At 69.2% G+C, this 57,671-nt stretch carries 46 protein-coding genes (1 of these 46 running past the window's edge); 19 read left to right on the forward strand and 27 right to left on the reverse strand.

Annotated features, from left to right (window positions below):
• Positions 1-350 (reverse strand): TetR/AcrR family transcriptional regulator (locus ACWEQQ_RS22225; protein ID WP_452349526.1); only part of this gene is annotated, 350 nt, incomplete at its 3' end.
• A gap of 117 nt (positions 351-467) precedes the next feature.
• Between ACWEQQ_RS22225 and ACWEQQ_RS22230 the strand changes: the two genes are divergently transcribed.
• The gene (locus ACWEQQ_RS22230) at positions 468-1,730 is read left to right on the forward strand and encodes a lipase family protein (RefSeq protein WP_452349527.1); all 1,263 of its coding nucleotides are present in this window, start codon (positions 468-470) and stop codon (positions 1,728-1,730) included.
• A gap of 65 nt (positions 1,731-1,795) precedes the next feature.
• Here ACWEQQ_RS22230 and ACWEQQ_RS22235 read toward each other — a convergent pair whose 3' ends face one another.
• The 10 genes from ACWEQQ_RS22235 to ACWEQQ_RS22280 all read right to left on the reverse strand — a co-directional run bounded on the left by ACWEQQ_RS22235 (position 1,796) and on the right by ACWEQQ_RS22280 (position 15,741).
• On the reverse strand, positions 1,796-2,389 hold the full coding sequence (locus ACWEQQ_RS22235; protein ID WP_452349528.1) for a DUF6630 family protein: 594 nt from the start codon (positions 2,387-2,389) through the stop codon (positions 1,796-1,798).
• Positions 2,390-2,603: 214 nt separating this feature from the next.
• A complete protein-coding gene (locus tag ACWEQQ_RS22240) occupies positions 2,604-3,374 on the reverse strand; it encodes an alpha/beta fold hydrolase (protein WP_452349529.1) in 771 nt (256 codons plus the stop codon).
• Positions 3,375-3,638: 264 nt separating this feature from the next.
• Positions 3,639-4,535: a metallophosphoesterase family protein gene (locus ACWEQQ_RS22245; RefSeq protein WP_452349530.1), complete on the reverse strand. Its 897-nt coding sequence runs from the start codon at positions 4,533-4,535 to the stop codon at positions 3,639-3,641.
• Positions 4,532-6,247 carry an ABC transporter permease gene (locus ACWEQQ_RS22250; RefSeq protein WP_452349531.1) on the reverse strand — a complete coding sequence of 572 codons (1,716 nt, stop codon included), beginning with the start codon at positions 6,245-6,247 and terminating at the stop codon, positions 4,532-4,534. Before ACWEQQ_RS22250 ends, ACWEQQ_RS22245 begins: the two co-directional genes overlap by 4 nt.
• A complete protein-coding gene (locus tag ACWEQQ_RS22255; protein WP_452349532.1) occupies positions 6,244-7,296 on the reverse strand; it encodes an extracellular solute-binding protein in 1,053 nt (350 codons plus the stop codon). Before ACWEQQ_RS22255 ends, ACWEQQ_RS22250 begins: the two co-directional genes overlap by 4 nt.
• A 40-nt stretch (positions 7,297-7,336) precedes the next feature.
• Positions 7,337-8,347, reverse strand: coding sequence for an ABC transporter ATP-binding protein (locus ACWEQQ_RS22260; protein ID WP_452349533.1), 1,011 nt, complete (start codon positions 8,345-8,347; stop codon positions 7,337-7,339).
• 157 nt (positions 8,348-8,504) lie between these two features.
• Positions 8,505-11,033, reverse strand: a complete 2,529-nt coding sequence (locus tag ACWEQQ_RS22265; protein WP_452349534.1) for an ABC transporter permease — start codon at positions 11,031-11,033, stop codon at positions 8,505-8,507.
• A complete protein-coding gene (locus ACWEQQ_RS22270) occupies positions 11,033-11,806 on the reverse strand; it encodes an ABC transporter ATP-binding protein (protein ID WP_452349535.1) in 774 nt (257 codons plus the stop codon). The genes ACWEQQ_RS22265 and ACWEQQ_RS22270 overlap by 1 nt, the downstream gene beginning before the upstream one ends.
• A 100-nt stretch (positions 11,807-11,906) precedes the next feature.
• Positions 11,907-13,628: a serine/threonine-protein kinase gene (locus tag ACWEQQ_RS22275; protein ID WP_452343680.1), complete on the reverse strand. Its 1,722-nt coding sequence runs from the start codon at positions 13,626-13,628 to the stop codon at positions 11,907-11,909.
• 217 nt (positions 13,629-13,845) lie between these two features.
• A complete protein-coding gene (locus ACWEQQ_RS22280) occupies positions 13,846-15,741 on the reverse strand; it encodes a serine/threonine protein kinase (protein ID WP_452349536.1) in 1,896 nt (631 codons plus the stop codon).
• A 224-nt stretch (positions 15,742-15,965) separates the two neighbouring features.
• On the opposite strand from ACWEQQ_RS22280, the gene ACWEQQ_RS22285 reads away from it, so the two are divergent.
• The 4 genes from ACWEQQ_RS22285 (at position 15,966) to ACWEQQ_RS22300 (ending at position 20,240) form a co-directional block, all read left to right on the forward strand.
• Positions 15,966-16,736, forward strand: coding sequence for a deoxyribonuclease IV (locus ACWEQQ_RS22285; RefSeq protein ID WP_354833838.1), 771 nt, complete (start codon positions 15,966-15,968; stop codon positions 16,734-16,736).
• A 147-nt stretch (positions 16,737-16,883) separates the two neighbouring features.
• Entirely contained in the window at positions 16,884-17,834 is a 951-nt protein-coding gene (locus ACWEQQ_RS22290) for a TauD/TfdA dioxygenase family protein (protein WP_452343678.1), read from the forward strand.
• 271 nt (positions 17,835-18,105) lie between these two features.
• Positions 18,106-19,317 (forward strand): CaiB/BaiF CoA transferase family protein, encoded by a 1,212-nt coding sequence (locus ACWEQQ_RS22295; RefSeq protein WP_452343677.1) that lies wholly within the window; start codon positions 18,106-18,108, stop codon positions 19,315-19,317.
• Positions 19,314-20,240, forward strand: coding sequence for a hydroxymethylglutaryl-CoA lyase (locus ACWEQQ_RS22300; RefSeq protein WP_452349537.1), 927 nt, complete (start codon positions 19,314-19,316; stop codon positions 20,238-20,240). Before ACWEQQ_RS22295 ends, ACWEQQ_RS22300 begins: the two co-directional genes overlap by 4 nt.
• Before the next feature lie 11 nt (positions 20,241-20,251).
• On the opposite strand, the gene ACWEQQ_RS22305 is transcribed toward ACWEQQ_RS22300, so the two are convergent.
• Entirely contained in the window at positions 20,252-20,572 is a 321-nt protein-coding gene (locus tag ACWEQQ_RS22305) for a hypothetical protein (protein WP_452349538.1), read from the reverse strand.
• 228 nt (positions 20,573-20,800) lie between these two features.
• Here ACWEQQ_RS22305 and ACWEQQ_RS22310 point away from each other — a divergent pair, with 228 nt between their 5' ends.
• Positions 20,801-21,295 carry a hypothetical protein gene (locus ACWEQQ_RS22310; RefSeq protein WP_452343692.1) on the forward strand — a complete coding sequence of 165 codons (495 nt, stop codon included), beginning with the start codon at positions 20,801-20,803 and terminating at the stop codon, positions 21,293-21,295.
• Positions 21,296-21,680: 385 nt separating this feature from the next.
• Here the strand turns inward: ACWEQQ_RS22310 and ACWEQQ_RS22315 are convergent, their stop codons facing one another.
• Positions 21,681-22,808, reverse strand: a complete 1,128-nt coding sequence (locus tag ACWEQQ_RS22315) for an acyl-CoA dehydrogenase family protein (RefSeq protein WP_452349539.1) — start codon at positions 22,806-22,808, stop codon at positions 21,681-21,683.
• A 9-nt stretch (positions 22,809-22,817) separates the two neighbouring features.
• Positions 22,818-23,987, reverse strand: a complete 1,170-nt coding sequence (locus tag ACWEQQ_RS22320) for an acyl-CoA dehydrogenase family protein (RefSeq protein WP_452343673.1) — start codon at positions 23,985-23,987, stop codon at positions 22,818-22,820.
• 226 nt (positions 23,988-24,213) lie between these two features.
• Between ACWEQQ_RS22320 and ACWEQQ_RS22325 the strand changes: the two genes are divergently transcribed.
• On the forward strand, positions 24,214-24,966 hold the full coding sequence (locus ACWEQQ_RS22325) for a hypothetical protein (protein WP_452349540.1): 753 nt from the start codon (positions 24,214-24,216) through the stop codon (positions 24,964-24,966).
• Between the two features lie 81 nt (positions 24,967-25,047).
• Here ACWEQQ_RS22325 and ACWEQQ_RS22330 read toward each other — a convergent pair whose 3' ends face one another.
• Positions 25,048-26,844, reverse strand: coding sequence for a DEAD/DEAH box helicase (locus ACWEQQ_RS22330; RefSeq protein ID WP_452343671.1), 1,797 nt, complete (start codon positions 26,842-26,844; stop codon positions 25,048-25,050).
• Positions 26,845-27,059: 215 nt separating this feature from the next.
• Between ACWEQQ_RS22330 and ACWEQQ_RS22335 the strand changes: the two genes are divergently transcribed.
• On the forward strand, positions 27,060-27,920 hold the full coding sequence (locus ACWEQQ_RS22335; RefSeq protein ID WP_452349675.1) for a carbon-nitrogen hydrolase family protein: 861 nt from the start codon (positions 27,060-27,062) through the stop codon (positions 27,918-27,920).
• A gap of 165 nt (positions 27,921-28,085) precedes the next feature.
• Complete coding sequence (locus ACWEQQ_RS22340) at positions 28,086-28,733, forward strand: phosphoribosyltransferase (RefSeq protein WP_452349676.1); 648 nt, start codon at positions 28,086-28,088, stop codon at positions 28,731-28,733.
• Here the strand turns inward: ACWEQQ_RS22340 and ACWEQQ_RS22345 are convergent.
• Both ACWEQQ_RS22345 and ACWEQQ_RS22350 read right to left on the reverse strand, forming a co-directional pair.
• Positions 28,727-29,254, reverse strand: coding sequence for a gamma carbonic anhydrase family protein (locus ACWEQQ_RS22345; RefSeq protein WP_452349541.1), 528 nt, complete (start codon positions 29,252-29,254; stop codon positions 28,727-28,729). The two genes, ACWEQQ_RS22340 and ACWEQQ_RS22345, sit on opposite strands and share 7 nt — an antisense overlap.
• 36 nt (positions 29,255-29,290) lie before the next feature.
• Positions 29,291-30,013: an alpha/beta hydrolase gene (locus ACWEQQ_RS22350; protein WP_452343670.1), complete on the reverse strand. Its 723-nt coding sequence runs from the start codon at positions 30,011-30,013 to the stop codon at positions 29,291-29,293.
• 389 nt (positions 30,014-30,402) lie between these two features.
• Here ACWEQQ_RS22350 and ACWEQQ_RS22355 point away from each other — a divergent pair, with 389 nt between their 5' ends.
• A complete protein-coding gene (locus tag ACWEQQ_RS22355; protein WP_452349542.1) occupies positions 30,403-33,987 on the forward strand; it encodes an AAA domain-containing protein in 3,585 nt (1,194 codons plus the stop codon).
• Between the two features lie 21 nt (positions 33,988-34,008).
• Here ACWEQQ_RS22355 and ACWEQQ_RS22360 read toward each other — a convergent pair whose 3' ends face one another.
• Positions 34,009-35,187, reverse strand: coding sequence for an amino acid deaminase/aldolase (locus tag ACWEQQ_RS22360; RefSeq protein WP_452349543.1), 1,179 nt, complete (start codon positions 35,185-35,187; stop codon positions 34,009-34,011).
• Positions 35,188-35,254: 67 nt separating this feature from the next.
• Positions 35,255-35,737, reverse strand: coding sequence for a TetR family transcriptional regulator (locus ACWEQQ_RS22365; protein ID WP_354833816.1), 483 nt, complete (start codon positions 35,735-35,737; stop codon positions 35,255-35,257).
• A 374-nt stretch (positions 35,738-36,111) separates the two neighbouring features.
• Between ACWEQQ_RS22365 and ACWEQQ_RS22370 the strand changes: the two genes are divergently transcribed.
• Positions 36,112-36,846, forward strand: a complete 735-nt coding sequence (locus ACWEQQ_RS22370) for a tyrosine-protein phosphatase (RefSeq protein ID WP_452349544.1) — start codon at positions 36,112-36,114, stop codon at positions 36,844-36,846.
• Between the two features lie 32 nt (positions 36,847-36,878).
• Here ACWEQQ_RS22370 and ACWEQQ_RS22375 read toward each other — a convergent pair whose 3' ends face one another.
• Positions 36,879-38,117, reverse strand: a complete 1,239-nt coding sequence (locus ACWEQQ_RS22375; RefSeq protein WP_452349545.1) for a class I adenylate-forming enzyme family protein — start codon at positions 38,115-38,117, stop codon at positions 36,879-36,881.
• 353 nt (positions 38,118-38,470) lie between these two features.
• Positions 38,471-39,265, reverse strand: a complete 795-nt coding sequence (locus tag ACWEQQ_RS22380) for an enoyl-CoA hydratase/isomerase family protein (protein WP_452349546.1) — start codon at positions 39,263-39,265, stop codon at positions 38,471-38,473.
• Positions 39,266-39,491: 226 nt separating this feature from the next.
• Between ACWEQQ_RS22380 and ACWEQQ_RS22385 the strand changes: the two genes are divergently transcribed.
• Positions 39,492-40,523: a glutathione S-transferase family protein gene (locus ACWEQQ_RS22385; RefSeq protein WP_452349547.1), complete on the forward strand. Its 1,032-nt coding sequence runs from the start codon at positions 39,492-39,494 to the stop codon at positions 40,521-40,523.
• Positions 40,524-40,528: 5 nt separating this feature from the next.
• Here the strand turns inward: ACWEQQ_RS22385 and ACWEQQ_RS22390 are convergent, their stop codons facing one another.
• Both ACWEQQ_RS22390 and ACWEQQ_RS22395 read right to left on the reverse strand, forming a co-directional pair.
• Positions 40,529-40,948: a VOC family protein gene (locus ACWEQQ_RS22390; protein ID WP_452349548.1), complete on the reverse strand. Its 420-nt coding sequence runs from the start codon at positions 40,946-40,948 to the stop codon at positions 40,529-40,531.
• A gap of 4 nt (positions 40,949-40,952) precedes the next feature.
• Positions 40,953-41,792, reverse strand: a complete 840-nt coding sequence (locus tag ACWEQQ_RS22395; protein WP_452349549.1) for a helix-turn-helix domain-containing protein — start codon at positions 41,790-41,792, stop codon at positions 40,953-40,955.
• A 129-nt stretch (positions 41,793-41,921) separates the two neighbouring features.
• Here ACWEQQ_RS22395 and ACWEQQ_RS22400 point away from each other — a divergent pair, with 129 nt between their 5' ends.
• From ACWEQQ_RS22400 to ACWEQQ_RS22410, 3 genes are all read left to right on the forward strand, one after another.
• Entirely contained in the window at positions 41,922-42,638 is a 717-nt protein-coding gene (locus ACWEQQ_RS22400; RefSeq protein WP_379379715.1) for a hypothetical protein, read from the forward strand.
• Positions 42,635-43,582, forward strand: a complete 948-nt coding sequence (locus tag ACWEQQ_RS22405) for an ABC transporter ATP-binding protein (protein WP_452349550.1) — start codon at positions 42,635-42,637, stop codon at positions 43,580-43,582. The genes ACWEQQ_RS22400 and ACWEQQ_RS22405 overlap by 4 nt, the downstream gene beginning before the upstream one ends.
• 79 nt (positions 43,583-43,661) lie before the next feature.
• The gene (locus ACWEQQ_RS22410) at positions 43,662-44,450 is read left to right on the forward strand and encodes an ABC transporter permease (protein WP_452349551.1); all 789 of its coding nucleotides are present in this window, start codon (positions 43,662-43,664) and stop codon (positions 44,448-44,450) included.
• Here ACWEQQ_RS22410 and ACWEQQ_RS22415 read toward each other — a convergent pair whose 3' ends face one another.
• Positions 44,451-44,984 (reverse strand): VOC family protein, encoded by a 534-nt coding sequence (locus tag ACWEQQ_RS22415; RefSeq protein ID WP_452349552.1) that lies wholly within the window; start codon positions 44,982-44,984, stop codon positions 44,451-44,453.
• 142 nt (positions 44,985-45,126) lie between these two features.
• Here ACWEQQ_RS22415 and ACWEQQ_RS22420 point away from each other — a divergent pair, with 142 nt between their 5' ends.
• Together ACWEQQ_RS22420 and ACWEQQ_RS22425 are read left to right on the forward strand one after the other, a co-directional pair.
• A complete protein-coding gene (locus ACWEQQ_RS22420; protein ID WP_452349553.1) occupies positions 45,127-48,849 on the forward strand; it encodes an ABC transporter ATP-binding protein in 3,723 nt (1,240 codons plus the stop codon).
• Between the two features lie 112 nt (positions 48,850-48,961).
• The gene (locus tag ACWEQQ_RS22425) at positions 48,962-52,753 is read left to right on the forward strand and encodes a multifunctional oxoglutarate decarboxylase/oxoglutarate dehydrogenase thiamine pyrophosphate-binding subunit/dihydrolipoyllysine-residue succinyltransferase subunit (protein WP_452343657.1); all 3,792 of its coding nucleotides are present in this window, start codon (positions 48,962-48,964) and stop codon (positions 52,751-52,753) included.
• A 176-nt stretch (positions 52,754-52,929) separates the two neighbouring features.
• Here the strand turns inward: ACWEQQ_RS22425 and ACWEQQ_RS22430 are convergent, their stop codons facing one another.
• Positions 52,930-53,052 carry a hypothetical protein gene (locus tag ACWEQQ_RS22430; protein WP_452343656.1) on the reverse strand — a complete coding sequence of 41 codons (123 nt, stop codon included), beginning with the start codon at positions 53,050-53,052 and terminating at the stop codon, positions 52,930-52,932.
• Between the two features lie 247 nt (positions 53,053-53,299).
• On the opposite strand from ACWEQQ_RS22430, the gene ACWEQQ_RS22435 reads away from it, so the two are divergent.
• Together ACWEQQ_RS22435 and ACWEQQ_RS22440 are read left to right on the forward strand one after the other, a co-directional pair.
• Positions 53,300-53,926, forward strand: coding sequence for a PadR family transcriptional regulator (locus ACWEQQ_RS22435; RefSeq protein WP_452343655.1), 627 nt, complete (start codon positions 53,300-53,302; stop codon positions 53,924-53,926).
• A gap of 12 nt (positions 53,927-53,938) precedes the next feature.
• A complete protein-coding gene (locus ACWEQQ_RS22440) occupies positions 53,939-55,435 on the forward strand; it encodes a DHA2 family efflux MFS transporter permease subunit (protein WP_452349554.1) in 1,497 nt (498 codons plus the stop codon).
• Between the two features lie 99 nt (positions 55,436-55,534).
• Here ACWEQQ_RS22440 and ACWEQQ_RS22445 read toward each other — a convergent pair whose 3' ends face one another.
• Positions 55,535-57,109, reverse strand: a complete 1,575-nt coding sequence (locus ACWEQQ_RS22445; RefSeq protein WP_452349555.1) for a molybdopterin-dependent oxidoreductase — start codon at positions 57,107-57,109, stop codon at positions 55,535-55,537.
• A 47-nt stretch (positions 57,110-57,156) separates the two neighbouring features.
• Positions 57,157-57,671 carry the 3' portion of a DHA2 family efflux MFS transporter permease subunit gene (locus ACWEQQ_RS22450; protein WP_452349556.1) on the reverse strand. The gene runs 892 nt beyond the window's last position, so only the last 515 of its 1,407 coding nucleotides appear in the window; its start codon lies off the right edge, out of view — the gene reads right to left on this strand; the stop codon is at positions 57,157-57,159.

Here is a 57,671-nt window from a genome sequence, read left to right on the forward strand (position 1 = left end):
GCGCGAAATCGCTGTTCTACAGCGGATTGTGCGGGATTGCACCGGTCGAACGGAACTCGGCATGTGTAGACACTGGCCGGCCTCGGTTCGGCAACAGCCGGTTGATCTTCCGCGGTGCCGCGCTGACCGATTCGGTCAGCGCGACCAGCGGCATGAGCAGATATTCGTGAGCTGCAGCAGCGCCTGTGGAAGTGGTGCAGAAGGCCCGATTGCGGGATCTCGGCATCGGCGGCAATACGCGCCAGCGAGCTGCCCCGATACCCATGGCGCGCGAAGTGCTCGAACGCCACCTCGATGATCTTGGTACGCGCCAGTTCGCCTGATCGCTGCGCGGAATCTGTGGTCGTCATGAGGTCGAATTCTCATGGCAAAGCACCGGTCGACTGGCCGACTAACTGTTCAGTCAGTTACTATCCCGGCAGCCGTTCACCGTTGAGCGGCGGACGACCACCGAATAGGAGCGGAACATGCGTCGGACAGCGGGAATTGCCGCGGTCGCACTCGGAATGACCGTGTTGTCGATCACTTCGGCGACCGCCGAGCCGGGCAACGATCAACACGACGGGTCGCTCTCGGCGAGCGTACCGGCCCTGGCCGAGGACCTCCCCCCGGCCGCCGGTTCGGTGGTGCCCGACGCCGATCCGTTCTACACAGCGCCGCCGAACCTCGAGTCCTACCGCAACGGGCAACTCGTCGACCACCGCGAAGTCACCGTCGACCTGGCCACACCGGTCCGCGCCTGGCAATTGTCGTTCCGCACCAACGACTCTCGTGACCGAGCCGAACTGGGCGTGACGACCGTGCTGGTCCCGACCGCACCGTGGACCGGTCCCGGGCCTCGGCCGGTGGTCTCCGAACAGCTCCCCGAGGACGCGACCGGCACCCGCTGCGCACCGTCGTACACCCTCGTGAAGGGCACCGTGCAGTCGGCCGACCCGGTGATGCAGATGCTCGCAAAGGGCTGGATCGTGGCGGTGCCCGACCACGAAGGACCGAAGTCGGGCTTCTTGACCGGGCCGCGGACCGGTCACACGATTCTCGACGGCATCCGGGCGGCCGGCCAGTTCGAGCCCGCCGAGATCGGGACCGACGCGGTCTGGGCGCTCGACGGCTACTCCGGCGGCGGGGCCGCGACCGCGTGGGCCGCTCAGATCCAGCCCTCCTACGCCCCCGAACTGTCCTTCGCCGGCGCCGCGATCGGCGGGGTCCCCGCCGACCTGACAACACTGACCGCCCGATTCGATGGAAGCATCTTCTCCGGCTACAACTTCGGAATCCTGGTCGCCTACGACCGCGAGTACCCCGAAGCCCACCTCGGTGACCTGTTCGACGAGCGCGGTCACGCCGCGATCGCCGCAGCCGGCGACGCCTGCGTCGACGATTTGCTCTACAACTTCGCGCTCCGCCGGTTGAGCGACCTCGCCCACGGCGCCGACCCGCTACAGGCACCCCGGTTCGCGCAACTCCTGCGCGACAACTCCCTGGGAGCCGCGGCCCCGACCATGCCGATCTTCAACTACCACACCGCCACCGACGAGATCGTGCCGGTCGACCAAGCCGACCACCTCATGGCCCTCTGGCGCGCCGCCGGAGCCACGATCGTGACCGTGCGCGACCCCCTCGATGAGCACGGTCTGGAGGCGTTGCACCGCACACCCGATGCCCAAGCATTCCTCGCCGACCGGGTAGCCGCCAGCACAACCTCGGCCGACCGGCGAGGGCCGCGCTGAGCAACATAGGTCAGCGCGGCATGCGGCAGTAGCGGATGTTGCATTCAGCAACCATTCTGGTCCAGTCAGGCCCGCAGAATGCGGGGGTTTTCGTAACCGGCAGCACTCAGCAATGAGATGACATGTTCGGCCGCAGTGGCCGGGCAGAAGCCCGCATAGTATGAGTCGCCGACGTCAACGGATACGAGGGCAACTCCGAGCTGTAGGCATTGATTGCCTGTCTCTTCGAGGAAGTCTCCGGAGATCCCGGCGATGTCATCTGGGTGTTCCCTTGTGGCCGTGGCGAATTCCGGACACCAGCCCCAGGACATTGCCGCGGGACAGGAGCGCAGAGAAGCGAGGTCTTCACGGATGGTCTCGACATCGGCACGCCAATCGAGGTGGGCGATCAACGACGGTTCGATCTCGAATTCGGTGCCATCCAACATCTCCAGCAGACCGCTGCGAGCGAGGTCGCCTTCATCGTTGCAGAGGTAATCGATGTCCGGGTATGCGTCGACGTAGGACTCGGGGTCATCGAATACGAGATTGAGCAACTCCGTGATATCTGGCCGATCGGGGGCAAGGAAGGCCGCGAGCTGGGACAACGCGGCACGAACGGCGTCTGGAGTCTGCATGTACTCGCCCAATGGGTTCTCCCGTGAATCCTTGCCGACCAAGCCTGACCATGCTGGGTTCTCGCGGCGGAACTTGACGCGTTCATGATCGCACTGGACCCCGACGAGCGAAGACTGAGAGACCGCTCATCGGCATGAGCGCGCGCTGCCGGCGGCCGTACGGCGCTCTGCCCGTTGATCTTCCACTCGCCGGTTCGGTCAGCGCGGGATGCGGCTACGAGCGGACATGCCAGCCTTGTCGCGGGTGCGGGTGTGGTCAGTCCAGGTTGCGATGATGCGTGTCGTTACCTGGGTGCGGGTCCTGAACCGCGTGACCCGGTGGAGTGGTCGGGGGCGTAGCACCGGTGCGGGCTGCCGTGGTCCGGTCCGCGATGTCCAGCAATAGCTTCAGATATTCCTCCGGGGCATCCCGTAGCACATTGTGGCTGGTGGGCAAACTGTGGGTGCGCCAGGATGGGTCGTTTCGCAACCGCTGGTAGACATCGGTGAACGGCGTGCCCTCCCACCCGGACAGATAGATGTACTCGCGCAGGATGCTCTCGGGCGCCCGGCCGCTGAGCCGGATCCGCTGGAGGAACGATGCCATGGGATGGCTGGTGGCACGCGGATCGAGGCCTTCGGGGGGCCTCGCCGCGAATCCGTTCTCACCCGTCCCCTCGATGAACATCCGTCGAAACTCTGCGGAGGTGAGCTCGAAGCAGGATTGACCGTCGGCAGGCACATAGGCGTCGGAATACACCAGGGTGGCAACTCGCTCCGGGACGCGGTCGGCGACGCCCGTGATGACCATACCGGCATAGCTGTGACCGACTAGCACCGCATCGGTAATGCGCTCGGATTCGAGCATTGCCGTGACGTCGTTGATGTGTGTGTCCAAATTCGTTGTGGCAGTTAGCAGGTGGTTGCGATCGCCCACGCCGGTGAGAGTCACGGGATAGGCGTCGTGTCCATGCTGGCGCAGCGAGTTCGCCAGTGGTGTATACGACCAACCGCCATGCCATCCACCGGGAACCAGAACGAAGATCATGCGCCGACCAACACGCAGCCCGACTCGAATGTTCCGACCCAGGCAGGTTCGAACAGAGCGATATGGATCAGTCGTCGGAGCCGACGACGAGAGCCGGTATGTGGTCGGAGCGGTCGATGGCTATGAATTATTCGTGGAAGCCGTGGATGGGGGAGATGCCGTCGAGGCGGTAGGGTCCGCGGAGGTCCCGAGCCCCGATCTTCGGGGTGTGCAAACTGCGTCGTGGTCGCGGTAATGCGGGTCGCTGGCAGCGACATCCGGCGATTAGGGAAGTGCCACTGCGAAGTTGGGGTAGTTGCGGGCTGCGGAGCGGGCGGGGGCGAGGAGGTGGGTGGGGGCGTCCAGGGTCCAGATCACGAGACGGGCGGCCGACGCGTAGTTGTCGAACTGCTTCCAGATGTCTTCTTCTGTTGTGGCGGTGAGAGGTTCGCGGATGACCGGCGAGGTGTCGACGGGGTGGGTGGTGCGGCTGCCGGAGAGGCGCAGTTCGAGGAAACCACGCGGGCCCGTCTCGGACTTGCGGGCGGGATGGGGGCTTCCCGCGTAGGACGCCGGGCCGAGGTGGGTGCGCTGGTGGACGTGGCCCAGGGCCCAGTAGTCGTAGCCATGCGCGGCCAGGGTGGCGAGAGTGGTTGGGGCGCAGGCGCGGCGGCTGTGCTGGCCGGTGAGGCTGGTGTGGAGCAGGGCGATGTTGGTCTCGGCATCGAGGGGCGTGGGGTAGCCGGCGGCGAGGTCGCGGAGGTCGTCGCGGGCGGCGATGGATTGGGCATGCAGGGCGATGCCGAGGTCGGGCCAGCGGTGGGTGGCAGGGTTGTCGGCGGGGGCGAGCCAGGCCGTGGGTGGGAGCCGGAGGTGTTGCGGGAGCGGAGATTCGGCGTCGTGGTTGCCCCAGATGAGGGCCACGGGGATGCCCGCATCGTGCAGGTCGGCCAGCGCCTGTTCGGCGGTGGCGAGGGCGCGCGGGGTGGCTTCGTGCCGGTCGAAGAGGTCGCCGGCGAGGAGGACGCCGTCGTAGCGCTCGTCGAGAATCCGTTGCAGGAGAACGGCGAACGCGGCGTAGGCGTCCTCGACCGGATCGATGGCAGGGCATCCGGGATAGTCCGGGACCGCCCGCAGGCGGGCGCCCAGGTGGATGTCGGCGACGTGTGCCAGCCGGATCATCGGGTGGACCGCTCGGTGAGGCGGCGCCGCCACCACTCCAGGACCACCAGGACAACGGTCGAGCTGAGCACGCCGATCACCGTCATGGCCATGGCCTCGGCACGGTGGCCCTGATCGAATTGGCCGAGAATCCACGGCGACAGCAGCGGCAGCGAGGACGGCCGCACCATCGAGGACGCGACGACCTCGCGCACACCGAGCAGGAACGCCAGCAGCCAGCCCGCGACGATGCCGGGGATGAGCAGCGGAAACGTGATGCGGCGCAGGATCTGCCAGGTGTTCGCGCCCGCGGCGGCCGCGGCCTCCAGCAGGGTGTCGTCGATGGCGGCATAGGCGGTCTTCACCTGCTGCAACGCCATGGGCAGGGTGATGACCACATAGGCGAGCACCACCATCGCGCGCGTGTTGTACGGCGTGAAAGGCAGCCAGGGCGCGTTCCAGAAGAAGATGAAGCCGATGACCAGCACGATGGTGGGCACGGTGTCGGGCGCGATGCCGAGCAGATCGACGCCCCGCCGGGCCGCGGCTCGCGCTCGCGGCTCGGCATCCCGGCCGCGCCGGACGATCACCAGGGCGCAGGCGACGGCCAGCACGGTCGTCACGGTGGCCGCGATGAAGGCCAGCGCCACGCTGTTCTGCAGCGCCTCCAGCCCGCGGCCCGGACGCAGCACCCGCGCGAAGTAGTCGAAGGTGAGATTGTCCGGCGTCGGCGGCTTGGACCGCAGAATCGTCATGGCGCCCAGCAGGATCGCGATATACGGCACCACCACCGACACCAGCAGCACCAGGCCGGGCCACAGCAGCGCGGCCGCGGTCCAGCGACCGGTCCCGACGGTGGCGCGGCGCGCGGCGCGGCCGCCGAACCCGATATCGCGGCGGCTCACCCACTGCTGCAGCCCCCACACGGTCATCCCCATCGCCAGCAGCAGGCTCGACAATGCGGCGGCCCGCGGGAAATTCAGCGGGTCGATGGTGACGTTCCCGTAGATCTCCGACACCAGCACCGGGAAGCCGATCTGATTGCCGAGCGTGACCGGCGTGCCGAATTCGCCTGCGGCGCGGATGAACACGATCAGCGCGCCCAGCGCGTAGGTGGGTGTCAGCAGCGGGGCCAGCACCAGCCGCAGCCGCTGCCCGGCGGATGCCCCTGCCACCGCGGCCATTTCATCCGCGCTGGCGGGGATGGTGTCGAGCCGGTTGCGCAGCAGCAGGTACAGGAAGGTGAAGATTTCGCACGCCATGATGGCCGCCATCCCGGCCGGGGTCTCCACCACGGCGCGCAACCCCGCGCCGAACGGCCCGAACCACCGCTCGGCGAGACCGTTGACGCGGATGAAGTCCAGCCACGCCATGGCCGCCACATACGGTGGGGTGAGGAACGGGACCATGACGGCGATGTCGATCCACCGGTGCCGCCGCAGCGGCGTCCACGACATGAGGAAGGCGAGCGGCGCGGCCATCACGGTGGCGATGACCACGACCAGCACACCCAGCAGCACCGTATTGCCGACGATCCGCAGATTCGCCGATTCGGTGAGCTGCCCGAGCGCGGACGGCCGCCCGTCGTAGCCGGTCACCGCTCGGATCAGCACCGCCACCAGTGGCCCGGCCACACCGACCAGCAGCAGCGCCAGCAGGGCGTAGACCCCGCCGCCGGTGCGCGGGCGGGTGGCCGCACGACCGGATGCGGCCTCGTCGAGGCGTGCGGTCACGCCGCGCCCAGATAGCGCTTGCTGAATTCGGCGAGCACGTCGCTGCCGCTGCTCTTCACCTGGTCCCAGGTGAACGAAAGCTGCTTGACGTCCTCGTATTTGCGGGTGCCGTCGGCGACGGACACCCCGGGCCGGGCCGGAATCATCTGGTGCGCGGCCGAGATCTGCTGACCCTGCTGGGCGAACATGAAGTCCAGGAACGCCTTCGCCGCGGCCGGGTTCTTGGCGGTCTTCAGCACGAACACCGGGCGCGGGGTGATGGTGGTGCCCGAGGACGGCGAGATCACCTGCAGCGGTTCGCCCTTGGCGATGGCGTCGTAGGCGGAGTAGTCGACGCCGCCCAGGATCACGGCGTGCGATCCGGCGGTGACATCGTCGAGGGCCGGGCCGTTCGCCCCGTGCACCACCATGCCGTTGGCGAAGAGCTTGTCGAACAGCTCCCAGGTCTTGTCCTTGCCCCAGGCCGCGACCATGGCGGCGATCAGGTCACGGGCGGTGCCGGATTCGCGCGGGTCGGGCATGATCACCTTGCCCTTGTAGTCCGGCCCGGCCAGATCGGCCCAGTCCTGCGGGCGGGCGGTGGTGGCCTTGGTATTGACCACCAGCGTCAGCGCCGAACCGTCGCGGCCGACGAAGGCGTCGTCCTTGCCGGCCCAGCCGGCGCGGATCTGGTCCGATCCGGCCGGGCGGTAGGGCAGGGTGCGGCCGTCGGCGGCGTACTTCGCGGCCGGGGTCCAGGAGGCCAGGTAGGCGATGTCGGCCTGCGGATTCGCCCATTCGGCATCGAGTTTCGCGGTGATCTTGCCGGTCTCACCGGCGAAGACGTTCACCTTCACGCCGGACGCCTTGGTGAAGGCGGCGACCAGGTCGTCGGTGAGCTCCTGCGGGTTGGCCGAGTACAGGGTGAGTTCGCCCGACAGGCCCGCCGGGGCGGTCCAGGTGCTGGTGACCGCGGTCTTCGCGGTGTCATCGGCGGCCGAACCGCAACCGGCGAGCACGAGCGCCGACGCGAGCGTGGCCGCGGCGAAAGCGCGACGGGACATCGACATTTCGGGGATTCCTTTCGAAAAAGCCTGGTGGAGAGCGGGTTCAGGCGGCGGGAGTGACGACGTCGTCCGCTCGTACCGCCAGCCGCAGTTCGGTCCCGGCCGCGTGCGCGCGCCGGTCCGGAACCGTCCAGAGCCGATCGACGCCGTCGACCGCGCAGCGCAACTGGTATGCGCCGCCGGTGAAGACGGACGATCGGACCGTCCCCGACACGGTCACTTCGTCCGGCGCGGCGGGCGTGTCGCCGAGGACCCGCACGGCCTCGGCGCGCACACCGCCACCGGACGGCAGCGGATTGAAGGTGCCGACGAACTCGGCCACGAACAGATCGGCGGGCCGGTGATACAGCTCCTCCGGACTACCGTGCTGCAGCACGCGCCCGGCCCGCATCACCACGATGCGGTCGGACATGCTCAACGCCTCCGCCTGATCGTGGGTGACGAAGACCGTGGTGAGACCCAATTCCGTGGTCAGCGAGCGAATCTCGGTGCGCAGCTGCTCCCGCAGCGCCGCATCCAGCGCCGACAGCGGCTCGTCCATCAGCAGCAGGCTCGGCCGCGCCACCAGCGCCCGGGCGATGGCCACCCGCTGCTGCTGCCCGCCGGACAACTGATGCGGCATCTTCTCCGCCGCCGCGGCCAGCTCGACCCGCGCCAGCGCCTCCGCCACCCGCTGCCCCGCCTCGGCGCGCGCGACGCCGGTAACCCGCAGCGGGAACCCGACATTCGCCGCGACAGTCAGATGCGGCCACAACGCCAGATCCTGGAACACCATCCCCAGACGCCTGCGCCGCGGCGGCACGAAATCCCCCCGACCGACATCGCAGACCACCTCGTCACCGAGCCGAATCCGCCCCTGTTGCGGCCGATCCAACCCCGCCAGCAGCCGCAACAGCGTGGACTTCCCGCACCCGGACGGCCCCAGCACCGACACGAACTCCCCGGGTTCGATCACCAGATCGGTGGGCAGCAAACCGGTCCCGTCCGAATAGGTACGGCTCAGTTCCTCCAGGACGACCCGCGTCCCGAGTCCCTCCCCGGCCACAGCAAACATGGCGGCTGACAGTAGGCAGCAAATCTGACTTCTGTGGGCGCACGGGGTGAACGCCCGATGACAACTCGTCTCAGCCCGCCAGCGAGGCCGCGGCGGCGGAGACGCAATGGGCCCCTCGGGATCGAAATCCAGAGGGGCCCAGATCGGTCCGGAGTGCTTACAGGTCGGCGATGGCGGCCAGTGGGGGTGTGCGGGCGGCTCGCACAGCGGGCCAGAGGGCGGCGAGGACGCCGACCACGCCGGAGCCGAGGAGCATGAGCACGATTTGTGCCCAGGGCACGGCGATGGTGGCAATGCCCAGATCGGCAAGGGTTTTGAGGAAGCCTATGCCGAGAGCGAGGCCGAGGATGACGCCCACCACCGCGCCGAAGATGGCGATGAGCATGGACTCCAGGTAGATGCTGCGGCGGACCTGCGCCCGTTGCATGCCCACCGCGCGGAGCATGCCGATTTCGCGGCGGCGCTCCACCACCGACAGGGCCAGCGTATTGACGATGCCGAGGATGGCGATGACCACCGCCAGCGCCAGCAGGCCGTAGAGGATGGCCAGCAGGGTGTCGATCTGTTTGCCCTGGGCGCCCTTGAAGTCGTTGCGGTCCAGCACCTGGACGATGACGTACTGCTCGGTGGCCTTCTCCAGGTTCTTCCGCATGGCGGGGAGGTCGGCGCCGGGCTGGGCGGCGACCAGGACCAGGAAGCTGGACTGGTAGCTGACCGGAACCGTCTTCTGGTACAGGGCCATGGGGGTGACCATGTTCTGCAGCAGCTGGGTGTCCTTGTAGATGCCCGCGACGGTGACCTTGAACTTCTTGTAGTCCATGCTGGAGATCTCGACGCTCTCGCCGAGCTTCCAATCATGGTCGGAGGCATAGGTTTCCGACACCATGATGTCGTCGTCGCCGAGCCGGTCGGTGCCCTGCTCCATGGTGTAGTTGAGCACCTTGGCCATCGGCCCCTCGGGCGCGGTGCCGAGCACCTGCTTGCCGTCGACCCTCAGGGCGACACCGTGGAAGGCCACCACGTCCTTGACCTGCGGCACCTGCCCGACGGTGGCGGTGGCGGCCAGCGGGACGCCGATGATGCCGCCGGGCGGCCCGGCCAGGATGTAGTCGGCCTTCACGCCCTTGTCGACCAGGTCGCTCACGCTGGCCTTGGCCGAGGAGCCGAGCATGCCGATGGCCGACACCAGCATCAGGCCCAGGGTCAGCGCGAAAGCCGTCGCGGCGGTCCGGCGCGGATTGCGAATCGCGTTGTTGCGCGCCATCCTTCCGACCGGACCGAACGGCCGCACCAGCACACCCAGGCCGGTCACCACCGGTCGCGACAGCGCCGGGGAGGCGAACAGCACCGCGAAGATCAGTGCGGCAGCACCGATTCCGACCACCGTGGCCGCACTGCCGCCGGTGCCGCGCGCACCCAGCACCACCAGCACCGCGCCGGCCACCGCCAGCACCGCGCCGATAATGGTGCGCAGCCGCAACGACTCTCCGGCCGAGTTGGACTCCGAGCGCATCGCCTCCACCGGCGGCACCTTGGCCGCCCGCCGCGCCGGCGCGTACGCACTGAGCACCGTCACCACGGTGCCGACGCCGAGGGCCACCAGCACGGTGCGCGGCTGCAGCGACATGGTGCCGGTGGGCAGCCCCAGCTTGAACGCATTCAGCAGCCCGGACAGGCCGAACGCCAGGCCCACGCCCGCCGCCAGACCCAGTGCGCTGCCGATCAATCCGACGATCAGCGACTCCCCCACCACCGACCGCGAGATCTGCCCGCGGCTCGCGCCGACCGCGCGCAGCAGCGCCAGCTCGCGCAGTCGCTGCGCCACCAGCATGGAGAAGGTGTTGTAGATGATGAACGTGCCCACCAGCAATGCGATGGACCCGAACGCCAGCAGGAAGTAGTTGATGAACTTCAGCGCATTGCCGAGCTGCGCCTTGAAGTCGTCACGCACCTGCTGGGCGTCCTGCACCTTGTAGTCGGGCAGCGCGGCCTTGAGCCGATCGCGCAGATCATCGGCCTTCACCCCGGGCTGGGCCGCGATGTCCACGTACGCCACGTGCAGGCCGTCGGTGAACAGCTGGCGGGCCTGCGCATCCTCGAACTGCAGCGCGATGAACCCGCCGGTATTGGAGGCGTCGATGTCATAGATGCCGGAGATGGTGACGTCGATATTGCCCTTGGACGGCACCAGCACCGTGGTGTGGTCGCCGACCTTCAGCCCGGCCCGCTCCGCACCGCCCCTGTTGATGGCGACCTGACCCGGCTGGGCGGGCGGCACGCCGTCGATGAACTTGTCCGGCTCGGCCACCGACTTGCCCGGCGGCAGATACGACTGCCCGAAACTCGGTGCGCCACCGGTCTGTACGGCGTGCCCCTCCTTCAGCAGCACCACCGGGCCGTTGACGCTGGGCGCGACGGTCTTGACGCCGTCCAGGTGGGAGAGCTTGTCCACCACGTCGTTCGGCACACCGAGCGACTGCTGCTCCTTGGGCTGTACCCGCACGTCCACGCCCTTCGCCTGGGCGGCGAAGATGCTGTCGAAGGTGCTCGACAAGGTGTCGGTGAAGATGAAGGACCCTGAGATGAAGGCGGTTCCGAGCACCACCGACAGCACGGTCAGCACCAGGCGCACCTTGTGCGCGGCGAGATTGCGCAAGGCGACCTTGCGCATCGGGGAGGCAGCCATCAGAGCGTCTCCAGCGACTTCATCTTGTCGAGCACGGAATCGGCCGTGGGCTCCCGCAATTCGTCCACGATCTGGCCGTCGGCGAGAAAGACGACCCGGTCGGCGTAGGAGGCAGCATGCGGATCGTGGGTCACGATCACCACCGTCTGCCCGAATTCGTTGACCGCCGCCCGCAGGATATTGAGCACCTCACCCGAGGAGTGCGAGTCCAGATTGCCGGTCGGCTCGTCACCGAAGATGATGTCCGGCTTGCCCGCCAGCGCGCGAGCACAGGCCACGCGCTGCTGCTGGCCACCCGACAGCTCGGCGGGCCGGTGGGTGAGCCGGTCGCCCAGGCCCAGCCGCTTGACCACCGTCGACAACCACTCCTCGTCGGTCTTGCGGTTCGCGATATCCAGCGGCAGCGTGATGTTCTCCAGCGCGGTCAGCGTGGGGACCAGGTTGAACGCCTGGAAGACGAAGCCGATGCGGTCGCGGCGCAGCGTGGTCATCTGCTTGTCCGACAGCTTGGTCAGATCGGTGTCACCGATGTGGACCGTGCCCGCGGTGGCGGCGTCGAGACCGGCCAGGCAGTGCATCAGGGTCGACTTGCCCGAGCCCGAGGGCCCCATGATGGCGGTGAACTCGCCCTTCGCGAACTCGGCCGTCACCCCGTCCAGCGCACGAACCTGTGTGTCGCCCGATCCATAGATCTTCACAAGATCGGTCGCTCGGGCGGCGACCGCGGCCGTGCTCTGCTCGAGCGTGGCGGATTCCGAGACGTTCGAAGTCATGATGTCCAGTGTGTCTAGGTTCTGGGATGGACGCCATCCGGGATGTCCCCGATGCCGATGTCCTCACAGACTCCACACAAACACCCACGTCGAACAGCCCTCAATTGATGGGGGCGGACCGCCACCAATCCAGCAGCTGGTCGTCGGTGGCGAGGAAACCGGTGCTGTACATCAGGAAAGCGTGCTTGCCGTCCTGGGAGTGGAACTCCGTCACCAGGCGCGGACGCAGCAGGGCGCTGTCGCTGAGCTGGTAGTTCGTGTACAGGTTGCCGTGCACCTTGACGTCGGACCGGGAGAACCCCGACAGCGTGTTCAGGGCGTCCTCGGCATCGGCGGCCGACCGGTACATGACGAAGCGGTAGCTCGGGTGGCCGACACCGCCCGCACAGTTCCAGGCCACCGCCCAGTTGCCCAGGTCGGGATCGCCGGATCCGGTGTCGGGCGGGGGCGCGGAATGCTGGTAGGTCGAGCAGACCGCGCCCTGGTAGCCGGTGCCGGAGTTCGAGTCGGCGTTCGGGTCGGACTGCGGCAGCATCTGCGGGAAGCGCTGGCTGAGCACCTGCGCGTCGGTGCCCGAATGCTCCGGGATGCCGGCGGCGGGATCGGTGGTCTCGGTCGGGGCCGGCTCGTCGTCGGTGGTCGGCGTGGGCGCCTCGGAGATGGTCGCGGGGGTGTGCGAGGTCCCACTCCGATCCAGCGCGGCCAGACACCCGCCGACCGCCACCAGCGGCAGCACCACGACGGCCGCCGCGCCCAGCAGGCAGCCCCGCAGCTTCGAACGCTTCTTCCGCGGCGGCGCCGGACGCGGCGCGGGCGGGGCGGGCGCCGGCGCCGGCGCGGTGTAGCGCATGGTCGCGGGTGGCTGCTGTCCGGGAACGGGATTCGGATCGACACCGTACGGGGTCGTCGGCGCGGGACCGAATTGCCCTGGCGCAGTCGATGATCCGCCGGACTGCGCAACGAACGGCGAGTGCGCCACCACGGTGGCCCCGGCCGGATTCTCCAGCGCCTGCTGGGCCGCCGCGGCGAACTCGCCGCACGAATCGAACCGTCCCTCAGGGTGTTTGGCGAGCGCGCGGGCCAGCACGGCGTCCAGCGCCTGCGGCAGTCCGGCCCGCAGCGCGCTGACCGGCGGCGGCGCCTGATTGAGGTGACCGTGGATGATGCCCACCGGATGCTCGGCGGCGAACGGCACATCCCCGGTCAGCAAGCGGAACAGCGTGCAGGCCAGCGAATACTGATCCGAGCGCGGATCCAGCGGCTGACCCGAGAGCTGCTCCGGGGAGGCGTAGGTCAGCGTCGCGGTGAACGAGCCGGTCTGGGTCAGTTTGGTGGCGTCGTCGCGCAGGCGGGCAATGCCGAAGTCCGCCAGGAACACTCGCTCCTCGCCGTCCAGCCGTTCGAGCAGGATGTTGGCGGGCTTCACATCCCGGTGCAGCACGCCACGGCGATGCGCGAAATCCAGGGCTCGCGCCGTCTCGGCAATGATCCGGATCGCCTGGCGCGGCGGCAGATTCGCGGCCTCCAGCTGGGACGCGTCGGGGCCATCGATGTAGCGCATGGCGATCCACGGCTGCGCGTCGTCGATGCCGCGGTCGTAGACCGGCACGATATTGGGATGATCCAGCCGCGCGACGAGATCGCCCTCCCGCTCGAACCGCCGCCGGATCTCGATATCGCCGAACACGTCCCGGCTCAGCAGCTTCAGCGCGATCAACCGCGGCAGACGGGGGTGCCGGGCCAGATACACCGACCCCATGCCGCCGCGGCCGAGTTCGCGTTCGATCTCGTAACCCGCGAACACTTCCCCAGCGCGCAGCACAACTTCCCTTTCTGTATCTAATTGCCTCCGCTTCGCTCCGGCGGGTTCGCGGCCCTGAGGGTCTCGTTCTCCCCTCCTCCGCTCCTCCGCTTCGCTCCCCCGCTCCGTCAGTCCAGAACGAGCGCTCCATCGACCTGTGCTGGGGCCGCGAACCAGATACTGCGCCGACCCTAGCCTGATCAGCCTCGGGATTCGAATATGCGAGGTCAGCGAGCGGTCAGTTGATGGGTGCGTTCTTCCACCACTTCAGGACCGGATCCAGGCTGCCGGTGAGGCCGTCGGTGTACATGAGGTACTGGGCGCGGTTGTTGTCGCCGGTGAAGGCGGTCACCAGGCGTGGGTGGCTGTCGTCGGTGAGCTGGTAGTTGGTGTAGGTCTTGCCGCCGTTCGCGTCCTGCGACTTGGTGTCCGGGGTCAGACCGCTCAGGACGGTCTGCACGGTGGTGGCCGAGTCGTAGGCGAAGATGCGGTAGAAGGGGTCACTGTTGTTGCTGCCGCCGTAGCAGCGCCACTGCACCTTCCAGTCGCCGAAGTCCGGGGTGCCGTCGGTGGCGTCGGAGGAGACCGGCGAGTCGGCCACCCAGCAGGTCGCGCCGTTGTAGCCCTTGCCGCCGGTCTTGACCGCGGGCAGCAGCTTCGGGAACTGCTTGGCCGCGGCCGACCAGTCGATCTGCTGGGCGCCCCCGGGCGCGGCGCCCGCCGAGGTGTTCACGACACTGCCCGGCGCGCCACCGGCCTTGGTGCCGCCGGCCTTGCTGCCCGCCGCCGCGATCACCGCGACCACCACGATGAGCAGCACCACCACCGCCAGCACGATGCCGATGATGAGCCCGGTGTTCGACTTCGCCGGCGCTGCCGGCCGATGCGCCCCCACCGGCGCGACCGGCGGGCGCTGCGGCTGCCCCGGGCTCGGATAGGTGTAGGACGGCGGCTGGGTGTACTGATTGGTCCCGCGCCCGGTGTAGTTACCGGTCACCGGCTTGGGCGGGGCCGGATTGACCTGCGTCGGAGCCGGATACGGCACCGCCGGGGACGGCGGCGCGGTCTGCGGACGCGGGCCCGCGGTCGGCATGGGCGCACCGGTCATCGGCACACCGGTCGAGTACGCGCCCCCGGTCACCGGATTGCCGGTCGGCATGGCGCCACCCGTATACATGGGCATACCGGTCGGCATGGCGCCCCCGGTCGGGGACGGCGCCACCGGGTTCGGCCCGCCGGTGTACGGCATCACCGGCATCGGCGGCGACGTGCGCTGCACCAGCGGAATGGCCGGCGCGCTCGGATTGGCCAGGGCGCGGCGGGCGGCGGCCGCGAAGTCACTGCAGCTGGGGAAACGATCCTCGGGACGCTTGGCCATGGCCTTGGCGATCACCATGTCCAGGCTCGGCGGCAGCCCGGCGCGCGCACTGCCCAGCAGCGGCGGCGGATTCTGCAGATGCCCCTGGATGACGGCCGCCGGATTGGTCGCCGAGAACGGACCGGACCCGGTGAACAGCCAGAACAGCGTGCAGGCCAGCGAGTACTGGTCGGAGCGGCCGTCCAGCGCGGAGCCGGTCAGCTGCTCGGGCGAGGCGTAGGCCAGGGTCGCGGTGAACGTCCCGGTCTGGGTCAGGTGACCGCTGTCGTCGCGCAGCCGCGCGATGCCGAAGTCGGTCAGGTACACCCGCTCGCCCTTACCGCCGGTGGAGCGGGCCAGCAGGATATTGGCGGGCTTCACATCCCGGTGCAGCACCTCGTTGCGGTGCGCGTAATCCAGGGCGTCGGCCATCTCGGCGACGATCTGCACGGCCCGCTCGGGCGGCAGCGTCTGCGGATTCACGCTGGCGGCGTCGATGCCGTCGATGTACTGCATGGAGATCCACAGCTGGCCGTCCTCGAGCCCGCGGTCGTAGACGGTGACAATATTGTGGTGGTCCAGTTGCGCGACCAGGTCGGCCTCGCGCTCGAAGCGGGCGCGAACCTCCTTGTCGAAGACCATCTCCCGATTCAGCAGCTTGAGCGCCGTCATTCGCGGCAGCCGCGGATGCTTGGCCAGGTACACCGAACCCATGCCACCCCGGCCGAGCTGCCGTTCGATGACATACCCAGCAAAAACGTCACCGTTGGACAGCATGACGATCTCCCACTTCCCATTCCACGTGCCGGGACCCACCAGCGCGCGAGGTACCACAGACGATCGGCGTGATCGTTCGGGCCGATCCGAAAACACCGAAACTGTAGCCGATTCGCGGCCTACCGAACTATCTACGCGCAGTCCGCTAACGCAACACTCAACGTTTGCTTATCGCCGCTGGTGACCCCGTCTGCGCTGTCGGGGGTCGGGGATACGCTGGCCGCATGCGCATTGGAGCTCACGTCCGAATGGACAGCGACCCGATCGGCTTCGGCGAGAAGCTCGGGGCCGACGTCATCCAGATGTTCGTGGTGGATCCGCAGAGCTGGGACAAGCCCCAACCCCACCCGCGGGCCGAGGAGATCAAGGCCAGCGATATCGACCTGGTGGTGCACTCCTCCTATCAGATCAATGTGGCCAGCCTGAACAACCGGCTGCGCATGCCCTCGCGCAACGCGGTGGCGCAGCAGGCCAAGGCCGCCGCCGAGCTGGGCGCCTTCGGGCTGGTCGTGCACGGCGGCCACGTGCGCTCCGACGAGGAGATGGCCGAAGGATTCGTCAACTGGCGCAAGCTGTTCGAGCGGCAGCAGGACAAGGGCGGATTCGCGGTGCCCATCCTCATCGAGAACACGGCCGGCGGAAACCATGCCATGGCACGGTATTTCGACGATATCGGGCGGCTGTGGGACGCGGTCGGCGACTTCGGGGCCGGGTTCTGCCTCGACACTTGCCACGCCTGGGCGGGCGGTGAGGAACTGGTCGGGATCGTGGAGCGGATCAAGGGGATCACCGGGCGCATCGACCTGGTGCACCTGAACTCCTCGCGGGACGCCTTCGATTCGGGCGCGGACCGCCACGCCAACTTCGCCGACGGGACCATCGACCCGCAGTTGCTGGCCGAGGTGTGCCGCACGGCCGGAGCGCCGGTGATCCTGGAGACCCCCGCCGACGGTGTCGCCGACGACCTCGCCTATCTGCGCGAACACCTCGGGTAGTGCTGCGCGAACAGCACGGGTAGCGCCGGGCGTTCGCTCACGAGCCTTTCGATCCGGCTGATCCTGAACCTGTTTCACCGGACGCCCCGATGGTGTGCTGATCACGGCTCGAATCCGGGCCGCACTCCATCGGGCGAAAGGCATTGCATGTCCGTCGATTACGCAACATCCAACCTCACTGTCGTGCAGCTGGGCAGCAAGATCGGCGCGCGCATCGACGGTGTGCGCCTGGGCGGCGATCTGGATTCGGTCACCGTGCAGGCCATCCAGGACGCGCTGCACAAGCACAAGGTCATCTTCTTCCGCGGGCAGGAGCACCTGACCGAGGACGGGCAGTACGAGTTCGCGCAGCTGCTGGGCGCGCCGACCACCCCGCACCCGACCGTCACCTCCAAGGGCGTCAAGACGCTGCCCATCGACTCCGAGTACGGCCGCGCCAACAGCTGGCACACCGACGTCACCTTCGTGGACCGGATTCCGAAGGCGTCCATCCTGCGCGCGGTACACCTGCCGCCCTACGGCGGCTCCACCACCTGGGCCTCGACCGTGGCGGCCTACGACTCGCTGCCCGCGCCGCTGCGGGCCCTCGTCGAGAACCTGCGCGCCCGCCACACCAATGCCTACGACTACGCCGCCGACCGCACCGAGGTAGCGCGCGGCGAGAACGCGCAGGTGACGGCCAATATCAAGGCCTACCGCGAGGAATTCGAGTCCACCTACTACGAGACCGAGCACCCGGTGGTGCGCGTGCACCCCGTCACCGGCGAACGCGCGCTGCTGCTCGGGCATTTCGTGAAGAACTTCGTCGGCTTCTCCGCCGCCGAATCGCAGGCCCTGTTCCAGCTGCTGCAGAACCGTGTCACCCGGTTGGAGAACACCACCCGCTGGAACTGGCAGCTCGGCGATGTGGCGATCTGGGACAACCGCGCCACCCAGCACTACGCCATCGACGACTACGACGGCCAGCCCCGCCGCCTCACCCGCATCACGCTCGCCGGCGACGTCCCGGTCGGCGTGCACGGGGAAACCAGCACCATCATCACCGGCAACGCCGAGCACTACTCGATCATCGAGGAGGTCGCACCCCGCGCCGCCTGAAGCGGTATTTGATTTGCCCTCCGCTTCGCTCCGGGCGGGTTCGCGGCCCTGAAGGTCTCGTTCTTCCCTCCCTCCGCCTCCTCCGCCTCCTCCGCTTCGCTCCCCCGGCTCCGCTCAGTCCAGAACGAGACGGGCCGCGAACCGACAGGGTGGTCCGAACTTTCGTGGAGTCGTTGCAGGTTCCGCGATCGGCACGCCGGTGCAACTGTCCTCTCGACCGTCGCACCGGCTTCGCCGTTTTCGGGGTACACCCATCGTGCAGACTGTGAGCATGGAGATTCGGCCGCTCGACGGCGTTCGGGTTCTGGAACTGGGCAACTACGTGGCCGCGCCGACGGCAGGGCGGATCCTCGGGGACTTCGGGGCCGAGGTGATCAAGGTAGAGCGGCCGAAAACCGGTGATGAGCTGCGGAATTGGCGGCTCTACGGCGGTGACACCTCGATGCTGTACCGGACGGTCAACCGGAACAAGAAGTCCATCACGCTGGATCTGCGCACCGAGGCCGGGCGCAGGATCGTGCTGGATCTGATCGAACAGTGCGATGTGCTGCTGGAAAACTTCCGGCCCGGGATGCTCGAGAAGTGGGGGCTCGGGCCCGAGGTGCTCAACGAGGCCAATCCGAATCTGGTCATCACCCGTATCTCCGCGTACGGCCAGACCGGTCCGCTCGCGCAGCGGCCGGGCTTCGCGGCGGTGGCCGAGGCGGTCGGCGGGCTGCGCGAACTCGTGGGCGATCCGGACCGGCCGCCGGTGCGGGTCGGCGTGTCCATCGGCGATTCCATTGCCGGGATCTACGCCGCGTTCGGCACCGTGATGGCACTGTTCCAGCGCGAGCGGGTGCAGCGGGTTCCCTTGGAGCAGCGCGTCATCGACGTGGCGCTCAACGAATCCATCCTGTCGGTCATGGAATCCCTGGTGCCCGACTATCTGGCCTACGGCATCAACCGCGAACGCGTCGGCGGGCGCATGGAGGGCATCGCGCCCAGCAATGCCTATCCGTGCAGCGACGGCACCAGCATCATCATCGGCGGCAATGGCGACGCCATCTTCCAGCGGTACATGCAGGTCATCGACCGTCCGGACCTCGCCGCCGATCCGGAGCTGCAGGACAACGCCGGACGCTGGCGCCACCGCGAGCGGCTCGACGCCTCGATCGCCGAGTGGACACGGGTGCGCACCCGCGAGGAGGCGCTGCGGGTGCTGGAGGCGGCCGCGATTCCGTGCGGGCCCATCTACACCGCCGCCGACATCGTCTCCGACGAGCAGTACCGGGCGCGCAATATGATCCAGCCCTTCCGGGTCGACGTGGGCGAGCCCGAGCCCAAGGAGGTCGGCTTCCCGGGCATCGTTCCGGTGATCGGCGGCCGATCGCTGCCCATCCGCAATGTCGGCCCGGACCTCGGCGAGCACACCCGCGAGGTGCTCACCGGCCTGCTCGGTCTGACCGACGCCGATATCGATGCCCTGGAGGCGAACTCATGACCCTGCGCGATGTCACGCTGCGCGACGGCCTGCAGCTCACCGGGAAAGTGCTGCCCACCGAGCGCAAGGTCCAGATCGCGCGACAACTGCTGGCGCTGGGCGTGCCCGAGCTGGAGATCGGATCCATGGCGCGCCCGGATCTGGTGCCGCCCATGGCCAATACCCTCGATCTGGTCGCCCAGCTCACGCCCGCGGAACTGGAACGCTGCTGGGTCTGGGTGGCCACACCCCGGCACGTGGCGCGGGCCGCGGAGGCCGGCGTGCGCAATTTCCAGTACTGCTTCTCGGTGTCGGATGCGCACAACAAGGCCAATATCGGCCGCACCACCGAGGACAGCCTGGCCGCCATGCCGGAGGCGGTGCGGCTCGCGGCGGAGGCGGGCGGGCGCATTCAGCTCTGTCTGGCAACGGCTTTCACCTGCCCGTTCGACGGGCCCGTGGATCCCGCGCGAGTCCTGGCCATCGCCACCGATCCGCGCACCGAGGGGTCGGCGGACATCGTGGTGGCCGATACCCTCGGCCAGGCGCATCCGGGTCAGGTCGGCGCGCTCATCGGCGCGGTGGCCGCGACCGGGCGCTGGGGAACGCCGCAGCACCGCATCGTTTTTCACGGTCACGACACCTGGGGCATGGGCGTCGCGAATTCCCTGGCTGCCCTGGCCGCCGGCGCGGCCGTGGTGGACGGTTCGCTGGGTGGGCTGGGCGGCTGCCCGTTCGCGCCGGGCGCCTCCGGCAACACCTCGAGCGAGGATCTGCTGTTCGCTACCCGTCCGGAATGGTTTACCCCGTCCGTATTGTCTGATCTGGCAAGGATTTCCGAAGAGTTGCTGACGGAACTCGGTGAGCCCAACCGATCCCGGACGATTGAGGGCGCACGATCCGAAGCCGAAGCATTCGAGTGGGTAATTGCCGCAAATGCCTAATTCGCGGAAAATTAGCCAGCCTGCGCGTCGGCCCGAAGTTTGAGCAACACCAAACCCGCGGTGCAGGCGAGAATCAGTCCGGCGACGGTGATTTCGACGCGTAGGCCGGCAATGCCGAGTACCGCGCCGGCGAGCCCACCCAGGAAGATCAGCCAGGCGACGACGCGGGCCAGGATTGCCGACATCCGCAGCCCGGGGGCGGCAGGTTCTCCTGCACGCGCCGATGCGCGCAGCGGAGATGCCGAAAATGCACCCATCATCCACTCCTCGATGACGCCCGCCGGGTCTCGCGATTCTTCGGCGCGCCCCTCGGCAAATTTCGAGCGTCTCACGTGTAACTTTGGACACACATTACGGCTCTGCAACGGAAAGTCCATACGACACGTGCCCAAAACGCGGCGAGTTTACTAATTCGATATCTGAATCATGGCTGTTTGAGATATTTCCGAGGCCTACGGAATCGCCTGCGCCGTCCGGTTATCGAACCGACCACCCGCCTGGCCCCACCCTGCGGCCTCCGTTAGGGTGAGCCCACTCGACACGAATCAGGAGTGCCACGAATGGACGGCAGCAACGCCGGCGCGGACGAGCGCGGCCTCACCCCGCTGCGTCACCTGCCCAAGCCCGTGGCGGGTGCCGCCGCGGCGGTCGGCATGGTGTCGGCCGGGCTCATTCTCCTGGGCGCCTGCGGCCTCGGGCACACCGACACCTACGTCGCGCCGCCGCCGCTGAACGCCGATCTGCAAGCGGCGCCGGTGACTTCGACGAACAGCAGCGCGAGCACCACGCCCGCCGTCGTCATCCCGCCGTCCCCCACCTGGCGGGTGGCCGCCGACCAGCCCTCCCGCCGCGCGCCGATCTCCACCATCACCGGCACCCCGGACGACCCGGCCGCGGACCCGAATGCGAGCACCCGCTCCACGCCGTCGCGCACCACCACGCGCCCGGCCACCACCGAAAGCCCGCGCGCCACAACCGAACTCCCGGTCACCACGGTCCCGCCGACCGCTCTCCCGACCACGGATCACCCGGCCTCGGACAACTCCGACGGGTAGCGCGGCCGGTCCCACCGAGCGCACCAGTCGCCGTCTTCGACCGTGTGTCTCCTCGCCGGTGACCTGGTTCTCGACGGTCGCACCCAATCCCAGTGGCACCGCGACGAATTGACGGATGGTGCCGGTGCCGGAGTTGATGCCGTCCAGCCAGGGCTGTTTGGGTAGCACCACATAGTTCTGCGGATCCCGGGCCAGCCGTGCCATACCCGAACCCTACGCCCGCCCTACCTGTACCCGACACCGAAATTCCAGCTTCGCACCCCTCGAGACCACCGAACGCGGGAGCAAACAGGAATACGCCGAGATCCACTGTGCACCAATGAACTCGGCGTCCGGCAATGCGCCCCGCTCCGGGTGGAGCGGGGCGCGGCCGCGGTGGTGCGGGTCAGAACTCCACGAGGGTGTAGTCGCCGACGCGGTCGGTGAGAACGCGCAGGTGTTCCAGGTCGCCGCCCAGGGTGCGGGCGATGGCGGTGAGGCGGGCAACGTAGTGACTGACAGGGTATTCGGTCGTGATACCGATACCGCCGTGCATCTGGATGGACTCCTGGCCGATGTGGCGGGCGGAGCGGCCGACCTGCAGCCGGGCGCGCGACGCCGCCACCCGGTCGGCGGAACCGTCGGCGACGGCGGCCGTGGCGTACAGGCTCATGCTGCGCGCGAGTTCCAGGGACACATACATATTGGCGGCACGCTGGGTCAGGGTCTGGAACTTGGACAGCGTGACGCCGAACTGCTTGCGCGTCCTCAGGTATTCGGCGGTCAGCCGCAGGGCCTCCTCCATCGCGCCGAGGGATTCAGCGCACAGGCTCGCCTGCGCCGCCACCTCCACCGCGTCCACCACCGGCTGCGCGTCACCGCCCTCGCCGAGGAGCTCGGCTGCGGCGGAGGCGAATTCGAGCTGCGCACCGCGGCGCTCGTCCAAGGTGCGGTAGGGGGTGCTGGTGACGCCCTCGGCGTCGGCCGCGATCAGGAACAGGCCGATGCCGCCGCCGGGAAGGGCGGCGCTGACCACCAGCTGATCGGCGCAGTCACCGTGCGGGACGGGGTTCTTGACGCCGGTGATCCGATAGCTGTCACCGTCGCGGACCGCGGTGGTGGCCAGTTCGGTTGCGGGCCACCGGGTGCCGGGCTCCTGGTGCGCGAAAGCGAGCAGGGTCTCGCCACCGGCGAGCGCGGGCAGCACGCGCTGCCGCTGGTCGGCGGTGCCGGCGCGGGCCACCAGCCCACCGGGTACGAGCACGGCGTCGAGGAAGGGTTCGGGCGCATTGCGGCGGCCGATCTCCTCCATGACCACCATGGTCTCGACCGGCCCGGCGCCCACGCCGCCGTCCTCCTCGTCGAAAGCCAGTCCGAGGACGCCCAATTCGGCGAGCTGCCGCCAGACGTCGCGGTTCCAGCCGAGGTCGGTGTCGGTGACCTTCAGGCGGGTCTCCGGGTCGTAGGCGCGGCCCAGCAGATCCCGGACCGTCTCTCGCAGCATGACCTGTTCATCGGTGAGTTCGAAATCCATGGCGGCGGCTCACAATCCGAGAATGGTGGAGGCGATGATGGTGCGCTGCACCTCGCTGGAGCCTCCGTAGATGGTGGTCTTGCGGAAGTTGAGATAGCCGGGACCGCTGCGCTGTGCCCACCCGGGCGAGGCGATGTCCCCGGCGTTCACCGGCAGCGCGTCCGGCCCGGCGACGTCCAGCAGCAGCTCGGTGGCGGCCTGCTGCAGCTCCGAACCGCGCAGCTTCAGCACCGACGAGGCCGGATTCGGCTTGCCGTCATTGGAATTGGAGACCACGCGCATGAGCGTGAGCTCCAGCGCCAGCAGCTCGTTCTCGATCTCGGCCACGCGCGCGGCGAACGCCGGGTCCTCGAGCAGCGTGCCGCTGCCCGAACGGATCTGCGCCGCATACTCTTTCGCGACGCCCAGCTTCACCTTGGTGCGGCCCACACCGGTGATGCCGGTGCGCTCGTTGCCGAGCAGGAACTTGGCGTAGGTCCAGCCCATGTTCTCCTCGCCGACCAGCTGATCGGCGGGCACCCGCACGTTCTCGAAGAAGACCTCGTTGACCTCGTGGTGGCCGTCGATGAGCTTGATCGGCCGGATGGTCACGCCGGGGCTCTTGACGTCGAAGAGCAGCATCGAGATACCGGCCTGCTTCTTGACGGTCGGGTCGGTGCGCACCAGGCAGAAGATCCAGTCGGCGTACTGGGCCAGGGTGGTCCAGATCTTCTGGCCGTTGACGATGTAGGAGTCGCCGTCGCGCACCGCGGTGGTGCGCACCGCCGCCAGGTCCGAGCCCGCGTCGGGCTCGGAAAAGCCCTGGCACCACCAGATGTCGAGATTGGCGGTGGCCGGCAGGAAGCGCTGCTTGAGCTCCTCGGAGCCGAACTGGGCGATGACCGGGCCGATCATCTGGGCGTTGAAGGTGAGCGGCTCCGGCACGCAGGCCAGCTGCATCTCGTCCTCCCAGATGTGCAGCTGCATGGGCGACCAGTCGCGGCCGCCCCACTGCACCGGCCACTTGGGCACGGCCAGGCCGTCCTCGTTGAGGATGCGCTGGGTGGTGACGATGTCATCGCGAGAGAGCTCGTGACCGTATTTCACGCGGTCACGGATCTCCGCCGGGATCTTGGTCCGGTAGACCTCGCGCAGGTCGTCCCGGAATTTCACCTCATCGGGCGATAGGGCCAGCTTCATTGCTTCTCCCGAGCGTCGCTGTGATGTCGCCATCAAACTTACCCCCCGGTAATGGTCTGAATGTCACCCGGATCACACCGACCGGACGGCGCGGGGTGCCCGGCTCGCAGCGACTCGGCATCCCGGCTCTCGAGCTGAGCTGGTAGGTTGCCCAGGAATCCGATACCCGAATTCCGGGACGTCGGGCTGTTGTGGCTCGGCGAGAATCGACGCAGGAGCAGCACGAGTGAACGGTTGGACTCTGTCCCGGCGCGCCCTGGCGGTCGCCGCCCTTACGGCCGCGGCCACCGTCGGCGCGACCAGCGCGGCCACCGCCGACCAGCCGAAGACGCCCGTCGAAACCGGCATCGACCAGCTCACCCAGGCCGTCGGCGACAATGCCGACGGCCGCGCCGCGGTCGCCGACATCGCCCGATCGGCCCAGCTGATCGCCGCCGCCAAGCTGGAAAACGTTCAGTTCACGCCGTTCTCGTACCTGGCGCCCACCCTCGGCTGCGGCTTCAACATGCCGTTCAGTCTGACCTCGGCGATGGCCGTCACCGGCGTCACCGGCCCCAACACCTCGGTGTCGCTGCCGCCGGGCAATGTCAGCTTCCAGGTCATGGCGCAGCAGAACGGTTTTCCGACCGCCTCCGGCCTGAGCGTGGCCTGGCTCAATGTGAACAACGGCCGCAGCGGCATCACCGCCCTGGACGACCAGACCGAGTACAACCTGCCCTCGCTGTCGAAGACCGTCGATGCCGGCGCGGGCACCGTTGTCGCCTCGCTGTGGGGCACCATCGACTACCCGGGCGCGCGCTGCGTGGTGCTGCCGACCGTCGGCCTGTTCACCGTGTCCGACACCCCGCCCGCCCAGCCTGCCGCCCCCGCCACCCCGGACGCCTCGGCCCCGACCACCTCGGCTGCCCCGGCGACCCCGGCGGCTCCGGCACCGGCTCCCGACGCCGCCCCCGCCGCGGGCGCGCCCGGAACCAACTGACCCACGGCGACACCGCACCCTCGAAAACGCAACGCCCGCATCCCTTCTGGATGCGGGCGTTGATCGTTTCGAGCGGCGGGCTCAGAACCGCGGCTTGCGCCGGGCGTCCGGGCGCTTGCCCTCGCGGCGCGGCGCGCGGCTCATGGAGCGCCCTCCGGGCGGGCCCTGGTCCAGCTGGAGATCGATGAGTTGACCGCTGATCCGGGTACGGCTCAATGCATTCAGGGTTTCCTTGGACAGGTCGGCCGGCAGCTCCACCAGCGAGTGGTCCGGGCGGATGCTGATGTGGCCGAAGTCGCTGCGGCGCAGGCCACCCTCATTGGCGATGGCGCCCACGATCGCGCCGGGGGCGACCTTGTGGCGCTTGCCGACCGAGATGCGATAGGTGACAAGCTCCGCGCCGGTCTGGCGATGCCGGGACGGGCCACTCGGCTCGCGACGCTCGCGGGGACCGCGGTCGCGCTCGTCGAAGGAACGCGGGGCGCGTTCGCGGCGCTCGCGTGCCGTCGGCTCCGGATCGGGCTCCATGAAGAAGTTGTCGCCGTCGTGGCCGCCCACCGCGAGCGCTGCGGCGATATCCACCAGCGGGATATTGTGCTCGCGCTCGTAGTCCTCGATCAGCTTGCGGAACAACGGCAGATTGACCGAGGTCAGATTCTCGGTGATGGTGTCGCCGAACTTCTGCACGCGCTGGGCGTTCACGTCCTCGACGCTGGGCAGCTGCATCTCGGTGACCTGCTGGCGGGTGGCGCGCTCGATGGCGTCGAGCAGCCGGCGCTCGCGCGGGGCCACGAACAGCAGCGCGTCACCGGAGCGGCCCGCGCGGCCGGTGCGGCCGATGCGGTGCACGTAGGACTCGGTGTCGTGCGGGATGTCGTAGTTGACGACGTGCGAGATGCGTTCCACGTCCAGGCCGCGCGCGGCCACGTCGGTGGCGACCAGGATGTCGAGCACACCTGACTTGAGCTGGCCGATGGTGCGCTCACGCTGCGCCTGCGCGATGTCACCGTTGATGGCGGCCGCGGAATACCCACGCGCGCGCAGCTTTTCGGCCAGCTCCTCGGTGGCCTGCTTGGTGCGCACGAAGATGATCATGGCCTCGAAGGATTCGACCTCGAGGATGCGGGTCAGCGCGTCCAGCTTGCGCTGATACGACACCAGCACCCAGCGCTGGGTGATGTTGGTGTTCGTCGACGTCTTGGTCTTGACGGTGATCTCGGTCGGGTTCTTCAGGTACTGCTTGGAGATCTTGCGGATGGCCGCCGGCATGGTCGCCGAGAACAGCGCGACCTGCTTCTCGTCGGGCGTGTCGGCGAGGATGCGCTCGACATCGTCCTGGAAGCCCATCTTGAGCATCTCGTCGGCCTCGTCGAGCACCAGGTACTGCAGCTGCGACAGGTCCAGGGTGCCGCGCTCGAGGTGGTCGATGACGCGGCCCGGCGTGCCGACGACCACCTGCGCACCGCGCTTCAGACCGGACAGCTGGACCGCGTAGTTCTGACCGCCGTAGATGGGCAGCACATGCAGACCGGGCATGTGCACCGCGTAGCGGCCGAACGCCTCGGCGACCTGGATGGCCAGCTCCCGGGTCGGGGCCAGCACCAGCGCCTTCGGGGCCTTGCCGGTCATCTCGATGCCCATGAGGATCGGGATGGCGAAGGCCGCGGTCTTGCCGGTACCGGTCTGGGCCAGGCCCACCACGTCCGCGCCGTCGAGCAACGGCGGAATCGTCGCCGCCTGGATGGGCGACGGCGATTCGTAGCCGACATCGGCGATGGCCCGCAGGATGCGGTCATCGATACCCAAATCAGCGAAGGACGGGCCGGAAACGTCCCTCTCGTCGTCAGTGGGAACGCTGTCGGCCGGTGAGGTACTCATTGCCACGGATTTTACTGCCTGCTAGCTGCGGGCTTGACCATCGGGTGAATACCCTGGGAGTCGTGCAACCGGACAACCCGCCCGCGCCCGCCGCCCCGACGCCCTCGAGTTCCGTGTCCGGACTCGGAAATCCCGAACCCGCTCCCGCTCGCAACTACGTCACCGCGACCCTGGCCACCGCCGATGCGGGCAGCTCGGGAGCAGTGGCGACAGCCGTGCACGAAACGGCCGCCGCGGCGGAGCGGCCCGCCGGGACCGAACCGGCCGGGTCGGTGGATGTGGCGGTGGTGCAGTTCGATCCGTACACCGACACCGTGGCCAATCTCACCGCCCTGCGCGCGGAGGTCAGGGCCGCCAGCGAACTCGGAGCGAAGGTGGTGGTGGCGCCCGAGTATTCGATGTTCGCCACCAAGCGCCTCGACGATCGAGTGCTGGCCGCCGCGGAACCGCTGACCGGGCCGTTCGTCACCGGATTACGCGGTATCGCAGCCGAATTCGGGGTGCACGTGGTCGCCGGCGTGGTCGAGTCCGGGGGCCCGGACCAGCCCGCCGGGCACGTCTACAACACCCTCGTCGCCGCCTCCCCCGACGCCGAATTCGCGGCCGTCTACCGGAAGGTGCACCTGTACGACGCGTTCGGATCGCGCGAATCCGATCTGCTCATCCCCGGCCCCTTGGACCAGTCCCCGACCTTCACCGTGGACGGCGTGGTGTTCGGGCTGCAGACCTGCTTCGATCTGCGCTTCCCCGAAGGTATTCGCCGGCTGGCCGCCGCGGGCGCTCATGTCCTGCTGCTGCCCGCCCAGTGGATTCCCGGTCCCGGCAAGGTCGATCAGTGGACCACGCTGCTGCGCGCCCGGGCCATCGAGAACACCATGTACGTCGCCGCCGCCGACCAGGCCGCCCCGCGCGGATCCGGCGCCTCCATGATCGTCTCCCCCACCGGCGCGGTGCTGGCCGAACTCGGCGACCAGCCGGGCATCGCCACCGCCCACATCGACCTGCACCACCTCACCGAAGTCCGCACCACGAATCCGAGCCTGGCATTACGCCGCTACACAATCCGCCGAGAGTAGAGCCACCCACGGGTTCGCGGCCGTCTCGATTCCGGACTCCGGCTTGATAGACCTCCGCCTTGGAGCGACGGAGCGAAGCGGAGGAGCGTAGGGAGGGAAGAATCGAGACCTCAGGGCCGCGAACCCTGCCCCGGAGCGGAGCGGAGGGGCAAAATGGACAGAGCGATGATCTATCCGGATCGGGTGGCCGCCGGACGCGCGCTGGGTGGGGTGCTGGGGCACCTGCGCGCGGCGGATCCGCTGGTGCTGGGGCTGCCCCGGGGCGGGGTGCCGGTGGCCGTGGCCGTGCGTGACGTGATCGGCGGCGACCTCGATGTGCTGCTGGTGCGCAAGCTCGGGGTGCCGTGGCAGCCGGAACTGGCCATGGGGGCCATCGGGGAGGACGACGTACGGGTGCTGAACTACGACGTGGTGCGGCATACCGGGGTGACGCCCGATCAGCTGGCGGACATCGAGCTCGTCGAGCGGGCCGAGCTGGAGCGCCGTCGCGGGATACTGCGGGCCGGGCCGCCGATCGATCTGAAGGACCGGACCGTGGTGATCGTGGACGACGGCATGGCGACCGGCGCGACCGTCGCCGCCGCCTGCGAGATCGCCGGGCTGCACGAGCCGCGCCGGGTGGTGGTGGCGGTGCCGGTGTCCTCGGTCGAAGCGTTGCACCGGATCCGGGAGATCGCCGACGAGGTGGTGTGCCCGCTGGTGCCGCGGGCCCTCGGCGGAGTGGGCGGGGCCTACCGGGACTTCCATCAGCTCACCGATGCGGAAGTGGTGAAGCTGTTGCGCCCCACCGCTTCCCGGGATAGGGATCACTGAACCTCGGTGATGCCCGTGCGGTGTCGCTGCGCGAGGTCGGCGTAGAAGCTCGGATTGGTCTTGACCCACAGTTCGGCCGGGGTGCCCGCGAGCGGCTTCTTGACCTGGGCGGGTGAGCCGGCGGCCAGCACGCCGTCGGGAATCTCCTGCCCCGGGCCGACCAGCGAGTGCGCGGCGATCATGACGCCGCTGCCGATCTTGGCCATGTCCAGGACCGTACTGCCGTTGCCCACAATCGATTCCGCGCCCAGCGTCGCGCCGTGGAACACCACCGAGTGCGCGATCGTCGAACCCGCGCCGATCTCCACGGTGACGTCCTGCGGCACATGGATCACGGCGTTGTCCTGCACGTTCGCGCGTTCCCGAATGATGATGGGCGCCAGGTCCGCACGCAGCACCGCGCCGTACCAGACCGAGGCGCCCGCCTCGACGCGCACATCGCCGATCAGGGTCGCGGTGGGCGCGATGAACGCGGTCGGATCGACCGTCGGGCGCTTGCCTTCGAATTCGTAGAGGGGCACGCCCTCACCGTAATCCTTCGGACGAGCGCGAATCCTTCAGACCAGCGAGCGGGCGTGCACGAATTCGACGATCTCCGCGGTGACCTCGGCGTGCGCGGGCTCGTGTAGCAGGTCGTGGCCGGCATTGGGGTAGGTGTGGAAACGCGCGCCGACCTGGGCCGACCACTCCCGCACCGGTTCCACCGGCGCCCGGCGATCGTCCGCGCCGTGCACGATCAGCACCGGCAGGCCCGCGGGCAGCCGCGGTCCCGGCCAGTCCGACTCCTGCTCGGTCGCCAGTGCGGCACGCGAGCGGGAACCGCCCTGGGCGCGAGCATGATTCGCGGGTTCGGCGCCGCGGGCGGACTTCGGGGACCTGCCCTCCAGCACCGCCTTGGGCGTCCCGCACAGCACCAGTCCGGCGAAGTCGCCCGGCTGCGCGTCGCGCAGCACGGCGAGCGTGGTGGCCGCGCCCAGGGAGTGACCCATCAGGAACGGGGTGGAGGTCGCGTGCGCGTGCACCTGGTCCAGGAACAGCCGGGCGTCGGCGGCCAGCTCGTGGATGGTGCCCGGCCTTTCGGGATCTCCTTCGCTGAGACCGTGCCCGGAGGTGTCCAGGGCCCAGAGTTCGACGCCCCGGGCGGCCAGCGCCCGGGCGAATCGATGGTAGTGCGCGCTGTGCTGGCCGATTCCGGGTAAGAACGCCAGGACGGCCTGTGCATCATCGAGCTGCCATCGGCGGTAGTGAAGGCGGCCGCGAGCGCCCGCTAGGTAGAGCATCGGCAGATTGTGACAGACGCGCACGGGTTGCGGGGCCGCTCGAAACAAGCAACTGGCGAGTAACGAGCGAACCTGCCGGACAGCGACGCGCCGCCGAGCGGCCGCCGGGCGACACGCCGGAATGGCGATGCGATTTCTGGCGCCCGACCGGGCCTCGAGCCGCTGTCGGCGGCTGCGGGGCGCGCGAGTCGCGTTGTCTCCCAACATCGCCCGCAAACGCGTGCTGACATGGGCGGGTCATGGCGGGTCCGGACCGGTGCGCGGGCCGCACCTGGCAGCACATCACACCGCCCGCAGTCATTACGCTATGGCCCGACTCGGCCACGTGACGACGACCCCCGGCCGGGTGCGGGTGTCGGCGGAGGAGAGGCACAGGAGGGCCGCGATTGATGCTGTTCGGTGATCGTGTCGTGTGCAGCACCGGAGACCTGGTGGCGGCGGCGCGTTGTGAGTTCGCGCTGCTGCGCGCGCTCGACGCCGAACTGGGACTGGTGACGCCGGTCGAGTTCCCGTCGCCCGGCACGCTCACGCGCACCCCCGACCCGGCCGTCGAACACCGCCTCGCCGACCTACGCGACCGGTACGGGCCGGGCGTCACCCGCATCCGCCCATCCGAGCCCGCGGCCGACGCCCTCGCCACGACCGCGCTCGTCTCCGAGGACCTGCGCGAGCGCGCACTGGCCGGACTGCGGGACGCGCACGAGCGGACGCTGACGGCACTGCGGGCGGAGGCCGAGGCGGTCGCGGGCGGTGTGGTGTTCGACGGGGACTTCGTGGCGCGCTGCGAATTCCTGGTGCGCGATCACGCCCCCGAGGGACACGACTACATCGTGGCCGGGGTGGCGGGCCGGCGCGGCGGGATCGCGACCCTGCTGGGGCTGGCGGCCGCCGCGGAGGCCCTGCGGCACAACGGTTTCCGATCCGCGCCGCAGGTACGGGTGTGGGAGGACGGCGTCCCGGTCACGTACCCGCTCGCGGACATGGCGGTCGTCTACCAGACGCGGCGGGCGCGGCTGAACCTCATCGTCGACACCAAGCTCGGCGAGCTGCTCCCCGTGCAGTGGGGGGACCGGCGCTTCCTGGCCTGCGGCCACTGCCCCACCTGTACGACCGAACTCGAGACCCGCCGGGATCTGCTGCTGGTGGCGGGAATGCGCCCGGCCACCCGCGCCCACCTGCGCGACGCGGGGATCACCACCGTGGACCGGCTGGCCGTCGCCGACGCCGCCGTCACCGGCATCCCGTCCGCCACCCTGACCACCCTGCGCCGCCAGGCCGAGGTCCAGATCCTGCGCGAGCGCACCGGCCGTCCGGTGCACGCCCTCATCGATCCGGCCGCGCTGGCCGCCCTGCCCGCGCCGACCCGTGGCGACCTGTTCGTCAGCGTCACCCCGGTCAATCCCCCCGACACCGCCGACCTCCCGCGCGCGGGGTCCGGAATCGCCCGCACCGCAGGCGATGTGATCGTGCAGATCAGCGCGCTCGAGCCGGCCGACCGGGCGCCGGCGGACTGCCCGGCCGCACAGGCCCTCCGCGTGGCCGAAACCTCCTCCGCGCCGGCGATATTCGTCCAGGACCCGGCGGAATCGGCCGACGGCGAGCAGTTCGCCGAACAGCGCGGCAGCGCCGCGGTCGCGACCTTCGAGCAGGGGCCCGGGGTGAGCACGGTCGCGCTGGGATTCGTGCCCGCGCCCGCCGTGCCGAAACCGGCGCGTACCTTCGTCGTTCGAGCCGACGGCCCGGACACCCTCGGTCACGGGAGCCGTTCCCGCCGCCGCGACGACGCGGACGCGCTGCTGGAGTTCCTGATCGAGCGCCAGCGCGAATGCCCGGATCTGCGGATCCACCACTATCGCGGCGATCTGCGCGGCCTGCTGCACACCATCGGCGAACGTGACTCCGAGGGTGAGGATGTGGTGGCGGAGCTGCTACCCGCGCTGGCCGATCTGTACCCGGTGGTCCGGGCGGCGCTGGTGGTCGGCGAGCGCTCCTACGACCTGCACCAGCTGCCGCCCAATCAGGAGGAGAGCGGCGGCGGCGCGGAAGCCGTACTGCGACTGCGGGATTGGCTGCTCGACCTGGCCGCGGGGCACGAGGTCCGGCCCAGCCGGCGGTGGTCCTACGACTACGCCGAGACCGGGCCCGACGAAATCGAGGCGGCCCTGCGGGAATTCGCGGAGAGCGACGGCGCGGAGCGCGGCCCGGCGCAGGAGGCGGCCGGGCTCGCGGCGGCGGCGCTGGGCTATCACCGGCGCGAGCGGCGGCCGCTGCGCTGGGCGCACGACGACCGGCTCGACCATCCGGTGGCCGAATGGGCCGACACCGCAGGGGTTCTCGTCGCCGACTCCGGTTCGGTCGACACCGACTGGCACGGCACCGGGCAGCAGCCCATGCGGCGCTACCTGACCCTCACCGGCCGGCTGGGCACCGGCAACGCACCGCCCCCGGGCACGCCGGTGCTCACCCTCTACGACCGCCCCACGCCCGGCATGACGGTCACCCCGGGCCTGCGCGCGACGGCACACGCCACCGTCCTCGGCTGCGCGCTGGACACCAATTTCGAGGACGTGGTGCGGGTGGTGGAGATACTCCCCGTGGGCTGCGAACCCTACGACGAGCTGCCCTCGGCCATCGCGCCCTGCCCGCCGGGCCACGACATCCATCTCGCGGAAGCCTTGGAGGACACCGCACATCAGCTGCTGGTGACCCTCCCCCAGGTGCCCGAGACCGCGGTCTTCGACATCCTGTGCCGCCGCCCGCCGCGCCTGCGCGCGAGCGCGGCGCTGCCCGAGGTGTTCGGCGATCACGCCGCCGCGGTCACCGCCGCGGTCCTGGATCTCGACAATTCGTATGTGGCCGTGCAGGGTCCGCCCGGCACCGGCAAGACCGACACCACCGCGCGCGCCGTGGAAAGACTCGTCACCCGCTACCGGTGGCGGGTCGGCGTGGTGGCGCGCTCGCACCAGGTGGTCGAGCACGTGCTCGACGCCGTGGTGCAGATGGGCGTGCTGCCGGAGCTGGTCGCCAAGGCCGACAGCCGGGCGGTGGCGCCGGAATGGCTGCCCATCGAGGCCTCGCGCTATCCGCGCTTCCTCGACAATGCCGTGAACGGCTGTGTGGTGGGCGGACTCTCGAGCGACTTCACCGATCCCGAGCGCATCGCGCGCGACAGCCTGGACCTGCTGGTCATCGTGGACGCCGGGAAGTTCCCGCTGGCCGAGGCGGTGGCCGTGGCGGTGTGCGCCCGGAATCTGCTGCTGGTCGGCGACCCCGCGCCGCCGACGGGACACGGCGCGCATCCCGAGCCGATCGCCGAATCCGTGCTGGGCCGGCTGCTCGGCGCGCACCGCACCCTGCCCGCCGCCTACGGCTACTTCCTGGACCGCACCTGGCGCATGCATCCGCGCATGTGTGGCCCGGTATCGCGCCTGCGCTACGACAATCGGCTGCGCTCCAATGAAACCGTCACCCTCGCACGGGAACTCGACGGCATTCCGCCCGGCGTGCGCACCGTGCCGGTGGAGCATCACGGCAACAGCACCGAATCCGCCGAGGAGGCAAGGGAAATCGTGCGCCAGGTGCGCACGCTGCTCGGATTGCCCTGGCACACCGGCGCACTCACCCGCCGTCTGCATCCGCACGACATCCTGGTGGTGGCCCCCTACCACGCCCAGGTGGCGCGCATCCGGACCCTGCTGTCGCGGGCCCGCATCGAGGACGTCCTGGTCGGCACGCCCGACCACTTCCAGGGCCGCGAGGCCGCGGTGGTGCTGGTCTCCATGACCACCTCCGCGCCCGAGGACGCCCCGCACGGGATCGGCGCGCTGCTGTCGCGGCACTGGCTGACCAGCGCGATCTCGCGGGCCATGTGGTCGGCGATCATCGTACGCTCGCCGCTGCTGACCGAATACCTCCCGGCCACCACCGCCGAGCTGTCCGACCTGGCCGCGGTACTGCAGCTCGACCGGGTCTAGCCGGGGTCCCGCGCCCTCGGCTCAGCCGAAGCAGTGGCCCTCGCCGCGATAGGTGGGCACCGTGGTGCGGCTGCCGTCCCCGTCGATCAGATGCACCTCGTTGAAGCGCTCGCACAGCTCGCCCGCCTTGGCGTGCCGGAACCAGACCCGGTCGCCGATCTCCAGGCCGTCGGCGCCCGTCAGCGGGGTCTGCACCTCGCCCGCGCCCTCGGTCCCGATCAGCTTCAAGCCCAAGGGCCACACCGGTTTCGGCACCCGCGAGGCCCCGGTGGGCCCGGAGGCGATGTAGCCGCCGGAGAAGACGGTGGCGATGCCCGGCGCCGGCCGGCGCAGCACCGGCGTGGCGAAGTACATGGACGGCCGCGGCGCCAGATTGCGGTAGCCGTCGAACAGGGTCGGCAGGTACAGGCCCGAACCCGCGGTCACCTCGGTGACGCCCGGGTCGGTAATGCTGACCTCGATGGACCCGGTGCCGCCGGAGTTGACCAGCTCGAGTTCACCGACCGTCGACCGCACCGCCTCCAGCACCTGGCGGCGGCGCTTCCCGATCTCCGCCGCGGACGCCCACTTCACCAGGCGCACAGCTGGATTGGTGTCCGGAAGACCAGCGATCTGAGCCTCGTAGGTCATCACGCCGACGACCCGGAAACCGCGGGAACGGGTTTCGGCGGCCAGCCGGGCGGCCTGCTCGGGGGTGCGGATGGGCGAACGGCGCACCCCGAGGTGCAGTGGGCCCAGGCGCAGGGAGGCGTCCACATCCAGACACACACGGGGAGCGACCTTTTCGCTGCCGACGGCCTCGCGAATCAGGTCCAGCTGGGCGGTGTCGTCGACCATGAGGGTGATGGAGTCGAGCAGCAACTGGTCGGAGGCGAGTTCCGCCAGGGCGTGCCGGTCGGCGGTGGGATAGCCGAGCAGCACATCGCGCGCGCCCTCGCGGACCAGCCAGATGGCTTCGCGCAGTGCGTAACCCATGAGGCCCGCGAAGCCGCCGGAGGCGGTGAGCTTGGGCCCGAGGACTTCCTCGAGAACGGCGCGGCAGCGCACGGATTTACTGGCCACCCGGATCGGGACGCCGCGGGCGCGGCGCACCAGATCGTCGGCATTGGCGCGCAGGGCGGTCATATCGACCGCGGCGAGCGGAGGTTCGAGGTCGGCGGTGGCCGCGTGCAGCCCGCTGATCGGCGACGAATCGGTCACCAGATCATTCGACCATGAACCTGGTCATGCGTCCAGCATTAAGTTTTTCCGGAGTAGGCCGGGTGTGTCAGGGCAGGTCGACAGCCTTGGTCGACAGGTACGAGACCAGGTCGTCCAGTACCACCAGCGAGATCTCGTCATCACAGTCGGCCAGCCAGCGCAGCACCATGCCCTGGATGACGGCCAGCAGATAGGCGGCGATGGCATCCACCGGTTCCAGCCACTGGGTGCCCGAGCGGCTGGCGCAGTGGTCCAGGAAGGACGTCACGTCGGCGTCCAGCTCCCGGAACATGGCCGTGGCGACCGGGTCCGGGACACAGGTGGCCTGGTTCTCCCAGCGCCGCCGCAGCACCGCCAGGGTGGACTCGTAGGCCCGGATCTGCCGGTCCGGGGAGGATTTCAGGATCGGCCACAGCGTGCTGAGTCCCGCGTGCAGCAGGATGCGCAGGGCACGATTACCCCTGAAATCAAGCGACACGGCCGCGGTCTCGATGGCCTCGGTCATGGCCGGACGAAGTCCGACCTGGGTGATTTCTCCACTTGCGCTCAACGACGACTCCCTTTGGCAAAGAACTCGCGCACCTCGCCTGCGCGGCTCGCTCAACGGGTGTTGCAGATCGGCACTGATCCCGGCTTGTACGCCTACGTACCCGTTCAACGGGTATCGATGCTACGTCTTTTTCTGGCCTGGCAACCAGCTTTGATAGCCGATTCCATACCTCAAGAATGTTTTGTTACCTAATTGGAACAGGCCCGCGACCGGATAGGAATGATCAAATTGAACGATCGCCCGGTAAAGCCGTTGTTTGGACCGGACGGTATTTTATCGGCGGGTGTGCGATGAAACATAGCGGGTGTGCGCGAACCCACAACGCTCCACTGCTCGACACTCTGGCGTTACCCGCCCACCGATAGCCTGAGCGGGTGACTTCTGCGCGCCACGACCAATTCCTGATCTCCGGCACCTTCAATTTCCGCGATCTCGGCGGCGCCCGCACCGCGGGCGGTTCCACCGTGCGGGACGGAGTGCTGCTGCGGTCCGCCCAGCTCAGCCGGCTCGACGAGACGGGCCTCACCACCCTCGGCAAGCTGGGCGTCACCGACGTCCACGACCTGCGCGGGTTCGCCGAGATCGACCACATCGGCCACGACGTCGTCCCGGACGGCGTGCGCTTGAAGGTCACCCCCTTCGACCCCCGCATGGGCGAGACCCCGCCGCACGAGGCGCGCCGCCACAGCAGCGCCTCCGGGCACATGCTCGAGGTTTACCGGCTCTTCCCCGCCCTGCCCGAGGCGCACGTCGCCATCCGGTCGCTCGCCGACTCCGTACTGAGCGGCACCGCGCTGGTGCACTGCGCCGCGGGCAAGGACCGCACCGGGTGGGCCGTGGCCACACTGCTGCGGGCGGTCGATGTCACCGAAGAGGACATCTACGCCGACTACCTGCTCAGCAATGACGCTGTCCCCACCCTGCGTGCGCTGATGACCGCGGGCGCCGACGAGGAACTCTCCGACGATCTGCTCGGCGTCCGCCCCGAATACCTGGAGTCGGGCACCAACTCCATGAACGACATGTACGGCGGCCTGGACGGCTACCTCGCCGAGATCGGCATCACCCAGGAGCTGCGCGACGCGCTGCGCGCCCGGATGCTCGTCTGACCGCTGCGGCTGTTCTCCGTGGCAGCGCGCGATCAGTCCGCGTTCGACCGGCGGACCAGCCCGTTGCGGTCGATGCTGACCTGATTGCCGGTGTGGAACCAGGAGCCGGTGAAGCGGGACTCGGTGGTCTGCGGGTCGTTCCAGTAGCGGGGGCTGACATTCGGCCCCCGGCACAGCAGCTCGCCGTGGCCGACGGCCGCGAGCGGGCCCCACAGCGCGAGTTCGGTTCCGCCGAAGGCGAATCCGAGCGCGTCCCGGCCCGAGGCGGTGTCGTCACGGGCCAGCCCGATGCCGGAGGTCTCGGTCGCGCCCCACACCGACCACTGCCGGGCCTCCGGGAAGACCGCGCGCAGGGAGTTGGCGACGGATTCGGAGGTGGCCGGGTCGGCCGCGGCCAGTTCGGCGCGATGCCCGGCACTGCAGATCTGCCGCACCCGCTCCACCCGCAGCCCGGCCAGGCCGGGCAGCAGGCCGGCGAAGATGCGCGGGGTCGCGGCGACCATGTCGATGCGTTCGGCGACAAGGGCTTCCGGCACCGCGGACCGGTCGGGGGTGAGCACCACGGTGCCGCCGACCGCGAAGGTGGGCAGCAGCTGGTCGACGCAGCCGCTGGCGTGCGCGAGCGGCAGCAGCACCAGATTGCGCAGGCCGTCGGTGGGCAGATCCAGCGCGCCGACCACGGAACGGACCGCGGAGAGCAGGTTCTCGTTGGTCAGCTCCACCCCGCGCGGGCCCGCCCCGGAGCAGGGGCTGGTGTAGCTGAGCAGCGCCAGTTCGCCGAGGGACGCGCCGTCGTCGATGAAGGCCGCGCCGTCGGGCAGCGCGTCGCGGAAGCCCGCCGCGCGGCCGCCGCCGTCGAGCACGAAGTCGGCGCAGGCGTCGTGAATCACGCGGTCCGCCACGGCATCCGGCAGCCCGTCGTGAACCAGCACCGGCACCGCCCCGGAGAGCAGCGCGCCCAGGAACGCCTGCACCCAGCGGGCGCCGACCGGCATGCGGACCGCCACCCGGTCGCCGTAGCCGATGCCGTGTTCCTGCAGGCCGCCGGCGATGCGGGAGGCCGAGTACCAGAGTTCGCGGTAGGTGAGCCGGGGGCCGCCGATCTCGACCACGGCCTCGCGGGCGGCGAAGGTGTGGACCTGGACGTCGAGGAGTTCGGTGAGCGCGGGCGTGAGGTTGCCGTAGCGCAGGATGCCGTCGGCGGCGCGGGCAAGCGGGTTGTCGCACCAGCCGTTTCGCGTCTGCGGATATTCCACGAGTAACTGCGACATCGTCGTCCCTCCGGGTACCTCGAAGCCCTGCAGGCAAGAGTGACTATATGATGCAGATCACATCGGTGGGCGGATTGTCGGCAAACGGATGTCAGGCTTTCACACCACGGAAACAGATCGCCGCCCGGTCGACCCCAAATTCCCCCGATCGAGCCTGCGGAAACATCGAATTTGCGGTGGCTTCGCAACAGTCGCACCGGGATTCTCAGCCGGGCGGTCTCGTGCCACCCCCGATCCCATACCAGTGCAGGTAACGGGCTTGACACGCCCGGGCGGCAGCCGACACGCCCGGACGCGCACAGTCGATCCTGTTCTTCGAGCAGAAGCGCGGCCGTGGCCCGGCCGATCGGCGCCTACTGGCCTGTATATGTGGCCTTTCCGGGGCCGACCTCGAGGAAGCTGCGCACCGCGCCCCACAGATCCGCGGTGCCGAAAAGTTGCCCGGACACCTCGGGAGTCACCGAATCCGCGTGCGCCACACCACCGGACCGCCAGGCCTCGATGATCGCCTTGGTGGCGGCGTGCGCGCGGGTCGGGCCCTCGGCGAGCCGGGCCAGCAGCGCCCGGGCCGCGGTGTCGACATCCTCGTGCACCGCATTGACCACACCCCACTCGGCCATGGTGGCGGCGGAGTAGGTGTCACCGGTCATGACGAACTCGCGGGCGCGGCCGGAACCGGCGCGCTCGGCCAGCCGCTGCGGGCCGCCCATCGACGGGGTCAGGCCGACCACGGTCTCCACCAGGCCGAACTTGGCCTTGGGCGCGGCCAGGATGATGTCGCAGGCCAGCGACATCTCGAAGGCTGCGGTCAGAGTCAGCGAGTGCGCGGCGAAGATGACCGGGCAGGGCAGTGCCTCGAGCGGGTGGATGATGCGCGCGAACAGGGTCCGCCACAGCTGCGCGCCCTCCTCCTCCGACAGGCCGTCGAAGACGTGCACGTCGACGCCACCGGAGACCAGCTTGCCGTCGGCGCGGATCAGCAGCGCGCGGGGCGGATTCGCCGAAAGCTCGTCGATATCCGCGGTCAGCGTGTCCATCAGGGCCTTGTCGAAGAGGTTCAGCGGCGGATTGTCGATGGTGAGGATCGCCGCGTCCGCGCCGCCGTCGGTGACGATGCGCTCCAGGCGGGTGGGCTTCGAGTCAGTCATGACCCTGAATGTATGCGGCCGCTTACTTCTGCAAAAGGGTCGAGCACGAAATCGGCGATGCCGACCGAGTAGTAGATCAGCCAATGGTTCGCGGCCGTCTCGATTCTGGACTGCGGCTGGAATAGACCTCCGCCTTGGAGCGGGGGAGCGAAGCGGAGGAGCGGAGGAGGGAAGAATCGAGACCTAGGGGCCGCGAACCCGCCCCGGAGCGAAGCGGAGGGGCAAAATGAACACAGTGACCTCGAAATCCGAGCCGGGGACCTACGTCGAACCGGGCGAATTCAAGCGCGATACGAACTACATCGACACGCGGATCACCGCCGACGGCCGAGACGGGTATCCGGTCGAGCCCGGCCGGTATCGGCTGGTGGCGGCGCGCGCTTGTCCATGGGCCAATCGCACGCTCATCGTGCGGCGGCTGCTCGGACTGGAATCGGTGCTGTCGCTGGGACTGTGCGGGCCCACCCACGACAAGCGCAGCTGGACCTTCGACCTGGATCCGGGCGAGGTGGATCCGGTGCTGGGCATCCACTTCCTGCAGGACGCCTACTTCAAGCGGTTCCCCGACTATCCGCGCGGCATCACCGTGCCCGCCATCGTGGACGAGCGCACCGGCACGGTCGTCACCAACGACTACGCGCAGATGACGCTCGACTTCTCCACCGAGTGGGCGCAGTACCACCGGCCCGGCGCGCCGCGGCTGTATCCGGAAGATCTTCGCGCGGAGATAGATTCGGTGAACCGCCGCGTCTACACCGAGGTCAACAACGGCGTGTACCGGTGCGGATTCGCGGGCGGGCAGGACGCCTACGACGCCGCCTACGACCGGCTCTTCACCGCACTCGACTGGCTGTCCGAGCGACTGGCGACCCAGCGGTACCTGGTGGGTGACACCATCACCGAGGCCGACGTCCGGCTGTTCACGACACTGGCCCGCTTCGATCCGGTCTATCACGGCCACTTCAAGTGCAATCGGCAGAAACTTACCGAGATGCCGGTGCTGTGGGCCTACGCCCGCGACCTCTACCAGACCCCAGGGTTCGGCGACACCATCGACTTCGTGCAGATCAAGCAGCACTACTACCTCGTGCACACCGACATCAACCCGACCCGGGTGGTGCCCAAGGGGCCCGAGCTCGGCAACTGGCTGACCCCGCACGGCCGGGAAGCCTTGGGCGGCAGGCCCTTCGGCGACGGCACCCCGCCGCCTCCGCCGGTCGAGGCCGAGCGCGTGCCCACGGGACACGCCCCGGCCTGACGCGGTTACTCGCCGGCCGCGCCCCGGTAGGTGCCGAAGCTCCAGTAGACGCCTTCGGGGTCGCGACAGGTGAAACCCCTTGACTCGTAATCGGTTTCATCGCGCAGCTCGCGGGTGATGGTGGCGCCCGCGGCCTGCGCCCGGGCGTACAGGGCGTCCGCGTCGTCGACGGCGATGTACACCGAGCCGACCCCGGGCGGCTGGCAGTCCAGCGCCATGCCCTCGCGGACGCCGCCGAGCATGATGGCGCCGCCGCCCGGCCAGGCGAGTTCGGCGTGCGCGACGGTGTCGCCCTCGTCGTAGCGGGCGGTGGTCTCGAAGCCGAAGGCCCGCTCCAGGAATGCGATGGCGGCCGGGGCATCGCGGTAGACCAGGGTCGGCCAGACGACGGTGCCGGTCGCGATGGGGGTTGTCGTTTCGCTCATGGGACTAGCCTCCGATCTCGGCGGCCTGCTGGTCTTGGACGAATGGGAACTCCTCGCGTTCTCGCCACACCGACGGCGGCATGCCCGCGAGTTCCCGCCATTCGCGGGCCATGTGCGCCTGGTCGTAGTACCCGGCGGTGGCCGCCACCTCGGCGAGCGCGGGCAGGATCGGCTCCCGCAGCAGGCGGTGCGAGCGTTCGAAGCGCGCCACCCGGGCGGCGTCCTTGGGGGTGATGCCGAATTCGGCGCTGAAGCGGCTGCCGAGATGTCTTCGGCTCCAGCCGATCTCGTCGGCCACGGCGGCCACCCGCACCGCCGGGTCGGGGCCCGACAGCAGCGTCCAGGCGTGGGTCAGCTCGGCATCCCAGCGCACCGGATCCATCTGGCGCAGCAGGATCTCATCGATGACGGCGAAGCGCCGCGGCCATGAGCGCACCGACGACAGCCGCTCCCGCAACTCCGTCGCGCGCGGCCCGAGCACGTCGGTCAGATCCACGATCCACGACCCGAGCGCCGCCGCGGGCATCCCGAACAGCGCCCGGCAGCCCAGCGGCGTGAGGTTCAGCTGCACCCCGTGCTGGAACCCGTTGTGCGCGATCACCGCCGGCCGCACCGTGAGCCCGCTGGCCAGCATGTCCCAGTGACCGCCCGCCTGCTCCGGATGCGAGGACACCGGCACGTGGATGGGCTCGTCGATGGTGATGATCACGATCAGCGCCGATGCGGGCATCCCGACATGCGTACCCGGCGCGAAGCCGTGCAGCAGATAGCCCTCGTACCCGAGGACGTATGCGCGTAATCGCGGGTCGGGCACTCCCGACGCGCCTTCGGACACGCCTGCCACGCCGTCCACCCTAGGCCGATGGTCTCCGGCGTGGGACCCTCCCGTCCGGAACCGGTCTATCTCGCGAATCGTTGTCGAGGTGCCATAGAGTTCGGTCTGGAGGACCGCACGAAGAAGGGGTTGTCGTCGATGTTCAAGACCGGGCTCGAAAAAGCGGTCGTCTCGTTGCTCGACAACGGGTCCCAGGTACAGGCCCCGGCTGTCACGAAATACGTGGGCAAGCTGCGGGATGCGCATCCGGGTGAGACGCCCGGGCAGATCATCGCCCGCATCGAGAAGCTCTACCTCAATACCGTGACCACCTCCGGCACGGCGGTCGGCGCGACCGCGGCGGTGCCGGGCGTCGGGACGGTGGCGTCGCTGGCGGCCATGAGCGCGGAGACCGCCTTCTTCCTGGAGGCGTCCGCGGTGTTCACCCTGGCGGTGGCGGCCGTGCACGGAGTGGCGCCCGAGGACAAGGAGCGCCGCCGCGCCCTGGTGCTGGCCGTGGTGCTCGGCGAGAGCGGCATGGAGATCGTGCAGAAGAGCGTCGGGCACTCGGCCGCGAACTGGGGCGGGCTGCTGGCGGGCAAGATCCCGGGCCTGAGCGCCATGAACGATTCGCTGCTCAAACGGTTCATGATCCAGTTCATCGCCAAACGCGGCGCGCTCATGGTCGGCAAAGTGATTCCGGCCGGAATCGGCGCGGCCATCGGCGGATTCGGCAACCGGGCGATCGGGCGCGGGGTGGTCGACAATGCCCGCAGGGCGTTCGGCGCGCCGCCGCTGACCTGGCCCCAGCCCCTGGTCATCGACGCCGATCCGCTGCCCGCGGTGGAGGCGCCGACCCGGACCCGGCAGCCGTGAGCGCGCGACCGCTCGCCTTCGCCGCCGGGGGCCTGACCAAGACCTTCGAGAGCGTCACCGCGGTCGAGGACGTGAGCTTCGTGGTGCCCGCCGGCAAGGTGGCCGCCCTGGTGGGCCCGCACGGCGCGGGCAAGTCCACGGTGCTGCGCATGCTGCTCGGACTGCTCACCCCCACCTCCGGCACCGCGAGCGTGGGCGGACCCGGCTCCGGCGTGCGGGCCGGACGGCAGGTGGTGGGCGCCATGCTGAATCCGCGCGGCCTGCACCCGGCCCGCCGGGTGTTCGCCCAGCTGCGCGTCTACGCCTCCGCCGCAGGCGTTTCCGATGCCCGGGCGGAGGAACTACTGGCGCTGGTGCGGCTCACCGAGGCCGCCGACCAGCGCATCGGCGGCCTGCCGGAGGGCATGCGGACCCGGCTGGCGCTGGCCGTCGCGCTGCTCGGCGATCCGCCGCTGCTGGTGCTCGACGATCCGGCCGCCGGGCTCGATATCGGGGAGACCGCCTGGCTCAACGACTATCTGCGCGGCCACGCCCGCCGCGGCGGCACCGTGCTGCTCACCTCCCGCATGCTCAGCACGGTGCTGCCCATCGCCGACGAGCTCCTGGTGCTGGACCGCGGCCGCATCGTCTACCAGGGCAGCCCGGCCCGGCTGCGCCGCAGCCACCCGGACCGGCTGCTGGTGAAGGCCTCCAGCCCGATCGCGCTGGCCACCACCCTGGCCGCGCAGGGTTTCACCGACGCGGTCATGCGGCCCGACGGCCGCCTCGCCATCGCGGAAGCCTCTCTCTCGCAACTGGAATCGGCCGCCTCCACGGCCCGTGTCCAGCTCACCGAGATCACCCCCGAACACATTCATCCCGACCAGGTCCTGGCCACCCTCACCCACAGCGGGCCCCCGTCCCCCGCGTACCCGGGCCCGGCCGCCTACCGGACCTACCGGTGAAGTCGTTGCGCCACACCGCTATCCGCCATGGGAGTACGGTCCGTCGCCGGATCGACGATCTCCCGCGAAAGGACATTCGATGATCCTCACTGTGCCGCCGGTGGTGGCCCGGGCCGCGAATTCCGAAGTGCGGAAGGTGACTTCGGTGCGGTCGAACTGGCTGATCGGCGGCGGGGTCATCGTGGCGGGCGTGATCGCGTTCGTGGCGCTGGGCACCGGATTCCAGCCCGGCGACCAGCATGCGCAGGGCTTCAGCTCCGGATCCGGCTGGGCGGCGCTGCTGACCACCTGGGTGCTGGTGCTCACGGTCGCGGCGGCAGCCACCTTCGGGGCGCTGGGCGCCGGCACCGATTTCCAGTCCGGGTCGCTGGCGATGAGCTCGCTGTACACTCCCGACCGCACCCTGCTGCTCGGCGCGAAACTCGCGGTGGCGGGGGCGTTCTCGCTCGGCACCGTGCTGCTGATGGAGGTGCTGGGCGGGGCCGCCATGCGGCTGGCCGGTGGCTCCCGGGTGCCCCTGGACGGCGGTTTCTTCGGCGTGCTGATCGGGGTGGCGCTGGCGGCGGTGTGCTGGGCGGTGATCGGCACCGCGATCGGTGTCGTGCTGCGCTCGCCCACCCGGGCGCTGGCCGCCGTGCTGGGCTGGGCCGTGCTGGAGCCGCTGATCTGGATCACCGCGCGCGCCATCGGATTCGGCGGGCTGGCGGCCATCCTGCCGGTGTCCTCGACGGTCGGGGCGATCAGCGGCGGCCGTTATGCCAAGAGCGCGCTCATCGCGCCGACCCCGGCCGCCATGGCGCTGCTGGTGCTGTGGAGCGCCGCGGCGGGTGCGGCCGCCTGGTGGATGCTCACCCGCCGCGACCTCTGATCAGGCGCGGCCGGAGAACAACCGCCGCCACACCTCGTGATCGGCGCGCGGGCCGCCGGGAGTGTCCGCGCCGTACTTCGCGATGAGGCCCGGCAGGTCCAGCGGAAGGCTCGGCGCGGTCATGGCGGCCAGCTCCGCTTCCACCGCGGAGTCGGGAACCAGCCAGCAGACCTCGAATTCGATGCCGTCGGGGTCGGCGGCGTAGAGAGCCTTGGTGGAGGCGTGGTCGGAAGCCCCGGTGAGCGCGCCCGCCGCGACCAGGGCGTCGCGCACCCGCTGCAGTTCGCTCAGCGTGTCCACCTCCCAGGCCAGGTGATAGAGGCCGACCCGGCCGGTACGGTGCGGGACCGACGGGTCCGGCGACTGGAACAGGCCCAGGTCGTGGTCGTTGGCCGACCCGGCCGCCTGCAGGAACGCCCCGCCCGGGAAGCCGCCGGGCAGCCGACGAAAGCCCAGTACCTCGCTGTAGAAGGCGACCGAGCGCTCCAGGTCGGAGACGAACAGGACGGCGTGATTGAGACGCTGAATCGGCATGGGGGCGACTCCGTTTCGAAGGACCGTGACCATCCAGCCGACCACGGCGGGCCGCGCCGCACAAGCCACCGTCCCGGCACACTGGACAGGGCGGCACGACGACGGGAACAAAGTGGGGGTGGGGAGACAGTTGTTCTCCGCGATGACTTCGAAGGATGTGAATAGGGTGCGCGGCTGGCTGCGCAGGTTGTGGGAACGGTGCGCCGGGCACCCGTGGATGCTGTCCGGGCTGGGGCTGGCCATCGCGCTCGGCGCGATCGTGGAGGTGACCGGGCCGCTGCTGGCCAAGCGCGCCCTCGACGGCGCGACCGCCGGGAACACCGGCATCATCGCGGCCATGGCCGTGGCGCTGGGCGTGCTCGCGGTCGGCCGCTTCCTCGCCTCGTACGGGCGGCGCATGCTCGCCGGGCGGCTCGCCCTCGACGTCCAGCACGAACTGCGCGTGGATCTGCTGTCCGCGCTGCAACGGCTGGACGGGCCCGGACAGGACGGGCTGCGCACCGGGCAGGTCATCTCGCGCTCGATCAGCGACCTGACCCTGGTGCAGGGCCTGCTGGCCATGGGTCCCTGGTCCGCGGTGGCGGCACTGCAATTCGTGCTGGCCGCGGGCGTCATGCTGTGGCTCTCGCCGCCGCTGGCCCTGGCCGCGCTGCTGGTGGTGCCGGTGCTGGCGCTGGTGGTCTACCGGGTGCGGCCGCGGCTGTACGCGGCCACCTGGTCCGCGCAGCAGCGCGCCGCCGACCTGGCCCAGCACGTCGAGGAGACCGTCACCGGCGTGCGCGTGGTGAAGGGCTTCGGGCAGGAAGCCCGCATGGTCGACGTGCTCGAGCAGCACGGCCGCACGCTGTACGCCGAACGCATGCGCGCCGCCCATATCGACGCCCGCTTCAGCCCCACCCTGGGATCGATTCCGCAGGCCGGTCTGGTCGCGGTGATCGCGGCGGGCGGGCTGCTCGCCTTCCACGGCAGCATCGGGCTCGGCACCTTCCTGGCCTTCGTCGCCTACGTGTCGACGATGACCAACTCCACCCGGATCGTGTCGTATGTGGTGGTCATGGCGCAGCTGACGCGCGCGGCGGCCGAACGAGTGAACCAGGTCATCGACGGCGCGCCCGAACGCATCGATCCGGAGCGCCCGGTGGAGATTCCCGAAGGACCGCTCGGCATCGAAATCGACGATCTCACCTTCGGTTTCGAGCCCGGCCGGCCCGTGCTGCGCGACTTCACGCTGAACATCGCACCAGGCGAGACGGTGGCCGTCATCGGCCCGGCGGGCTCGGGCAAATCCACCCTGAGCCTGCTGCTGCCCCGCTTCTACTCCCCCGGCTCCGGCCGGATCACCCTGTACGGCAAGGACTCCCGCGCCGACATCGCCGACCTGCGCGCCGCCGACCTGCGCTCGGCGGTCGGCGTGGTCTTCGACGAGGCCTTCCTGCTCTCGGACACCATCGCCGCCAATATCGCCCTGGGCCGGCCCGAATCCACCGAGGCGGAGATCCAGGCCGCCGCCAAACAGGCCGCGGCCGACGACTTCATCAACGCCCTGCCCGACGGCTACGAGACCGTGGTCGGCGAACGCGGCCCGACCCTCTCCGGTGGTCAGCGCCAGCGCATCGCGCTGGCCCGCGCCCTGCTCGCCGACCCGCGCATCCTGGTCCTCGACGACGCCACCTCCGCGGTGGACGCCGTCACCGAGGCCGCCATCTTCGCCTCCCTCCCCGCCGATTCCGGACGCACCACCCTCATCCTGGCCCACCGCGAATCCACCCTCGCCCACGCCGACCGCGTGATCCGGCTGCCCGCACCGGAATCCGGCGACGAGCAGGTATCGGTGACCTCGGACGCACGGGACGTGACCGCGGAAACGGCCGCCGGAAGCCGACACTCGGTCGATCGGGACACACCGGCGGAAGTGCGGCGGGTGCTGGGGAAGCTGCCGCCGGCCACCGAGCGGCCGGGGCTGGACGCCGCCGAGCTGCGCCGGCCCGACCCGGGCTTCCGACTGAGTCATGCGCTGCGGCTGGTGAAGTGGCTGGTCGCCGGCACCATAGTGCTCCTCGCGCTGAACGCGGTGGTGGGCGTGGGCTTCCCGTCCGTGGTGCGGTACGCGGTGGACTCGGGCGTCGGCGAGCACGACGGCTGGGCGCTGGTGCAGGCCACCGTGATCGGGGCCGTGCTGGTCGCGCTCGGCTGGCTGGTCGCCTCGACCTCACTGCTGTGGAGCAACCGGGCCGGGGAGCGCGTGCTCTTCGGGCTGCGGGTCCGCAGCTATGCCCACCTGCAGCGACTCGGGCTCGACTTCTACGAGCGAGAACTGTCCGGCCGCATCATGACCCGGATGACGACCGACATCGACGCCCTGTCCACCTTCATGCAGACCGGTCTGCCGGACGCGCTCGTCGCGCTGCTGACGGTGGTCGGCATCGCGGTGGCACTGCTGGTGATCGACTTCCAGCTGGCGCTGGTCGTGTTCGTGACGCTGCCGCCGCTGCTCCTGGCCACCTGGTGGTTCCGCAAGGTCTCCGATTCCGCCTACAGTGCCGCGCGCGAACATTCGGCGACGGTGAACGCCGACTTCGCCGAGAATGTCGCGGGTCTGCGGGTGGTGCAGGCCAATCGGCACGAGGCCATCTCCGCACGCCGGTTCGCCGGGTACTCCGACAATTTCCGGGTCAGCCGGATGCGGGCCCAGCGGGCCATCGCCACCTTCTTCGCCTTCGTCGGCATGTGGGCGGATCTGGCCCTGGCGTCGGTGGTCTTCACCGGGGCGAGGGCGGTCGCGCACGGGTCCACCACTCCGGGCACGCTGGTGGCGTTCGTGCTCTATCTGCAGCTGCTGTTCGGGCCGATCATGCAGCTGTCGCAGCTGTTCGACGGGTATCAGCAGGCGCGAGTCGGGTTGCGGCGCATCGGGGAACTGCTGCGGACCCGGTCCTCCATCGCGCCGGATCCCGCGGACGCGGCGCCCATCGACGGGCGGCTGCGCGGGGAGGTCGTCTTCGACAATGTCCGCTTCCAGTACCCGGGCGCGGTGCGGCCCGCGCTCGAGGGCGTCAGCCTGACCATCCCGGCGGGCGGCAGCCTGGCGCTGGTCGGCGAGACCGGCGCGGGCAAGTCGACCATTGTGAAGCTGCTCGCCCGGCTCTATGACATGCCCCGGACACCGGGTGACGGGAATCACGAACTTTCCGGCAGTGTTACGCCGTTCTCTATAGCGGATATGCATGACAGCGCCCATGATCCGGACGGCACCGGCGCAATTCGCGTGGACGGCGTGGATATTCGCGACTATCGGCTCGCCGAGTTCCGCTCGCGGCTCGGTGTGGTCCCTCAGGAAGCTCACCTGTTCACCGGCGACATCGCCAGCAACATTGCATTTGGCAAACCTTTTGCGAGTCCCGGGGAAATCGAGGCGGCCGCGGCCGCGGTCGGGGCGCTGGACACCATCGCCGCCCTGCCCCAGGGCATGCGGCAGCCGGTCGGCGAACGCGGACGCGGGCTCTCCGCCGGTCAGCGGCAGCTCATCGCCCTGGCCCGCGCCGAACTGGTCCGCCCCGATCTGCTGCTGCTCGACGAGGCCACGGCCGTGCTGGATCCGGCCGCCGAGGCATCGGTGCTGGTCGCGAACGAATCGGTGACGCGCGGCCGCACCTCGGTCATCGTCGCGCACCGGCTGGCGACCGCCGCGCAGGCCGATCGGATCGCCGTCGTGCAGAACGGCCGGATCAGCGAAATCGGCACCCACGACGAGCTCCTCGCGGCAACCGGCCCGTACTCGCGCTTGTGGGCTGCGGCGCAGGCGACGGAAGGAATATTCTCGGGCGAGGACGAGTCGTCATCAGAGAATGTGTCCGCTCGGTGGTAGCCATGCCCGACGGCGAACAGGGGTGGGCATATCCTCAGTGGGGGCGCATCGGCGCGCATCCGCCGATTACCCGTGCCGGGCACGTCACAAACGTCGCAGCGCGAAGAACGAAATGAGGCGAACACCTGCTGTGAGCAGCTCAACAGACCAGTTCGGACAGAACCAGTGGCTTGTCGACGAGATGTACCAGAAGTACAAGCAAGACCCCTCGTCCGTCGATGAGAGCTGGCACGAGTTCCTGGCGGACTACACGCCGGAGAACACTGCCGAGATTGGTAACAACAGCCAGGCGGCCGCCGCCGTCGCTCCGGCACCCGCCGCAGTGCCTACTGCCCCCGGACCCGCCCAGAGCGCCCCCGCCGTGAATTCCACCCCCGTCGCCACCCCCGCCCCGGCCGCCCCCGCCCCGGCTCCGGCCCCCGCCCAGGTGCGCACCCCCCAGACCACTCCCGCCCCCAGCTCCAACGCGGCCCCGACCTCGGGCGGCCCCAAGCCCACCGCCGAGGACGAGACCAAGGTGCTGCGCGGTCCCGCCGCGGCCGTCGTCAAGAACATGTCGGCGTCGCTGGCCATCCCCACCGCGACCTCGGTGCGTGCCATCCCGGCCAAGCTGATGATCGACAACCGCCTGGTCATCAACAACCACCTGGCCCGTACCCGCGGTGGCAAGATCTCCTTCACCCACCTGCTGGGTTACGCCATCGTGCAGGCCATCAAGGCCTTCCCGAACATGAACCGGCACTTCGCCGAGGTCGACGGGAAGCCGAACGCGGTCACCCCCGCGCACACCAATCTCGGTCTGGCCATCGACCTTCCGGGCAAGGACGGCAGCCGTGCGCTGGCGGTCGCGGCCATCAAGAACACCGAGGGCATGACCTTCGCGCAGTTCCACAGCGCGTACGAGGACGTCGTGCGCCGCGCCCGCGACGGCAAGCTGACCAACGACGACTTCGCCGGTGTCACCATCTCGCTGACCAACCCCGGCACCATCGGCACCAACCACTCGGTGCCGCGTCTGATGCTGGGCCAGGGCGCGATCATCGGCGCGGGCGCCATGGAGTACCCGGCCGAGTTCCAGGGCATGGGCGACCAGCAGCTGGCCGAGATGGGTATCGGCAAGCTGATGACCCTGACCTCGACCTACGACCACCGCATCATCCAGGGCGCGGAGTCCGGCGACTTCCTGCGGACCGTGCACAACCTGCTGATCTCGGACGAGTTCTACGACGAGATCTTCCACGGCATGGGTGTCCCCTACGAGCCGGTGCGCTGGCGCAAGGACATTCAGGAACGCGGCATCGACAAGTCGACCCGCGTGCAGGAGATGATCAACGCCTACCGCAGCCGCGGCCACCTGATGGCCGACACCGACCCGCTGCGGCTGGTGAAGGACAAGTTCCGCTCGCACCCTGATCTGGATGTCACCCAGCACGGCCTGACCCTGTGGGACCTGGACCGCGAATTCAATGTCGCGGGCTTCCACGGCCAGGAGCGCATGAAGCTGCGCGACGTGCTGTCCATCCTGCGCGACGCCTACGCCCGCCACGTGGGTGTGGAGTACACCCACATCCTGGATCCCGAGCAGCTCAAGTGGATTCAGGAACGCGTGGAGCAGAAGCACGCGAAACCCACTGTGGCCGAGCAGAAGTACATCATGTCCCGGCTCAATGCGGCCGAGGCGTTCGAGACCTTCCTGCAGACCAAGTACGTGGGCCAGAAGCGCTTCTCGCTGGAAGGCGCCGAGTCGGTCATCCCGATGATGGACGCCGTCATCGACCAGTGCGCCGAGTACGCCCTCGACGAGGTCATCATCGGTATGCCGCACCGCGGCCGCCTGAACGTGCTGGCCAATATCGTCGGCAAGCCCTACTCGAAGATCTTCACCGAGTTCGAGGGCAACATGAACCCGGCCGCCACCCACGGCTCCGGCGACGTGAAGTACCACCTCGGCGCGCGTGGCACCTACCTGCAGATGTTCGGCGACAACGAGATCGAGGTCTCGCTGACCGCCAACCCCTCGCACCTCGAGGCCGTCGACCCGGTGCTGGAGGGTCTGGTCCGCGCCAAGCAGGACCTGCTCACCAAGGAAGACATCGTCACCAAGGGTGAAGAGGCGCGGTCGTTCTCGGTCGTGCCGCTCATGCTGCACGGTGACGCGGCCTTCGCCGGCCAGGGCGTGGTGGCCGAGACCCTGAACCTGTCGGGTCTGCGCGGCTACCGCACCGGTGGCACCGTGCACATCGTGGTGAACAACCAGATCGGTTTCACCACCGCGCCGGAGTACTCGCGCTCCACCGAATACTCCACCGACATCGCGAAGTTCATCGGCGCCCCGATCTTCCACGTGAACGGCGACGACCCGGAAGCCTGTGTGTGGGTGGCCAACCTGGCCGTCGACTACCGGCAGAAGTTCAACCGCGACGTGGTCATCGACATGATCTGCTACCGCCGCCGCGGCCACAACGAGGGCGACGACCCGTCGATGACCCAGCCGGGCATGTACGACGTGATCGACACCAAGCGCTCGGTCCGCAAGGCGTACACCGAGAGCCTGATCGGCCGTGGCGACATCTCCATGAAGGAAGCCGAAGACGCCCTGCGTGACTACCAGGGTCAGCTGGAGCGGATCTTCAACGAGGTGCGCGAGCTGGAGAAGTTCCCGCCGGAGCCGTCGGAGTCGGTCGAGGACGAGCAGCAGCTGCCGCCGAACCTGGTGACCTCCGTGGACAAGACGGTGCTGCAGCGCATCGGCGACGCGTTCGTGAACGTGCCCGAGGGCTTCAGCGTGCACCCGCGCGTCAAGCCGGTGCTGGAGAAGCGCCGCGAGATGGCCTACGAGGGCAAGGTCGACTGGGCCATGGCCGAGCTGCTGGCCTTCGGCACGCTCATCGACGAGGGCAAGGCCGTCCGCCTGACCGGTCAGGACTCCCGCCGCGGCACCTTCTCGCAGCGGCACTCGGTGATCATCGACCGCAAGAACGGCGACGAGTACACCCCGCTGCACAACATCGGGTCGAAGAACCCGGGCTGGTTCGCGGTGCACGACTCGGCGCTGTCCGAGTACGCCGCTGTCGGTTTCGAGTACGGCTACTCGCTGGGCAACCCGGACGCACTCGTCCTGTGGGAGGCGCAGTTCGGTGACTTCGTCAACGGCGCGCAGTCCATCATCGACGAGTTCATCTCCTCCGGTGAGGCCAAGTGGGGTCAGCTCTCGGAGGTCGTGCTGCTGCTGCCGCACGGTCACGAGGGCCAGGGCCCGGACCACACCTCGGGCCGTATCGAGCGCTTCCTGCAGCTGTGTGCCGAGGGTTCGATGACGGTGGCCGTCCCGTCCACCCCGTCGAACTACTTCCATCTGCTGCGCCGCCACGCCCTGGACGGCATCCGCCGCCCGCTGGTGGTCTTCACCCCGAAGTCCATGCTGCGCAACAAGGCCGTGATCTCCGAGGTCGAGGACTTCACGGACAACAAGTTCCGCACCGTGCTCGAGGAGCCCACCTACGAGTCGGGCGACGGCGACCGCACCAAGGTCAAGCGCGTGCTGCTCACCTCCGGCAAGATCTACTACGAGCTGGTGGCCGAGAAGAAGAAGCACAACCGCGACGACGTGGCCATCGTGCGCGTCGAGCAGCTGTACCCGATTCCGAAGTTCCGCCTGAACGAGGCGCTGGAGCAGTACCCCAACGCCGTTGATCTGGCGTGGGTCCAGGAGGAGCCGGCCAACCAGGGCGCGTGGCCGTTCTTCGGCCTGAACCTGCCGGAAATCCTGCCCGCCCGCTTCGGCAAGCTGCGCCGCATCTCGCGTCGCGCCATGTCGGCCCCGTCCTCGGGTTCGTCCAAGGTGCACGCGGTGGAGCAGCAGGAGATCATCGACGAGGCTTTTACCGCCTCCCCGGGACTTTAGCGCCCGGCTAGGAGCCGTTGACCGCCGTGCATGCGTGCCGGCGGTCATGTGCCGAACCGATTTCGGGGGGCCCGGGGAGTTACCCTCGCCTCCCGAAATCAGTTGTTACGTATGAATAGACAGGAGCCCCGGCGCTTTCAGCGCCGGGGCTCGCTGCTTTTCCGTTGCCAGAGCGCTTACTTGTCCTGCGCGTCCGCTTCACCCTTGGCGGAATCGTTGGCGCCTTCGAGGTCCCAGACCGCCATCATGGCGGCGATGCCCTGGGCGGCTGCGTCCTGGGTCGATTCCTGATCGGACATTGCGTGTACCTCTTTCTGCTACTTCCGTAACGAAAGTTGATGCTACCGGCCGGAATTACTTGTGGCCTGTCGGGAAATGGCCTGCGACAAGGCATTTCGCCACAGTCGTGATGGTCGTCACAGGGAGGGGCGGGTGACGGAGGCGGGGTTGCCCTCAGCATGTTCCGCGTCGTATATTCCACGTGGAATATTTGGCACGGAGGATGTCGGTGACCCGCGATAGCGTCACCGGGAATGGGAGGTCCTGGTGACCCGGAAGCAGTCGACACCGGCACTCACGCCCTTGGCGATGCTGGTCCTCGCGCTGCTGGAGGAACGTCCGATGCACCCGTACGAGATGTATCAACTGCTCTTGAGCCGACATGAGGACGAGTTCGTGAAGATCAAACCGGGCTCGCTCTACCACACCGTGGCCCGGCTGGCCGACCAGGAACTACTGGCCGCCGAGAGCACGGATCGGGCCGGCAACCGGCCGGAACGAACCACCTACCGCATCCGCACCGCCGGGCGCGAGGCGCTGCGCACCCGGATCCGGGACCTGCTGCGCGAGCCGGCCCGGGAGTACCCGGTCTTCGTGACCGGATTGGCCGAAGCGCACAACTTACCCCTGGACGAGGTCATCGATGCCCTCCGCGAACGCGTCGCCTCGATCGACGCCCGGCTCGCCGAGCTCGACACGATCCACGACCTGGCCGCCGCCTCCGATATTCCGCGGCGGTACTGGGCCCGCGTGGACTACATACGCGCACAGAACACCGCCGAGGTCGAATGGCTGCGTGGATTCATCGCCGAGATCGAGAGCGGCGACATCGAATGGGAGACCTTCGACGAGTCCGGCGAACGCATCGACATCACGAACCACACCCTGAGATAGGAATCCGAATCCGTGTCCACTCAACGCAATCCGTGGCTGGCGCTATACGCGCTGGTCGTCGGGTTCTTCATGATCCTGCTGGACATGACCATCGTCGCGGTGGCCAATCCGGCGATCATGAAGGACCTGCAGGCCGATGTCTCCCAGGTCATCTGGGTCACCTCCGCCTACCTGCTGGCCTACGCGGTGCCGCTGCTGGTCACCGGCCGGCTCGGAGATCGCTTCGGCCCCAAGAACATCTATCTCGGCGGCCTGGCCGTGTTTACTCTGGCCTCGCTGTGGTGTGCCGAGTCGACGAGCATCAACATGCTGATCGCGGCCCGCGCCGTGCAGGGCCTGGGCGCGGCGCTGATGACGCCGCAGACCATGGCGGTCATCACCCGCACCTTCCCGCCGGACAAGCGCGGCGCGGCCATGGGTCTGTGGGGCGGCGTGGCCGGTCTGGCCACCCTGGTCGGCCCGATCCTGGGCGGCGTGCTGGTGGACTGGCAGGGCTGGCAGTGGATCTTCTACGTGAACGTGCCGATCGGCATCATCGCCTTCGCCCTGGCCTGCTGGCTGGTGCCGTCGCTGCCCACCAACGAGCACAAGTTCGACCTGGTCGGCGTGGTGCTCTCGGGCGTCGGCATGTTCCTGCTGGTGTTCGGCATCCAGGAGGGCAACAGCCACCACTGGGACGCCTGGATCTGGGCCATGATCATCGCCGGCGCGGCGGTGCTGGCGCTGTTCATCGTCAACCAGGCTCGCAATACCGGTGAGCCGCTGGTGCCGCTGAGCCTGTTCAAGGACCGCAACTTCGCGCTGTCCAACCTGGCCATCGCGGCCATGGGCGCGGCGGTGACCAGCGTGTTCGTGCCCGCCTACTTCTATCTGCAGCAGGTACACGACATGACGCCGACGCGCTCGGCACTGGTGTTCGCGCCCATGGCGATTCTGACCGGTATATTCGCGCCGATCATCGGCAAAATCTCGGACAAGGTCGCGCCGCGCGTCATTCCGACCATCGGTTTCGCGCTCTTCGCGGCGACCCTGTTCGGCTTCGGCCTCCTGATGAAGCCGGACGGCTCGATCCCGCTGTTCATGATCGTCGGCGGCATCTCCGGTATCGCCAATGCCTGCATCTGGGCGCCGCTGGCCACCACCGCCACCCACAACCTGCCGGTGCAGCAGGCCGGTGCGGGCGCGGGCGTGTACAACACCACCCGTCAGATCGGTTCGGTGCTCGGTTCGGCCACGATCAGCGCACTGCTCTCGGCTCGCATCTCGGCGCAGGGCCTGCCCAGCGGCCCGATCGGCGAGGGCGGCGGCGGCAAGAGCCTGAGCAGCCTGCCGGCCGAGGTCCGAGGTCCCATCCTGGAGAAGCTCAGCACCGCGCTGAGCCAGTCCATCTACCTGCCCGCCCTGATCCTGTTGATCGGCGTCGCCGCCTCGGCGCTGTTCATCAGGCACGGCAAGGCGGCGGGCGATGAGCGCGACGATATGGCGAAGGCCGATATCGGGGTGCACTGATCCGCTGACATTCGAAAAGCGCTGCCCGCCGGGGCTTTCCCGGCGGGCAGCGCGGTCCGTGCGGCCGGAGCGGCAGGCTCGCTGGATTCCGCTGTGCCCTCAGCCGATTCGCACGGTGAGCGAGGGATATCCGGTCGCGCCGTCCGGCACGACATACTGTTCCCTCTCGGTCTGGGTCTCCCCGGTGCCGTCGGTCGCGCGCGCCCATACCGTGTGCACGCCGGTGCTGCCGGTCGCGTCCCAGTCGTAGGCCCACTGCACCCAGGTGTCGATGGACGGGGCCACCGCCAGCCGGGCGGGCCGCCAATCCCCTTGATCGATGCGGACTTCCACGCCGCGAATGCCGCGATGCTGCGCCCACGCCACGCCCGCGATGGTGACCTTGCCCGGGGCGATGGTGCCGCGCCCGCGGGGGGTGTCGATCCGGCATTCGGTCTTGATCGGGCCCTTGGCCGACCAGCCGCGCTTGGTCCAGAACGCCTCGGCGCGATCGAATCTGGTGATCTCCAGCTCGGTCACCCATTTGGTGGCCGACACGTAGCCGTACAGCCCGGGCACCACCAGCCGCGCGGGATAGCCGTGCGCGGTGGGCAGCGGTTCGCCGTTCATGCCGACGGCCAGCATGGCGTCGCGGCCGTCCATCAGCACGGCGAGCGGGCTGCCCGCGGTGAAGCCGTCGATGCTGTGCGAGAGCACCATGTCGGCGTCGGGGTGCGGTCCGGCGGCGGCGATCAACTCGTCGAGCCGATAGCCGAGCCAGCGGGCATTGCCGATCAGTTCGCCGCCGACCGGATTGGACACGCAGGCCAGCGTGACCAGCCGTTCGATGGGGGTCTTGGCGGCGAGATCGGCGTAGCTCAAACGGATCTCGCGATCGACCATGCCGTGGATGCGCAGTGACCAGTCGTCCTTGCTGACCTGCGGCACGGTGAGTGCGGTGTCGATGCGATAGAAGTCGGCGTTCGAGGTGAGATACGGCGTCAGGCCCGGAATCTGCAGGTCCGCGCCGGGCTCGATGGACGGCTCCGCGCCGGTGGGCGTGGGCAGCTGCACGTCCGCGCGCTCGGCCGACACATCCCGCGACCGCAGCCCGATGATTCGTCCCGCGATACCGCCGACCGCCGCGGCCACGCCCGTGATCACGATCCCGCGCACCACCAGCCGCCGCTCCACCGCCAGCTCGGCAGGCGAAAGCCGCTGCGGCTCGGCTGTTTCCGTGTCCGCGGCGGCCGCGGCGAATTCGCCGAACCGGGTGACCCGGCCGATCAGGCTGCGCAGCGCCAGGATTCCGGCGACCATGCCGAGAATCGAAGGGAAGGCCCAGGTCCAGGTCGCAGTGGGGCGACCGAGCGCGGCGATGGTGGACAGCAGCCCGAAGATCGCGAACAGGATCGACCCGAGCGGCCGCCGCTCCCGCTCCACGATCCCGGCGACCGCGGCCAGCACCACCGCGACCACACCCATGCACACGAACAGCAGCACTTTGTCATTGGTGCCGACCAGGCCGATGATCCACTCCCGGAACCCGTCCGGCGTATGGTCGACGATCCACGCTCCGACCGCCTGCAAGGGCGTGCTGTCGGGGCTGACCAGCACGGACACCAGCTCCGCCACCCCCAGGGTGACGCCACCGGCGACAATTCCGCCGGCCGTCCGTAATCCGCGATCCACCACGAAACCGACCCTACTGCGCGGGTCGGCTCGTGGAACGGCTCGAAGGATTACGGAAGCGTGACGCCCGGGGTCCGCAGCGCCACGGCGGCGATCACGGCCATGACCAGCAGACTGCCGCCCGCCACCGCGAAGGCGTGGTGCAGGCCGGTCACGCTCAGGGCCGGTCCCGAATAGGCCAGCGCGCCCAGCACCGCGACCCCGAGCACCTGGCCCAGCTGCCGCAGCGCATTGTGCACCGAGGAGGCCATGCCCGCGCGGTGCGGATGCACGGCGGCCAGTACGGTGGCGGTCATCGGGGTCAAGCACAGCCCGATGCCGAAGCCGCCCACCGCCAGCATCCACCAGATCGAGCCGATGCCGGTGTCGCGCTGCACGGTCAGCAGGCCCGCGACGGCCAGACCGCCGAGGGTCAGTCCGGTCACCATGGGAATCCGGGGGCCGAAACGGCCGACCAGTCGTCCGGACAATGGCGTCGCCAGCGCGAACGCGACCCCGATGGCGCACACATCGAGCCCGGCCCGGACGGCCGAATGTCCCTGTACCTGCTGAAAATACGCACTCA

The sequence above is a fragment of the Nocardia sp. NPDC004123 genome (genome assembly GCF_053603795.1).

Coding starts and splice junctions, on each gene's coding strand:
- ACWEQQ_RS22255 (WP_452349532.1), bottom strand. CDS start 7,296: ATGTCGATGTCCCGTCGCGCTTTCGCCGCGGCCACGCTCGCGTCGGCG.
- ACWEQQ_RS22390 (WP_452349548.1), bottom strand. CDS start 40,948: ATGAGCGAAACGACAACCCCCATCGCGACCGGCACCGTCGTCTGGCCG.
- ACWEQQ_RS22280 (WP_452349536.1), bottom strand. CDS start 15,741: ATGCTGTCCAACGGTGACGTTTTTGCTGGGTATGTCATCGAACGGCAG.
- ACWEQQ_RS22425 (WP_452343657.1), top strand. CDS start 48,962: ATGAGGCGAACACCTGCTGTGAGCAGCTCAACAGACCAGTTCGGACAG.
- ACWEQQ_RS22290 (WP_452343678.1), top strand. CDS start 16,884: ATGTCCGTCGATTACGCAACATCCAACCTCACTGTCGTGCAGCTGGGC.
- ACWEQQ_RS22340 (WP_452349676.1), top strand. CDS start 28,086: ATGATCTATCCGGATCGGGTGGCCGCCGGACGCGCGCTGGGTGGGGTG.
- ACWEQQ_RS22355 (WP_452349542.1), top strand. CDS start 30,403: ATGCTGTTCGGTGATCGTGTCGTGTGCAGCACCGGAGACCTGGTGGCG.
- ACWEQQ_RS22320 (WP_452343673.1), bottom strand. CDS start 23,987: ATGAAGCTGGCCCTATCGCCCGATGAGGTGAAATTCCGGGACGACCTG.
- ACWEQQ_RS22430 (WP_452343656.1), bottom strand. CDS start 53,052: ATGTCCGATCAGGAATCGACCCAGGACGCAGCCGCCCAGGGCATCGCC.
- ACWEQQ_RS22265 (WP_452349534.1), bottom strand. CDS start 11,033: ATGGCTGCCTCCCCGATGCGCAAGGTCGCCTTGCGCAATCTCGCCGCG.
- ACWEQQ_RS22375 (WP_452349545.1), bottom strand. CDS start 38,117: ATGTCGCAGTTACTCGTGGAATATCCGCAGACGCGAAACGGCTGGTGC.
- ACWEQQ_RS22400 (WP_379379715.1), top strand. CDS start 41,922: ATGTTCAAGACCGGGCTCGAAAAAGCGGTCGTCTCGTTGCTCGACAAC.
- ACWEQQ_RS22420 (WP_452349553.1), top strand. CDS start 45,127: ATGACTTCGAAGGATGTGAATAGGGTGCGCGGCTGGCTGCGCAGGTTG.
- ACWEQQ_RS22330 (WP_452343671.1), bottom strand. CDS start 26,844: ATGAGTACCTCACCGGCCGACAGCGTTCCCACTGACGACGAGAGGGAC.
- ACWEQQ_RS22310 (WP_452343692.1), top strand. CDS start 20,801: ATGGACGGCAGCAACGCCGGCGCGGACGAGCGCGGCCTCACCCCGCTG.
- ACWEQQ_RS22245 (WP_452349530.1), bottom strand. CDS start 4,535: ATGATCCGGCTGGCACACGTCGCCGACATCCACCTGGGCGCCCGCCTG.
- ACWEQQ_RS22415 (WP_452349552.1), bottom strand. CDS start 44,984: ATGCCGATTCAGCGTCTCAATCACGCCGTCCTGTTCGTCTCCGACCTG.
- ACWEQQ_RS22240 (WP_452349529.1), bottom strand. CDS start 3,374: ATGATCTTCGTTCTGGTTCCCGGTGGATGGCATGGCGGTTGGTCGTAT.
- ACWEQQ_RS22260 (WP_452349533.1), bottom strand. CDS start 8,347: ATGTTTGCTGTGGCCGGGGAGGGACTCGGGACGCGGGTCGTCCTGGAG.
- ACWEQQ_RS22285 (WP_354833838.1), top strand. CDS start 15,966: ATGCGCATTGGAGCTCACGTCCGAATGGACAGCGACCCGATCGGCTTC.
- ACWEQQ_RS22270 (WP_452349535.1), bottom strand. CDS start 11,806: ATGACTTCGAACGTCTCGGAATCCGCCACGCTCGAGCAGAGCACGGCC.
- ACWEQQ_RS22350 (WP_452343670.1), bottom strand. CDS start 30,013: ATGCTCTACCTAGCGGGCGCTCGCGGCCGCCTTCACTACCGCCGATGG.
- ACWEQQ_RS22230 (WP_452349527.1), top strand. CDS start 468: ATGCGTCGGACAGCGGGAATTGCCGCGGTCGCACTCGGAATGACCGTG.
- ACWEQQ_RS22385 (WP_452349547.1), top strand. CDS start 39,492: ATGAACACAGTGACCTCGAAATCCGAGCCGGGGACCTACGTCGAACCG.
- ACWEQQ_RS22410 (WP_452349551.1), top strand. CDS start 43,662: ATGATCCTCACTGTGCCGCCGGTGGTGGCCCGGGCCGCGAATTCCGAA.
- ACWEQQ_RS22380 (WP_452349546.1), bottom strand. CDS start 39,265: ATGACTGACTCGAAGCCCACCCGCCTGGAGCGCATCGTCACCGACGGC.
- ACWEQQ_RS22300 (WP_452349537.1), top strand. CDS start 19,314: ATGACCCTGCGCGATGTCACGCTGCGCGACGGCCTGCAGCTCACCGGG.
- ACWEQQ_RS22295 (WP_452343677.1), top strand. CDS start 18,106: ATGGAGATTCGGCCGCTCGACGGCGTTCGGGTTCTGGAACTGGGCAAC.
- ACWEQQ_RS22315 (WP_452349539.1), bottom strand. CDS start 22,808: ATGGATTTCGAACTCACCGATGAACAGGTCATGCTGCGAGAGACGGTC.